Source organism: Ensifer sp. ZNC0028, assembly GCF_000799055.1.
Classification (GTDB): domain Bacteria; phylum Pseudomonadota; class Alphaproteobacteria; order Rhizobiales; family Rhizobiaceae; genus Ensifer.
In genome coordinates this window covers 1-57,671 of sequence record NZ_JTLA01000018.1, presented here as the reverse complement: position 1 = coordinate 57,671, position 57,671 = coordinate 1, and the positions used below count along the sequence as shown (strand labels likewise).

Annotated in this window: 47 protein-coding genes and 3 pseudogenes; 27 read left to right on the top strand and 23 right to left on the bottom strand. The window is 62.7% G+C overall.

Annotation, left to right across the window (positions count from 1 at the left end):
- The first annotated feature begins 6 nt into the window (after positions 1-6).
- On the top strand, positions 7-996 hold the full coding sequence (locus L981_RS05355; RefSeq protein ID WP_043612524.1) for a sodium-dependent bicarbonate transport family permease: 990 nt from the start codon (positions 7-9) through the stop codon (positions 994-996).
- Between the two features lie 52 nt (positions 997-1,048).
- Here L981_RS05355 and L981_RS05350 read toward each other — a convergent pair whose 3' ends face one another.
- Positions 1,049-1,960 carry a hydrogen peroxide-inducible genes activator gene (locus tag L981_RS05350; protein ID WP_043612521.1) on the bottom strand — a complete coding sequence of 304 codons (912 nt, stop codon included), beginning with the start codon at positions 1,958-1,960 and terminating at the stop codon, positions 1,049-1,051.
- A gap of 110 nt (positions 1,961-2,070) precedes the next feature.
- On the opposite strand from L981_RS05350, the gene L981_RS05345 reads away from it, so the two are divergent.
- Positions 2,071-2,238 (top strand): hypothetical protein, encoded by a 168-nt coding sequence (locus L981_RS05345; protein ID WP_210166421.1) that lies wholly within the window; start codon positions 2,071-2,073, stop codon positions 2,236-2,238.
- Between the two features lie 135 nt (positions 2,239-2,373).
- On the opposite strand, the gene L981_RS05340 is transcribed toward L981_RS05345, so the two are convergent.
- Genes L981_RS05340 through alr form a run of 3 tightly spaced genes read right to left on the bottom strand, consistent with a single transcriptional unit; the run spans position 2,374 to position 5,197 of the window.
- On the bottom strand, positions 2,374-2,754 hold the full coding sequence (locus tag L981_RS05340; protein ID WP_043612516.1) for a RidA family protein: 381 nt from the start codon (positions 2,752-2,754) through the stop codon (positions 2,374-2,376).
- Between the two features lie 37 nt (positions 2,755-2,791).
- The gene (locus L981_RS05335; protein WP_043612513.1) at positions 2,792-4,042 is read right to left on the bottom strand and encodes a D-amino acid dehydrogenase; all 1,251 of its coding nucleotides are present in this window, start codon (positions 4,040-4,042) and stop codon (positions 2,792-2,794) included.
- A gap of 24 nt (positions 4,043-4,066) precedes the next feature.
- Positions 4,067-5,197 (bottom strand): alanine racemase, encoded by a 1,131-nt coding sequence (gene alr / locus L981_RS05330; protein ID WP_043612511.1) that lies wholly within the window; start codon positions 5,195-5,197, stop codon positions 4,067-4,069.
- Between the two features lie 126 nt (positions 5,198-5,323).
- Here alr and L981_RS05325 point away from each other — a divergent pair, with 126 nt between their 5' ends.
- The 5 genes from L981_RS05325 to L981_RS05305 all read left to right on the top strand — a co-directional run bounded on the left by L981_RS05325 (position 5,324) and on the right by L981_RS05305 (position 10,299).
- Entirely contained in the window at positions 5,324-5,788 is a 465-nt protein-coding gene (locus tag L981_RS05325; protein WP_043612509.1) for an Lrp/AsnC family transcriptional regulator, read from the top strand.
- A gap of 351 nt (positions 5,789-6,139) precedes the next feature.
- Positions 6,140-7,444, top strand: coding sequence for a sn-glycerol-3-phosphate ABC transporter substrate-binding protein UgpB (ugpB, locus tag L981_RS05320; RefSeq protein ID WP_043612506.1), 1,305 nt, complete (start codon positions 6,140-6,142; stop codon positions 7,442-7,444).
- Between the two features lie 68 nt (positions 7,445-7,512).
- The gene (ugpA, locus tag L981_RS05315) at positions 7,513-8,394 is read left to right on the top strand and encodes a sn-glycerol-3-phosphate ABC transporter permease UgpA (protein ID WP_043612503.1); all 882 of its coding nucleotides are present in this window, start codon (positions 7,513-7,515) and stop codon (positions 8,392-8,394) included.
- Between the two features lie 7 nt (positions 8,395-8,401).
- Positions 8,402-9,250, top strand: a complete 849-nt coding sequence (ugpE, locus tag L981_RS05310; RefSeq protein WP_043612501.1) for a sn-glycerol-3-phosphate ABC transporter permease UgpE — start codon at positions 8,402-8,404, stop codon at positions 9,248-9,250.
- Entirely contained in the window at positions 9,250-10,299 is a 1,050-nt protein-coding gene (locus L981_RS05305; RefSeq protein ID WP_043612498.1) for a sn-glycerol-3-phosphate import ATP-binding protein UgpC, read from the top strand. The genes ugpE and L981_RS05305 overlap by 1 nt, the downstream gene beginning before the upstream one ends.
- Before the next feature lie 287 nt (positions 10,300-10,586).
- Here the strand turns inward: L981_RS05305 and L981_RS05300 are convergent, their stop codons facing one another.
- Positions 10,587-11,930 (bottom strand): AAA-associated domain-containing protein, encoded by a 1,344-nt coding sequence (locus tag L981_RS05300; RefSeq protein WP_043612493.1) that lies wholly within the window; start codon positions 11,928-11,930, stop codon positions 10,587-10,589.
- A gap of 10 nt (positions 11,931-11,940) precedes the next feature.
- Positions 11,941-13,677, bottom strand: coding sequence for an ABC transporter permease subunit (locus L981_RS05295; protein ID WP_052201609.1), 1,737 nt, complete (start codon positions 13,675-13,677; stop codon positions 11,941-11,943).
- 482 nt (positions 13,678-14,159) lie between these two features.
- Between L981_RS05295 and L981_RS05290 the strand changes: the two genes are divergently transcribed.
- Positions 14,160-14,366 (top strand): hypothetical protein, encoded by a 207-nt coding sequence (locus L981_RS05290; protein WP_043612491.1) that lies wholly within the window; start codon positions 14,160-14,162, stop codon positions 14,364-14,366.
- A gap of 153 nt (positions 14,367-14,519) precedes the next feature.
- On the opposite strand, the gene gdhA is transcribed toward L981_RS05290, so the two are convergent.
- The 6 genes and pseudogenes from gdhA to L981_RS35945 form a co-directional block, all read right to left on the bottom strand.
- Positions 14,520-15,866, bottom strand: a complete 1,347-nt coding sequence (gene gdhA / locus L981_RS05285; protein ID WP_156133972.1) for an NADP-specific glutamate dehydrogenase — start codon at positions 15,864-15,866, stop codon at positions 14,520-14,522.
- 260 nt (positions 15,867-16,126) lie between these two features.
- Entirely contained in the window at positions 16,127-17,452 is a 1,326-nt protein-coding gene (locus tag L981_RS05280; protein ID WP_043612489.1) for an HlyD family type I secretion periplasmic adaptor subunit, read from the bottom strand.
- A 60-nt stretch (positions 17,453-17,512) separates the two neighbouring features.
- Complete coding sequence (locus L981_RS33210; RefSeq protein WP_052201608.1) at positions 17,513-20,218, bottom strand: calcium-binding protein; 2,706 nt, start codon at positions 20,216-20,218, stop codon at positions 17,513-17,515.
- A 40-nt stretch (positions 20,219-20,258) separates the two neighbouring features.
- A complete protein-coding gene (locus tag L981_RS05270) occupies positions 20,259-22,010 on the bottom strand; it encodes a type I secretion system permease/ATPase (RefSeq protein WP_043612487.1) in 1,752 nt (583 codons plus the stop codon).
- 74 nt (positions 22,011-22,084) lie between these two features.
- Positions 22,085-22,951: pseudogene (locus L981_RS35950) on the bottom strand (calcium-binding protein); the annotation flags it as partial.
- Positions 22,952-23,767: 816 nt separating this feature from the next.
- Positions 23,768-28,639 (bottom strand): annotated as a pseudogene (locus L981_RS35945) (peroxidase family protein); the annotation flags it as partial.
- Positions 28,640-30,312: 1,673 nt separating this feature from the next.
- On the opposite strand from L981_RS35945, the gene L981_RS05260 reads away from it, so the two are divergent.
- Positions 30,313-31,788, top strand: coding sequence for a sensor histidine kinase (locus L981_RS05260; protein ID WP_245281581.1), 1,476 nt, complete (start codon positions 30,313-30,315; stop codon positions 31,786-31,788).
- On the top strand, positions 31,781-32,446 hold the full coding sequence (locus tag L981_RS05255) for a response regulator transcription factor (RefSeq protein ID WP_043612484.1): 666 nt from the start codon (positions 31,781-31,783) through the stop codon (positions 32,444-32,446). Before L981_RS05260 ends, L981_RS05255 begins: the two co-directional genes overlap by 8 nt.
- Before the next feature lie 203 nt (positions 32,447-32,649).
- On the opposite strand, the gene L981_RS05250 is transcribed toward L981_RS05255, so the two are convergent.
- The gene (locus tag L981_RS05250; RefSeq protein WP_245281580.1) at positions 32,650-33,387 is read right to left on the bottom strand and encodes a response regulator transcription factor; all 738 of its coding nucleotides are present in this window, start codon (positions 33,385-33,387) and stop codon (positions 32,650-32,652) included.
- A 603-nt stretch (positions 33,388-33,990) separates the two neighbouring features.
- On the opposite strand from L981_RS05250, the gene msrA reads away from it, so the two are divergent.
- The 6 genes from msrA (at position 33,991) to L981_RS05220 (ending at position 38,945) form a co-directional block, all read left to right on the top strand.
- Complete coding sequence (gene msrA / locus L981_RS05245; protein WP_043612481.1) at positions 33,991-34,497, top strand: peptide-methionine (S)-S-oxide reductase MsrA; 507 nt, start codon at positions 33,991-33,993, stop codon at positions 34,495-34,497.
- 141 nt (positions 34,498-34,638) lie between these two features.
- Positions 34,639-35,865 carry a bifunctional alpha/beta hydrolase/OsmC family protein gene (locus L981_RS05240; RefSeq protein WP_043612480.1) on the top strand — a complete coding sequence of 409 codons (1,227 nt, stop codon included), beginning with the start codon at positions 34,639-34,641 and terminating at the stop codon, positions 35,863-35,865.
- Positions 35,866-35,963: 98 nt separating this feature from the next.
- Positions 35,964-36,560 carry a DJ-1/PfpI family protein gene (locus tag L981_RS05235; RefSeq protein ID WP_043612478.1) on the top strand — a complete coding sequence of 199 codons (597 nt, stop codon included), beginning with the start codon at positions 35,964-35,966 and terminating at the stop codon, positions 36,558-36,560.
- 24 nt (positions 36,561-36,584) lie between these two features.
- Positions 36,585-36,935, top strand: coding sequence for a ribbon-helix-helix domain-containing protein (locus L981_RS05230; RefSeq protein WP_043612477.1), 351 nt, complete (start codon positions 36,585-36,587; stop codon positions 36,933-36,935).
- 185 nt (positions 36,936-37,120) lie between these two features.
- Positions 37,121-38,005 carry a DMT family transporter gene (locus L981_RS05225; RefSeq protein WP_043612476.1) on the top strand — a complete coding sequence of 295 codons (885 nt, stop codon included), beginning with the start codon at positions 37,121-37,123 and terminating at the stop codon, positions 38,003-38,005.
- A 331-nt stretch (positions 38,006-38,336) separates the two neighbouring features.
- On the top strand, positions 38,337-38,945 hold the full coding sequence (locus L981_RS05220; protein ID WP_043612475.1) for a short chain dehydrogenase: 609 nt from the start codon (positions 38,337-38,339) through the stop codon (positions 38,943-38,945).
- A gap of 30 nt (positions 38,946-38,975) precedes the next feature.
- Here L981_RS05220 and L981_RS05215 read toward each other — a convergent pair whose 3' ends face one another.
- Positions 38,976-39,467: a nucleoside deaminase gene (locus L981_RS05215; protein WP_043612473.1), complete on the bottom strand. Its 492-nt coding sequence runs from the start codon at positions 39,465-39,467 to the stop codon at positions 38,976-38,978.
- A 15-nt stretch (positions 39,468-39,482) separates the two neighbouring features.
- Positions 39,483-40,001 (bottom strand): LysE family translocator, encoded by a 519-nt coding sequence (locus L981_RS05210; protein ID WP_082005899.1) that lies wholly within the window; start codon positions 39,999-40,001, stop codon positions 39,483-39,485.
- 316 nt (positions 40,002-40,317) lie between these two features.
- Here L981_RS05210 and L981_RS05205 point away from each other — a divergent pair, with 316 nt between their 5' ends.
- Complete coding sequence (locus L981_RS05205) at positions 40,318-41,286, top strand: LysR family transcriptional regulator (protein ID WP_082005898.1); 969 nt, start codon at positions 40,318-40,320, stop codon at positions 41,284-41,286.
- Here L981_RS05205 and L981_RS05200 read toward each other — a convergent pair.
- On the bottom strand, positions 41,204-41,662 hold the full coding sequence (locus L981_RS05200; RefSeq protein WP_082005902.1) for an Rrf2 family transcriptional regulator: 459 nt from the start codon (positions 41,660-41,662) through the stop codon (positions 41,204-41,206). The two genes, L981_RS05205 and L981_RS05200, sit on opposite strands and share 83 nt — an antisense overlap.
- A 101-nt stretch (positions 41,663-41,763) precedes the next feature.
- On the opposite strand from L981_RS05200, the gene L981_RS05195 reads away from it, so the two are divergent.
- Positions 41,764-42,729: an alpha/beta fold hydrolase gene (locus tag L981_RS05195; protein WP_043612471.1), complete on the top strand. Its 966-nt coding sequence runs from the start codon at positions 41,764-41,766 to the stop codon at positions 42,727-42,729.
- A gap of 54 nt (positions 42,730-42,783) precedes the next feature.
- Here L981_RS05195 and L981_RS05190 read toward each other — a convergent pair whose 3' ends face one another.
- Positions 42,784-43,809, bottom strand: a complete 1,026-nt coding sequence (locus L981_RS05190; protein ID WP_052201605.1) for an ankyrin repeat domain-containing protein — start codon at positions 43,807-43,809, stop codon at positions 42,784-42,786.
- Between the two features lie 289 nt (positions 43,810-44,098).
- On the opposite strand from L981_RS05190, the gene L981_RS05185 reads away from it, so the two are divergent.
- The 4 genes from L981_RS05185 (at position 44,099) to ppk2 (ending at position 48,060) form a co-directional block, all read left to right on the top strand.
- Positions 44,099-44,509 carry a hypothetical protein gene (locus L981_RS05185; protein ID WP_043612470.1) on the top strand — a complete coding sequence of 137 codons (411 nt, stop codon included), beginning with the start codon at positions 44,099-44,101 and terminating at the stop codon, positions 44,507-44,509.
- 102 nt (positions 44,510-44,611) lie between these two features.
- A complete protein-coding gene (locus tag L981_RS05180; RefSeq protein WP_043612468.1) occupies positions 44,612-45,085 on the top strand; it encodes a BA14K family protein in 474 nt (157 codons plus the stop codon).
- A gap of 370 nt (positions 45,086-45,455) precedes the next feature.
- The gene (locus tag L981_RS05175; protein ID WP_052201604.1) at positions 45,456-47,219 is read left to right on the top strand and encodes a SulP family inorganic anion transporter; all 1,764 of its coding nucleotides are present in this window, start codon (positions 45,456-45,458) and stop codon (positions 47,217-47,219) included.
- The gene (ppk2, locus tag L981_RS05170) at positions 47,206-48,060 is read left to right on the top strand and encodes a polyphosphate kinase 2 (RefSeq protein ID WP_043612466.1); all 855 of its coding nucleotides are present in this window, start codon (positions 47,206-47,208) and stop codon (positions 48,058-48,060) included. The genes L981_RS05175 and ppk2 overlap by 14 nt, the downstream gene beginning before the upstream one ends.
- A 96-nt stretch (positions 48,061-48,156) precedes the next feature.
- Here ppk2 and L981_RS05165 read toward each other — a convergent pair whose 3' ends face one another.
- From L981_RS05165 to L981_RS05145, 5 genes are all read right to left on the bottom strand, one after another.
- Complete coding sequence (locus L981_RS05165) at positions 48,157-48,618, bottom strand: hypothetical protein (protein ID WP_043612552.1); 462 nt, start codon at positions 48,616-48,618, stop codon at positions 48,157-48,159.
- 364 nt (positions 48,619-48,982) lie between these two features.
- Positions 48,983-50,818 carry a patatin-like phospholipase family protein gene (locus L981_RS05160; protein WP_052201603.1) on the bottom strand — a complete coding sequence of 612 codons (1,836 nt, stop codon included), beginning with the start codon at positions 50,816-50,818 and terminating at the stop codon, positions 48,983-48,985.
- 256 nt (positions 50,819-51,074) lie between these two features.
- A complete protein-coding gene (locus L981_RS05155) occupies positions 51,075-52,103 on the bottom strand; it encodes an alpha/beta fold hydrolase (protein ID WP_043612464.1) in 1,029 nt (342 codons plus the stop codon).
- 139 nt (positions 52,104-52,242) lie between these two features.
- Positions 52,243-52,785: an MgtC/SapB family protein gene (locus L981_RS05150; protein ID WP_052201602.1), complete on the bottom strand. Its 543-nt coding sequence runs from the start codon at positions 52,783-52,785 to the stop codon at positions 52,243-52,245.
- Positions 52,786-52,901: 116 nt separating this feature from the next.
- Positions 52,902-53,348: a pseudoazurin gene (locus tag L981_RS05145; protein ID WP_082005895.1), complete on the bottom strand. Its 447-nt coding sequence runs from the start codon at positions 53,346-53,348 to the stop codon at positions 52,902-52,904.
- Positions 53,349-53,497: 149 nt separating this feature from the next.
- Between L981_RS05145 and L981_RS05140 the strand changes: the two genes are divergently transcribed.
- The 5 genes from L981_RS05140 to L981_RS05120 all read left to right on the top strand — a co-directional run bounded on the left by L981_RS05140 (position 53,498) and on the right by L981_RS05120 (position 57,014).
- Entirely contained in the window at positions 53,498-54,154 is a 657-nt protein-coding gene (locus L981_RS05140; RefSeq protein WP_043612462.1) for a MarR family winged helix-turn-helix transcriptional regulator, read from the top strand.
- 214 nt (positions 54,155-54,368) lie between these two features.
- Complete coding sequence (locus L981_RS05135; protein ID WP_043612460.1) at positions 54,369-54,917, top strand: carboxymuconolactone decarboxylase family protein; 549 nt, start codon at positions 54,369-54,371, stop codon at positions 54,915-54,917.
- 61 nt (positions 54,918-54,978) lie between these two features.
- Positions 54,979-55,533, top strand: coding sequence for a peroxiredoxin (locus L981_RS05130; protein WP_156133969.1), 555 nt, complete (start codon positions 54,979-54,981; stop codon positions 55,531-55,533).
- 25 nt (positions 55,534-55,558) lie between these two features.
- Entirely contained in the window at positions 55,559-56,266 is a 708-nt protein-coding gene (locus L981_RS05125) for a glutamine amidotransferase (RefSeq protein WP_043612456.1), read from the top strand.
- Positions 56,259-57,014, top strand: coding sequence for an MOSC domain-containing protein (locus tag L981_RS05120; protein WP_052201601.1), 756 nt, complete (start codon positions 56,259-56,261; stop codon positions 57,012-57,014). Before L981_RS05125 ends, L981_RS05120 begins: the two co-directional genes overlap by 8 nt.
- Here the strand turns inward: L981_RS05120 and L981_RS34970 are convergent.
- Positions 56,961-57,671, bottom strand: a pseudogene (locus tag L981_RS34970) (hydroxyacylglutathione hydrolase); the annotation flags it as partial. The gene L981_RS05120 and the pseudogene L981_RS34970 sit on opposite strands and share 54 nt — an antisense overlap.

Genomic DNA, 57,671 nt, shown 5'->3' with positions numbered 1-57,671 from the left:
CTTCCGATGAACCTTTATCTGTCTATCGTCGAGCAGACCCTGCTCTCGGCGCCCGTGCTCTTCTTCTGTCTCGGGTTCGGCGCCTCGATCCTGGGCGCATCGATCGCTCTGCCGAGCGGCGTTTCAAAGATGATTGCGATCTACCTGATGCTGGCGATCGGCTTCAAGGGGGGAGCGGCGGTCGCGATGGATGCCCTCTCCACCGAAGTGCTCCTGTGCCTGCTCGTCGGGGTGGTTCTATCCGGGGCGACGCCGTTTGCCGCCTTTCGTCTTCTCGGATTGGTATCGCCTCTGCCGGCAACCGATCGGGCAGCGATCGCTGCGCATTACGGCTCGATCTCCATTGTCACGTTCACGGCCGCGACCGATGCCCTGACCCGATCTGGCATCGAGTTCAGCGCAACCATGGTGGCGGTTGCGGCCGCGATGGAAGCGCCGGCCATCATCAGCGCCGTCTATCTCTTGCAACGGGTGGGTGCTGGCGGACAAGCCAGCGCCAAGCGTGCCGATCGCACGGTCATGCAGGAGGTATTCTTCAACGTGACGATCGTCGTTCTGCTCGGCGCCTTCGTCATCGGCGCGGTGACGGGCAGGGATGGGCTCTCCGACGTGTCCGGCTTCCTGGTCGATCCCTTCAGGGGCGTTCTTTGCCTCTTTCTCCTCGATCTCGGAGCCGTGGCGGGGCAGGGGCTTCGCACCGGTTGGCGCAAACTCACCTGGCCGCTGATGCTGTTTGCGGCCTGGGTGCCGGCGCTTTCGGCTGCCCTTGTTCTTCTGTCGGCACTGGCCCTCGGCCTGTCGCATGGCAACGCCGCTTTGTTGACGACACTGGCTGCGAGCGCCTCCTACATCGCCGCGCCCGCGGCGATGCGCATGGCCGCACCGGAAGCCAGGCCCGAGATCTATCTGACCATGGCGCTCGGCGTCACATTCCCGCTCAACCTGCTGATTGGCGTGCCGCTCTACATTTCACTGGCCGGTCTTCTTGCCCCTTAGCCCGCGACAGCCCGAAGCCTTGCCGGTTCGGGCAGAAGCGATGGCCTGCCCATCAGGCAATTCCCTTCTTGCGCGCGGCGCTATCGGCCTCGCGCGCCAGGATCTCGTAGTGGCGCTGTCTTCCGCTGTTTTCCCGCCAGTAGAATCCGACCTCGCGACGAGCTGCCCAGTCCTCGATTTCGATCAGCTTGACGTCGTCGTCCTTGCGAAACTCCGCGCGGGCATAAAGTTCTGGAAACAGCGAGCAGCCCATGCCGATCGAGACCATCTGCCTGATGGAATCGAGGCTTGTTCCCTCATAGTCATCGATCACCCGGGCATCCGCCACGGCCGCAAGGTGCTTGACGTTTTCGAGCAGCCGGTGGCCGCTGCCGAGCGCCAGCAGCGTTTCGCCTCGCAGCGCCCGGGTCTTGACCGAGGTCTGCGAGGCCAGCCGATGTTCGGCGGGAACACCAAGAAAAATCTTCTCGTCGCCGATGCGCCGGAACCTGAGGCCGGCACGCTCCGGCGCCGGTCCAAGGCCACAATCGACGGCACCTTCGGCGACCGCCGTTTCGATCCATGCCGGCGGGTCCTCGCGGATATAGATCTTCAAGGCCGGGAATTTACGATGGACGCCCGGCAGAAAGCCCGGAAGAAAATAGGGACCAAAGGTCGGGGCTGTCGCCATTCGAACCAGGCCGCCGAGGCTTTGCGTGTCCTTCAAGGCGCCTTCGACGAGGTCATCGACGGTCGCGAGCGCCATGCGCGCGCTTCGCGCCACATCCTGGCCCGCCGGTGTCGTGACGACACTCGTCGAGGTGCGTTCAAACAGCGTTACCCCGAGTGACTTTTCGACCAGCCCAATCTGAACGGAAAGGGTCGGTTGCGAAACGTGGCAGCGCTTGGCGGCTTTGCCGAAGTGCCGGAGTTCGTCGAGGGCCGCTATGTATTCAAGCTGGCGAAGAGTGGGTCGATAGGCCATTCCCAATTGATAAAACCTATCGCAGGAATTTCAACTATGAATTGGCACTATGACCAGAACTGTTCGAATGTCGCGAAAGTCGAACAAAGGCTATCGCAATGGATCAGTTTTTGAAATCTCTCCGCAGCCGCAAGGCGATCATTGAAACGCGTATCGCCGAGGAACAGGCGCGGCCCGCCCCGGATCGCTTTCGTCTCTGGACGCTGAAGAAACTCAGGCTGCAGTTTTTGGAGCAGATCGCATTCGTCGAGCGCACGAACCGTCTGCTTCCGACGTAAGCTCCGATAGCACAGTCGCAAACCACGGCACATCGCCCCCCGGCGGGCGGATTGGTTCCCGATGGCGATACCTTTAGCGGCATCGTGATGCTTCCCGGACGCTGATTGCCTGTCAGCGTCCGGCGCCAGTAGGCCTTACGGAATGGCGATGACCGCCTCGATCTCCACCTTCGCGCCCTTTGGCAGCGCGCTGACTTCGTAGCAGGCGCGGGCCGGGAACGGCTTGGCGAAGAAGCCCGCATAGACCTTGTTGATCTCCGCGAACTGCGCGAGGTCGGTGAGCAGAACCGTGGTCTTGACGGTGTTAGAAAGGGTCGTGCCCGCGGCAGTCGCGATGGCAGCAAGGTTCTTCAGGCACTGCTCGGCCTGCGCGATCGCGTCATCCGAGTTGAACTCTCCGGTGGCCGGATCGATCGGAAGCTGGCCGGAGACGAACAGCAGATTGCCGACCTTGATCGCCTGCGAGAAGGGACCGACGGCGCCCGGCGCGTCGGTGGTGTGGATTTCCTGGATCATGATCCGTCTCCGAGATTGGTGGTTGAATTGAACACGCTCATGCGTAGCGGGCGATCGCGAGATCGGTGGCGTCGATTTCCGGCTTACGGCCGCTGACGAGATCGGCGATCACCCGTGCCGAACCGGAACTCATCGTCCAGCCGAGCGTGCCGTGGCCGGTGTTGAGGTAGAGGCCCGCGACCTTCGTCGGACCGATGACCGGCGTGCCGTCCGGCGTCATCGGCCGAAGGCCGGACCAGAAGCTCGCCTTCGACACGTCGCCGCCCGGGAAGAGGTCGGTGACAGAGTGCTGGAGCGTCAGGCGACGGGGTTCGCCGAGATCGTTGGTGTAGCCGGAAATTTCCGCCATGCCGCCGACGCGGATGCGGTCGCCGAGCCTGGTGATGGCGATCTTGAAGGTTTCGTCCATGACCGTCGATTCCGGCGCGCGTGACGCGTCGGTGATCGGGATCGTCAACGAGTAACCCTTGACCGGGTAGACCGGCAGGCGGATGTCATGCGGCCTGACGAGGAGAGGGGAGAAGCTGCCGAGCGCCACGACGACAGCGTCGGCCTGGAGCGTACCGTGCGCCGTGACGACGCCTTTGATCCGGCCGCCTTCCACGTCGAGACTGCGGATGATGCTGCCATAGTTGAAGCGCACGCCGAGCGCTTCCGCCTTTTTCGCAAGCTCGTTGCTGAACTTGAAGCAGTCGCCGGTCTCGTCCTTCGGCGTCAGCAGGCCGCCGACGATCTTCTCGCGCACATGTTTCAGCGCCGGTTCGACGCGAATGCAGCCATCGCGGTCCAGGACCTCGTAGGGGATGCCGTCGGCGGCAAGCGCCTTGACGTCCTTGCCGGAGGCGTCGAGCTGGGCCTGGGTGCGGAAAAGCTGCAGCGTTCCCTGCATGCGCTCGTCATAGGCGATGCCGGTTTCGGCGCGCAGCGCGGCGAGCGAGACGCGGCTGTAGTCGGCAAGCCTTAGCATGCGGCTCTTGTTGATCGCGTAGCGCCCGGACGTGCAGTTCGAGAGCATCTTGATCATCCAGGAGATCATGGCGGCATCGACCTTCGGTCGAAGGATGAGCGGGGCGTGCTCCATGAACAGCCATTTCATCGCCTTCATCGGAATGCCGGGTGCCGCCCAGGGCGAGCAGTAGCCGAAGGAAACTTCGCCGGCATTGGCAAAGCTCGTCTCCAGCGCCGGCCCGGGCTGGCGATCGATGACGGTGACCTCGTGTCCGCTCTTGGCAAGCTGGTAGGCCGAGGTGACGCCGACAATGCCGGCGCCGAGAACGATAACTTTCATGATGTCCTCAAAAGCAAAGGAAGCTCAGCGGTACTGCCGTTCGTAGCGATGGCCGAGACCGGTCAGGATTTCGTAGGAGATAGTGCCGGCATCGCGTGCGATGTCTTCGAGTGTCTGGTTGGGCCCGAGGACCTCCACCAGGCTGCCGAGTTGCAGGCGCCCCTCCGGCAATGCCGAGATATCGATGGTGATGCTGTCCATCGACACGCGACCGACGATCGGCAGGCGAACGCCGTCGCAATAGACTGCACCCCGATCGCTCAGGCTGCGCGGCAGGCCGTCGGCATAGCCGGCGGCAATGGTGGCAAGCCAGGTCGGGCTTGCGGCGACATGGCTGCCGCCATAGCCGACGCGCGCACCGCTCGGCACTTCACGCGTCTGCACCACCGCGACATCGAGCTTGATGACCGGCTCCATCGGGTTTGGGTGACCATCCGTCGGGGCCCCGCCATAGAGCGCGATCCCCGGCCGAACCAGCACGCCGTGATAGGCTTCGCCCAGGAAAATTCCGCCGGAATTGGCGAAGCACAGCTCGTATTCCGGAAACTCCGCTGCGATGCGCCGGAGTTCGGCAAGCTGGCTGCCGTTCTGCTCGCTCAAGACGTCGTCGGCAGAGGCCAGGTGGCTCATGACGAACTGGATGTCGATCATGCCGCAGGTCCGCAGCATCGAGGCGACCGCCGGTCGTTCCTGCGGCGGGACGCCGAGCCGCGACATGCCCGTGTCGAACTGCAGCGCCGCAGGGAGCCGGCGGTTGAGATTTACCGCCGCACCGGCCCATTGCCGCAATTGCTCAAGGGAATTGATCACCGGTACGATACCATCGTCGGCGCAGGCGAGCTCGTTGCCCGGCTGCAGGCCGTTCAGGACGAAGATCATCGCATCGCGGGCAAGCTGCGGTCGCAGGCGCCGAGCCTCCACGAACTGGGCCACGAAGAAATGCCGGCAGCCATGGTCATAAAGGCGCGCCGCGACCCGGTCTGCGCCAAGGCCATAGGCATCCGCCTTGACGACGGCTGCGGCCCGCGCCGGCGCAATTTCAGACACCAGCCGGTCGTAATTGCGAACCAGCGCCGCAAGGTCGATCGTGAGGTAGCCCGAGGCGCCGCTCTTGATCGCTTTTTGCTGCGTATTTTCCCTGACTGCGCCGTCCATGGCCGAGCCTCCCAACCTGCCCGGAGGGTAGTGAAACGATCGCAGAATTGTCGACGAATTGTCGATTGATCGTTGCGCCAATTCGTGATCTTTGAATGAAACGATCACGAATTGGAATAATCCGCAATGACTGCGCTCGACACCATAGACCGCAATATCCTGCGGCTGCTGCGCCTGGATGCGCGCCGGAGCAACGCCAGCCTCGCGAGCGAGGTCGGGCTCTCGCCCTCCGCCTGTCTGAGGCGGATAAAACTGATGGAACAGTCCGGCGTCATTCGCGGCTATACCGCCCTTGTGGACACCTCGAACGTCGAGGCCACCATTGCCGTTATCATCAACATCACACTGGACCGACAGACAGAGGACTATCTCGACCGGTTCGAGGCGGCGGTGCGACGGCATCCCGAGCTACGCGAATGTTTTCTGATGACTGGCGGATCGGACTATCTGCTGCGCGTCGAAGTCGCCAATGCTGGCGAGTTCGAGCGCATCCACAAGGAGATTCTCTCGGCCTTACCGGGGGTCTCCAGAATCCATTCGAGCTTTGCGATCCGCAACGTTCTTGCGACACGCCCCAAGGCACGTCGATAGGCCGCAATCCCGGAACCCGCGCGGCCGTCCCTAGTAAAGCAGGGAGGCGACAAGCGTCGACGCGAGGAGATAGGCAAGCCCATCAGCCGCAAGTCGGTCGCGCAGGCTATGCGTGATTGGTGATTTGCACCGCGCTCGGCACGTTCGAGCGTCGAGCGTTCCTATATGAAACAGAACGAATATTCCGAAGGTGGAAATTTGCGAATTCTGCATTCTATTTTCTCTTGCAGGTTCGTTAGCGTTCGTTTTTAATCAGCGCACTTTCGCTGCGAAAGTCAGGCGCGACTGATTGAGGAGGATCAACGCGACTGAGCACCGAGACTTGTCGTCTCAATATTGGGAGGAATCGCCATGAGAGTTTTGAAATGGACGCTTGCGGCCACATCTGCGATGTCGGTCTTCGTCGCCCCGAACGCCTTCGCGGCGACGGAGCTTGCCTGGTGGCACGCAATGACGGGCGCCAACAACGAAACCGTTGAACGGCTTGCGAAGGAATTCAACGAAAGCCAGTCGGAATATAAGATTGTCCCCGTCTTCAAGGGGACCTATGGCGAGACGCTGAACGCGGGCATTGCTGCATTCCGCTCCAAGCAGGCTCCCGCGATCCTGCAGGTGTTCGACGCCGGCAGCGGCGTGATGCTGGGCGCCGAAGGCGCCGTGGTGCCCGTGGCGGAAGTGCTTCAGAAGGGCGGCTACGAGTTCAACAAGGACCAGTACCTGCCGGGCATCGTCGCCTATTATTCCAAGGCTGACGGGACCATGCTGTCCTTCCCCTTCAACTCGTCGTCCCCGATCCTCTACTTCAACAAGGACGCCTTTACGAAGGCCGGCATCGATACGGCCAAGCCGCCGGCCACCTGGCCCGAGGTCTTCGAAGCGGCCAAGAAGATCAAGGCGAGCGGGGCGGCAAATTGCGGCTTCACTTCGACCTGGCTGACCTGGATCCAGACCGAAAACTTCTCGGCCTGGAACAACGTGCCCTACGGCACGAACGAAAACGGGCTTGCCGGCCTCGAAGTGGAACTGAAGATCGACGCGCCGCTCTTCGTCGACCATTTCCAGTCGATCGCCGATCTCGCCAAGGACGGCACCTTCCGGTACGGCGGCCGCACCTCCGAGGCCAAGCAGTTGTTCATGTCGGGCGAGTGCGCAATTCTGACGGAATCCTCCGGTGGTCTCGGCGACATCGTCAAGTCGGGCATCAACTACGGTGTGGGCGAGCTTCCCTATTATGAAGGCCACGGCCCGCAGAACACCATCCCCGGCGGCGCAAGCCTCTGGGTCTTCGCCGGCAAGAGCGACGCCGAATACAAGGGCGTGGCCGAGTTCTTCCACTTCCTCTCGAAAACGGAAACTCAGGCCCAGCTTCACCAGGTCTCGGGCTACCTGCCGGTGACGCTTGCAGCCTACGAGGAGACCAAGAAGTCCGGCTTCTATGAAAAGAACCCGGGCCGGGAGACGCCGATCAAGCAGATGATGGGCAAGGCGCCGACCGAAAACTCCAAGGGCGTCCGCCTGGTCAACCTTCCGCAGGTTCGCGACATCCTCAACGAAGAGTTCGAAGCGATGCTTGCCGGCCAGAAGGATGCCAAGACGGCTCTCAGCGAAGGTGTCGTGAAGGCAAACGCTGCGATCAAGACGGCGATCGGCAACTGACCTCCAGACGAAATGTCCGCATCGCCCGCAAGGCGGTGCGGACTGGTTTTTGATGGGGAGGGGAGACCATGCAGTCCGTCGTATTTCCAAACAAGGTGCTGCCGTATCTTCTGTTGGCACCGCAGATCGTCTTGACGGTCATCTTCTTTTTTTGGCCGGCCAGCCAGGCGCTCTACCAATCGGTGCTGCGCGAGGATCCGTTCGGCCTGAAATCCGGCTTCGTCGGTCTCGCCAACTTCCGGGCGATCCTCGCCAATCCCGACTATCTGCATTCGCTCAAGGTCACGGTGGCGTTCAGTGTTGCGACAGCGCTGTTGTCGATGGCGCTTGCGCTGCTGCTCGCAACGGCGGCCGACCGGGTGGTGCGCGGGCGCAACGTCTACCGCACGCTCCTGATCTGGCCCTATGCGGTTGCCCCGGCCGTGGCCGGCATGCTGTGGCTGTTCATGTTCAACCCGGCGATGGGAACCTTCTCTTACATTCTGCGCCGCAACGGCTTTGCGTGGGATCCGCTGCTCAACGGCAACCAGGCGATGTTTCTGGTGATCGTCGCGGCAGCCTGGAAGCAGATCAGCTACAACTTCCTCTTCTTCGTCGCAGGCCTGCAGGCGATCCCGAAGTCGCTCATCGAAGCGGCAGCCATCGATGGCGCCCGCGGCACCAAGCGGTTCTGGACCATCGTCTTCCCGTTGCTCGCGCCGACGACGTTCTTCCTGCTCGTCGTCAACACCGTCTACGCCTTCTTCGATACCTTCGGCATCATTCACGCGGTCACCGGGGGAGGCCCCGCCAAGGCGACGGAGACGCTCGTCTACAAGGTTTACAACGACGGCTTCGTCAATCTCGACCTCGGCAGCTCGGCTGCCCAGTCGGTGATCCTGATGGTCATCGTCATTGCGCTGACAGCGTTCCAGTTCCGCTTCGTCGAGAAGCGGGTCCACTATTCGTGAGGCGCCGATGATCGAGAATCGTCCCATATCAACTGCGATCAGCCACCTGATACTCGTCATCGGGATCATCATCGTCGCGCTGCCGATCTACTATACCTTCGTCGCCTCGAGCCACAGCTCGATCGAGATCGTGCGGCCGCCGATGTCGCTGGTGATCGGAGATCACCTCGTCGAGAACTATCGGGAAGCGGTCGGCGGCGGCGTCGAACGGGTCGTCGGCGTCAGCCTCGAGCGTCTGCTGTTCAATTCGACGGTCGTGGCGATCGCGATCGCCGTCGGCAAGATCGTCATCTCCTTCCTGTCGGCGTTCGCGATCGTGTTCTTCCGCTTTCCGCTGAAGATGCTGTTCTTCTGGATGATCTTCATCACCCTGATGCTGCCGGTCGAGGTGCGCATCCTGCCGACCTACAAGGTGATCGTCGATCTCGGCCTGATCGACACCTATGCGGGGCTGACGCTGCCGCTGATGGCTTCGGCGACGGCGACGTTCCTCTTTCGCCAGTTCTTCCTGACGATACCGGGGGAACTGGTGGAGGCGGCGCGCATCGACAATGCCGGTCCGTTCCGCTTCATGAAGGATATCCTGCTGCCGCTCTCGGCAACGAACATCGCGGCGCTCTTCGTTATCCTCTTCATCTATGGCTGGACCCAGTATCTCTGGCCGCTGCTCGTCACCAACGACGCGAAGATGAACACGATCATCATCGGGCTCCGGCGGATGATCGATTTTACCGACGCCTCGACGCCCTGGAATTATGTGATGGTGACGGCGATCCTTGCGATCATCCCGCCGATCCTCGTCGTCGTGCTGATGCAGCGCTGGTTTGTCAAAGGTCTTGTGGAGACAGAAAAGTAATGGCTGAAATTACCCTGAAAGACGTCCGCAAGACCTATGGCACGGTGGAAGCGATCAAGGGCGTTTCGCTCGACATCAAGGACGGCGAGTTCGTCGTCCTTGTCGGGCCATCCGGTTGCGGTAAGTCCACATTGCTGCGCATGATCGCCGGGCTCGAGAACATCAGCGGTGGAGATATCCTGATTGGCGGGCGTCGGGTCAACGATGTCGAGCCGGCGGAGCGCGACATTGCGATGGTCTTCCAGAACTACGCGCTCTATCCGCACATGACGGTGCGCCAGAACCTTGCCTATGGGCTCAAGAACCGGAAGACGCCGGCGGCCGAGATCGATCAGCGCATTGCCACGGCCGCGCGGACGCTCGAAATCGAGCCCTATCTCGACCGCAAGCCACGGCAGCTTTCGGGCGGCCAACGTCAGCGCGTTGCCATGGGGCGGGCGATCGTTCGCCAACCCGCCGCGTTTCTGTTCGATGAGCCACTGTCGAACCTCGATGCGAAGCTGCGCGGCCAGATGCGCATCGAGATCAAGCGGTTGCAGCGTTCGCTCGCAACGACGAGCGTCTACGTCACGCATGATCAGATGGAGGCGATGACCCTTGCCGACCGGCTTGTCGTCGTCAGCGCCGGTCGTATCGAGCAGGTCGGCACGCCACTGGAGCTTTACGAGAAGCCCGCAACCACCTTCGTCGCCACTTTCATCGGCTCGCCGTCGATGAACCTGCTGCACGGCAAGAATTTATCGGCGGGATGGACGCTCGCCTCGGATGCGGCCCGCCCGAATGGCGACTACACGCTCGGCGTCCGTCCGGAAGACATTTCGCCGATGTCAGCCGATGCCCCGGCGCGAGCCTTCGAAGCGACGGTTCGCATCGACGGCATCGAACTGGTCGGAGCCGAAAGCCTCATACACGGTCGCCTCCAAAACGGCGACGAGTTGGTCTTTCGCGTTTCCGGGCGCGCGCGCAACGAGATCGGTGACGAGGTGAAGGTCGGGGCGAACACAGAAGCACTCCATATGTTTGACGGCAGCGGGAACCGGCATGGATGATGGCCGGAAGGTCGGCGCGAGATCAGCAGAGGTTCGTTGATGTATCGCGAGCGTAGACTGTTGAATTGTTGGAGGACGTTGCGGGCTATGGTCACGACCACAGGGAGCGTAACGGTTTGCCCTGTGGTCGTTTCTTTCAGGGCGTCTCGCTAAATCAGTCCGAAAGGACGCTCGCAGATTAGTTCCATAATGTATGTTATGCGACTTAAGGCGCAGATTGGGTGGGGCCACGCATCGGCAGATCGCTTCCTGCCCTTCCGCAAGAACGCGACGCCGCCGCCAACGTTTCAGCTTGGGTCGTCGAGGTTGAACTGCCGCATCTCCTCGTTATAGCCGAAGAGTTCTCCATAACGGCCCCATGCTATGACCGTGCGCACGGTTTGTTCGGCATCGTCTTCCGACATGTAATCTTCAAGTTCTTCTGAGAAGCGCGCAAAGGGTGCGTGGTGGCTTGGCCGCTCGTCGAGCACGCGCCGGATAAGGGCTGCAAGCGGGACGTAAGCTAGAAGGTGCTCGGCAAACAGGCGCTTGCGATTGTCGACTTCGGCAGCGGCAAAGCGCTGCCCCGCCTCCGTCAGCTTGACGTCCCCCGCTTCCAGCTCGGCAAAACGCATGAGCTGCAGGGCTTCGAGGATCGGAAACAGTTCGCCCGCCTCCAGTTGCAGGCTTGCAGCGAGATCGGGAAGATCAGCCTCGCCATTGAAAGGCGCCTGCGCGAGCGCTTCGATCAGGCCCGAGAGACGGTTGGTCGAAAGCCGGGGCAAGGCCATCGCTATGCCGGTCCCGGCGAAGCCGCCCGAAACGGGCTTCTCCACTTTTTCCAGCGGCGCCCGCCGTGTCATCCGCGCGTAGATGTCATCAACGAGTTGTCGGAACGCCGGGTCCAGCCGGTTGCGTGGATGGATCAGGTCGATCGCGATCTCCGCCGCAACCCGGCCGGGATTGGACGAAAAGATCAGGATGCGATCGCACATGAGCACCGCCTCTTCGATGTTGTGCGTCACCATCAAGATCGACTTGATCGGCAGACGCCCTTCGATCCAGAGGTCGATAAGGTCTGTGCGCAGCGTTTCCGCCGTCAGCACGTCCAGCGCCGAAAAGGGCTCATCCATGAGCATGAGGCTTGGATGGACGACAAGTGCGCGGGCAAAGCCAACACGTTGCCGCATGCCCCCCGACAGTTCTTTCGGATAGGCGCTCTCGAAGCCGTCGAGGCCGATCAGGTCGATCGCATCGATCGCGAGGCGGCGGCGCTCGGCTGTCGGCACGCCAAGCGCCTCAAGCCCAAGTTCGACATTCTGAAGCACGGTGAGCCACGGAAAGAGTGCAAAGCTCTGGAACACCATGGAAATGCCTTCGCTCGGCCCCGTCACCGTATGACCGCGCCAGAGCACCCTGCCCGCGGTTGGCGTAACCAGACCGGAAACAATGCGCAGCAGCGTCGACTTTCCGGAGCCGGAACGCCCGAGCAATCCGACGATTTCGCCTTCGGTGATCTTGAGCGCGACGTCGTCGAGCACCACAAGATCAGGACTGTCGCTCTTGCTATAGGTCTGCCGCACGCCTTCCAGTTCCAGAAGCTGGTTTTTCGCGGCACGGACAGAAGAGCTTGTGGTGTCGGCCAAATCCATCTGGAACCTCTTACTCAAGACGCAGGCGCCGGCCTGAAAAGGCATAGAGCGGCCGCCAGACCAACCGATTGAACAGGATGACGAACAAGGACATGACGGCGATACCGAGCACGATGCGGGGATAGTCACCGACCCTCGTCGCCGCAGCGATGTACGCGCCGAGGCCATGCGCCGAGAGCATCGTGTCGCCCCAGTTCACGACCTCCGCAATGATCGAGGCGTTCCAGGCGCCGCCGCTCGCGGTGATCGCGCCCGTCACGTAGTAGGGGAAAACGCCCGGAAGGATGACCTTGCGCCACCAGTTCCAGCCGTGGATGCGGAACGTTGCCGCCGCCTCCTTGAGGTCGTTCGGAAAGGCGTTGGCCCCGGCGATCACGTTGAACAGGATGTACCACTGGGCGCCCAGGATAATGAGCGGGGAGAGCCAGATGTCCGGGTTGAGCCCGAGGCGGACGATGGCGACGACGGCAAAGGGAAACACGATATTGGCCGGGAACGCCGCCAGGAATTGTGCCAGGGGCTGCATGCGCTCGGCCACACGCGGCCTCAGTCCAATCCAGATGCCGATCGGTACCCAGACCAGCGTCGCAAACACCATCAGAACGATCACGCGCAGCATGGTCAGAAGCCCGAGCCCGGCGACCGCGACGACATCTGCAAAGGCAAGCTCGGTCGCGATGAACCGTGCGACCAGCCAGAAGGCGTAGGCTGCAACGACAACGACGAACGCAAACCAGGCGCGATCCGCCCAGGCATTCACTGTAACCCCGCTTAGCCGGGTGGGCACAAGTGAAGGAACCGCCAGCCGCCGCTGCAGAATACGCCCGACGATCGCCCCGGCCGGCACGAGCAGAACCTGCAACAATCGCGTTCTGCGCACCACGTCCAGGAGCCATGAACGCGGCGCGGCGCTGCCGGCGGAGAGTTCGACCCTGAATTTGTCGCTCCAGGCCACAAGCGGACGGAAGAGCAACTGATCATAGATGAGGATCACCGCAAACATGGTCGCCGTCGCCCAGCCGACGGCCACGAGGTCCTGCTGGGCGATGGCAAGCGCGACGTAGGAGCCGATACCTGGCAGCGTGATGGTGGTGTTGCCGACCGAAATCGCTTCCGACGCCACGACGAAGAACCATCCGCCCGACATCGACATCATCGTATTCCAGACGAGGCCCGGCATGGAAAAAGGAACTTCAAGCCGCCAGAAGCGCTGCCATGGCGAAAGCCGGAAGCTGCGGGCCGCCTCGTCGAGGTTGGCCGGCACGGTCTTCAGCGATTGGTAGAAGCTGAAGGTCATGTTCCAGGCCTGGCTGGTGAAGATGGCGAAGATCGCTGCAAGCTCCACCCCGAAGACGTTGCCGGGGAAAAGCGACAAGAAGCCGAGAACGGTGAAGGACAGAAAACCGAGCACCGGCACCGACTGCAGAATGTCGAGCAACGGAATCAGCACGACCTCCGCCCGCCGGGATTTGGCGGCCAGCGTCCCATAGATCAAGGTGAAGGCGAGCGAGGCTGCAATTGCCGCCAGCATGCGCATCGTTGTGCGTAACGCATATTCCGGCAGCATGGCCGGATCGAGCGAAACGGGTGCGGTCGAAAGCGATGAGAGCGGGGCGAACGCCTCATGTCCGCCATGGGCAATCAGGACGAGCGTTGCAAAGAATAGGCAAAATGCGAAGAAATCCCAAAAATTGGGCGCATAGCCCGAGCGGCGAACGGCTTCCATTGCGGCGTGGTGCGTGGCCATTGTTACGCCCCGTTGAACGAATGCAAGCAAGTCTCAATGCTACCGCTTCCACAAAACCGTGAGCCGAACGGGCGACCGCAGACGATGTGAACTCTCGCGACTCTTCTCTCAATCCAAGCCTATCTCAGGCGATTGTGCGCTGCATGAAAGCATAGTCAAGGTGGTAACGCTGCAGGCCGAACGATCGATGATACTGTCCGTCCGAGGCGGGAGGGACGTCTCAAGAGAAGGCCAGAACCCTTTGATAAGGCGAAGGCAATCGCGGAGCTGCATCGACTGCGGATTGACAGTCGGAGGAAATGGGCGGATAGCCGGGGTAACGTTTCTTAGGGCTTCAAGACGCCCAGCTCCCAGGCTTCTGCCTTTGGCAGCGCGCTGTTGCGGTTTAAATGGGCCAGGCCGGCTAGGACGCTAGGCTCGAGGTCTCGGCCACCCTGCCCGGCAAACCGGCAAGAATTCCACGCGGACAATCAGAGGACACCATGGAAACGGTAGAAATCAGCGATCGCAACGACTTTGCCCTTTGGGCCATTCAGCGCGCACAGGAAATCGTGACGGGAGAAGGCGCAGCCTTCGCAATCGCAGCCCAGGGCGCAGACGAAGAAGCCCTGTCGCAAACCGCGGCGGCCCTCGGCAAGGCGATCAGTGAGGCCATGCTCGAGGTTTTCGACGGTCTCGTCGCCTCATAAATTCAATCTGCGCCGAATTGGCTCCCGTTCCCGTCTCGCGATCCGGAGTACGGATATCTCCCGACGAGATCGGGACCGATCTTCAGCGTCCCAAGGCCCGATGCGTATTGTCGAAGGAAGCCGACGCAGGCCGGCTCCCTCCAGATTGAGGCATCAGATCACGCCGAGCGCGTCCATGGCTTCGGCGACCCGGACGAAGCCGGCAATGTTGGCTCCGAGCACGTAGTCGCCGGGGTTGCCGTATTCCTCGGCGGTCTCCGCACAACGGTCGTGGATCGACTGCATGATAATGGCAAGCCGCGTTTCGGTCTGCTCGAACGTCCAGCTGTCGCGAGAGGCATTCTGCTGCATCTCGAGAGCCGATGTCGCAACACCGCCCGCATTGGCGGCCTTGCCGGGAGCAAACATGACCCCTGCATCCTGAAAGATGCGAACCGCTTCGGGGGTCGATGGCATGTTTGCCCCCTCACCCACTGCGATGACGCCGTTCTTCACCAGGGTGCGGGCATCCTTGCCCGTCAGCTCGTTCTGGGTCGCCGAGGGCATCGCGACATCGCAAGGAACGTCCCAGACGGAGCCGCCCTCCACATAGTGCGCCCTGGAGCCTTTCAGCCTGGCGTACTCGGATATCCGCTCGCGGCGAACCTCCTTGATCTGCTTGACCAGTTCGAGATCGATCCCGTCCTCGTCGACGACATAACCGTTGGAGTCGGAGCACGCGACGATCTTGCCACCGAACTCCGCAATCTTTTCCATGGTGTAGATGGCGACGTTTCCGGATCCCGATACGGTCACGCGCTTGCCTTCGAAATCGAGACCCTTGGTGCTGAGCATCCGCTGGACGAAATAGGTCGCGCCGAAGCCCGTTGCCTCCTTGCGCGCACGCGAGCCGCCGTAGATCAGCGCCTTGCCTGTCAGCACGCCGGCCTCGTACCGGTTGGTGAGCCGCTTGTATTGGCCGAACATGTAGCCGATCTCCCGGCCTCCGACACCGATATCACCAGCAGGAACGTCGGTATACTCGCCCAGGTGTCGATGAAGCTCGGTCATGAACGACTGGCAAAATCGCATGATTTCCCCATCCGAACGGCCCCTCGGATTGAAGTCCGAACCGCCCTTGCCGCCGCCGATCGGCATGCCCGTCAGGGCGTTCTTGAAGGTCTGCTCGAAACCGAGGAACTTGATGATCCCGACGTTGACGGAAGGGTGAAAACGTATCCCGCCCTTATAGGGCCCAAGCGCCGAGTTGAATTGGACGCGGAAACCGCGGTTGATCTGTACCTGCCCGGCGTCATCGACCCAAGGCACCCTGAAGATGATCTGCCGCTCCGGTTCGCAGATCCGTTCTATAAGGGCCTGTTCCGCATAGCGCGGGTGCTTGGCAATGACACGCCCCAGACTTTCAAGCACTTCGCGTACGGCCTGGTGAAATTCCAGCTCGCCGGCGTTGCGCCTCAGTACTTCCGTCAGAATTGGTTCCAGCTTCTCATCGACATTCAAGATGGTTCTCCTCATGCGCGCAGGTTCTATGCGCAGACCCTCGCGCATTATCGGAAGCAGAGCGGCAAGTGAAGATTTATTTCCCGTCACCATGCAATTCGTGATTGCCGAGCTGCGCGCTGGTTTTTCATGGGAAAACGTGCGCAAGGCGTCACTCTGATAGGCACACCTGAGATAGAGGCGACCGTGCTCGGTCGCCTCTTCGGCAACACCCCCTCTTCCGGGGCAAAGTGCGTAAGCTCCCGGTGATGATGTAAACGTCACTCCTCGCGGAAGGCTCGAAGCATTTGGTCGGTAAACGGTTTCGTCAGGTAGGAGATGGCCGTGCGCTCGTCCGTCTGGACATAGACTTCGACCGGCATGCCCGGCATCAGCTTGCGGTCGCCAAGCTTGTCCACCGCCTGGGTAATGTCGACCGTGGCGAGATAGTAGGGTTGTCCTGTGGCGCGATCGATCGTCGTTGCGGCGGCGACCACACCGACCCGGCCATCGAGTTCCGGGGTCGTGCGCTGGTTGAAGACAGTGAAACGCAGGCGGCTGGCTTGGCCCGGTGCGATGCGGTCGATGTCGGCCGGCGGGATGCGGATTTCGACAGTAAGATCATCGTCCTCGGGCACGATCGACATCACGCTGGCGCCGGGAGCGATGATGCCCCCGATAGTGTGGACCTGCAGGTCGTAGACGAGGCCATCGACGGGCGCGCGTACGTCCATGCGCGACAGCCGGTCGCGGGCGGCGACCTCGCGCTCGCTGAGTTCGGCGATCTTCGCCTCGATGCCGACGATCTGGGTCTGGGTTTCCTTGCGGGTGTTCTGGTCGATGGCGAGCAGCTTGATGCGCAGTTCGCTGATCTGCCCGACTGCTTCTGCGATCCGCGCAACGAGTTCGCCCTTGGAGCCGTCGATGCGGGCCATCTGCCGCAGCAGGTCGCGGTGTTCGGAGACCGGCACCAGACCGCTCTTCAGCAATGTCTCAAGCTTGGCGATCTCCTTCTCGACGATTCCCCTTTCGGCGTCGCTCGAGCCGGTCTGGGCTTTGAGGCCGCGGATCTGCTCCTCGAGCTGGGTGATCTGCAGGCGCATCTGCTCTTCCTGGCTGGTGATCATCCGGCGGTTGGCCTCAAACAGCTTGAGTTCGCTGACCTTCAGTACCTCGCTGACATCGAGGCCTTCGAAGGAGACGGCCGCTTCGCCATCCCGCTCGGCCTTCAGCCGGGCTCGCATGGCGTAGAACTGCTGCAACTGGCCGCGCACGATCGCAAGCTCCACCCGGGTCTGTGTCTCGTCCAGACGGATGAGCACGTCGCCCTTCCTGACCTGGTCGCCGTTGCGCACTGCAATCTCGGATACGATGCCGCCGTCGCGGTGCTGGATGAGCTTGACCTGCTGGGAGATGGCGACCTGGCCTTGGGTGATCACGGCCCCGGAAAGCCGGGCATGGGCGGCCCAACCGCCGACGCCGAAAAGCAGAGTGGCGGCAAAGGCGGCGGAGACGACGATGCGCGAGGTGATGCCGAACTGGCTGCTGTCCTTCGCGATCTTGTCTTCGGCCTTGGTGGTCCTGCTCTCGTTCTCTCTGCTGATCATGGCCTTCTCCCGGTAACGCGTGACATCTCTGGTTGATGCTGGTGGTGTGTTTGCGATTGCTTAGACGGCGTCTCTCTGCTGCTCCCCGGCCGTCTCGATGGCGGCGAGAATGAAGTCCTGCTCGGTCAGCGCGTGGCGGCCGGCGATCAGGAACTCGAGGTCCTCGTCGCGCTCGAGATCGATGACGGCGCGCACGACCGTGCGCTCGCTGTCGCTGAAAGTCTCGTGATAGAAGGTGATGCGGTTGACCGGTGCCGGGCTGCCGTCGTCGGCAAAGGGCGCAAAGGCGAGGCCGCCGATGGCTTCGGCAATCTTCGACAGGTCGATGCGGTCGCCAACCTGGAAGTCGCGGATCTCATCGCGCCCCTCCCCGCCATTGGCAAGGGCGGCGAGGCTGCGAAAGACGAAGATATCTGCGCCTGCGCCACCCGCCAGGAAGTTGACGGCATTGCTGGCGACGATGATGTCGTTGCCCTTGCCGCCGATCGCGGTTTCGACGGAACTCAGGCTGTCGTTGCCGATCTCGACGCCCGTGGCAATGCCGCGGTCGAGATCGATCACCACGGCCTGCGTCGCTGCGGAGGCATCGTAGCGATCGACGCCGTCACCGCCGTCGACTGTATCGTCTCCGTCGTCGGTGCCGGGCAGGAGGACCACGACGAAAGTATCGTTGCCGTCCTCACCCTTCAGTTCGTCGTCGCCTGCACCGCCGACGAGCACGTCATCGCCGTCGCGGCCACGCAGCCTGTCGTCTCCGTTTCCGCCGAACAGCATGTCGTCCCCGCGGCTGCCGGAAATCCGGTCGTTGCCGCGCCCGCCGACGATGATCTCGAAGTCTTCGATGCGATCCTCGCCGATCTCGTCACCTTCGGCGATGCCGGCCTCCATATCGGCGAGAACCGCCTGCACCAGCGCGGACAGATCGAGCGTGTCGATGCCATCGCCGCCGCTATAGCTGTCGTCGCCGTCATCGTCAGCGTCGCCGCTGCTGTCGAAGGCGAGAACCACGATCGTGTCATTGCCGGCGCCTCCGGAGACGACATCATCGCCGTTGCCGCCAATCAGCGTATCGTCGCCGGCATTTCCAGCAATCACATCGTTGCCGTCATTGCCGATCAGCGTGTTGCAGCCCTCGTCGCCGGTGATCCGGTCGTCGCCGGAACCGCCGATCACGCTTTCGATGCTCTCGATCGTATCGGAGCCGATTTCCGCGCCTGTCGCAGTGCCTGCGACGAGATCGATGACAACCGTCCCCTGTGCGCTGCTGGCGTCGAGCGTGTCATGGCCCTCGCCACCGGAATAATGATCGTCGCCGTCGCTGGCGGGCGGCGATACGCTGCGCGCTTCCTCGGCGGTAAGGCCGGTGACGATGACGTCGTCGCCGGCACCGGCAAGCACTGTATCTTCGCCGGAACCGCCGGTTAGCCGGTCGTTACCGGCCCCGCCGTCGACGAGATCGTTGCCGGCATCGCCGTCGAGAACATCGCGGCCTTCCTCGCCGAACAGGCGATCGTCGCCAGCACCGCCTGAGAGATAGTCGTCGCCGTCCTCGCCAAGCAGGATATCGTCGCCTTCCTCGCCATAGAGATGATCGTCCCCCGCCCCGCCGAACAGGATGTCGTTGCCGCGCCCGCCAAAGAGGCGGTCGTTGCCGGCCTCACCATAAAGCGTGTCGTTGCCATCGCCGCCGACCAGCGTGTCATCGCCGCTGCCGCCGAGGATGATGTCGTCGGACTCGCGGCCATAGACGATGTCGTCACCGCCAAGGGCCGCGATGATGTCCTTCTGCGGCGTGCCACGCATCACGTCGTCGCCCTCGGTGCCGCGGATCTCGTTCGCCGGCCAGTCCATCAGCGTCATCGACGCGCCATTGACGGTACGGCCGGTGCCATCCGAGACCGAATAGGTGAAGGTGACTTCGCCGAGATCGCCACGCTCCGGCGTATAGAGCCACATGCCCTCGCCGTAGGAGCGGATCGAACCATTGGATACCGTCAGGTTGGCGATCGACAGCCCGTCGCCGTCCGGATCGACCGTGTTGGCGAGCAGGTCATTCAACAGGATGACGGCCGAGAGGTTCATCAAGCCGTTGGCGAGCACATTGCGTCCGGTGACGACAGGCAGGCGATTATTGCGGGCACTGCCGTCGTCGTCGTCACCATCGCCGGGACCACCAGGGCCACCGGGCTCGTCATCGTCATCGTCGTCGTCATCGCCACCGCCGGGGCTGCCGCCGTCATCATCGTCACCGTCATCGTCCTCCTCGCCGCCGGGTGGCGAACTGCCGAAGGACGCCAGACCGGGGAAGTCGAAATCCAGCGGGCCGTTGTCGTTGGCGGGGCGTGCGCTTGTCTTGTAGGGCCGCTCGTCGATGAGGTCGGTTGTGGGCTGGCCGTCATCGAAGGCAAGCCGCACCGAGGAGCGCAGGCGGCCGAGCTTTGCCGGGATGGCTTCGTCCGGAAACGCCAGGTCTTGCAGCAGCGCCTGAACGTAGGCGGCGGCATCCTCGATCGCCCCGAGCGCTCCGGACATGTCGAGCACATCGCTCGGCTGGCCGGGACCGACAGGTGCGGGATCCGGGTCGTGCTTTGCCGGTTCGCTTTCGCCTTCCTTGCTGCCGAACACCGAGCCGAGCGCGCCGAGGAACAGCGCCGACAGCACCAGCCGCCCACGCTTACGCTCGGGCTTGTCGGCGATCGCGTACCGGTTCATCGGCGCGATCGCCTTCTGGCTGTCGGGGCGCTTCAGGATGAGCTTTTCGTCCATGACATCCTCCTCGGCCTGCGGCCGAACCTCTCAGGGTCTCTCACTCGGCCGCCGCCGACACCCGGTGCGGCGGTTGCCCGCCAGCATCCGCGCGCCGCGTCTTTTCGACCACCAACGGCCGGGTCTTCTGCGACGGCAGGATCTCCTCCTTCGGACCGAAGGCGACCAACCGACCGCCTTGCACCAGGCCGATCATGTCGACCGTCTGCAGGGCGCTCGGGCGATGGGCGACGATGACGACGATACCGCCGCGTTCGCGCACATTGAGGATTGCCCGGTTGAGCGCTTCCTCGCCTTCGGCATCGAGGTTGGAGTTGGGCTCGTCGAGCACCACGAGAAAAGGGTCTCCATAGAGTGCGCGTGCCAAGGCGATGCGCTGTCTCTGGCCCGCGGACAGGGCGGTTCCATGGGGACCAAGCTCGGTCTGGTAGCCGTTCGGCAGATGCACGATCATCTCGTGGATGCCGGCGGCCTTGGCGGCGCGGATGATCGCCCGCGCATTCGGCGCTTCGGCGAATCGCGAGATGTTGTCGGACACGGTGCCATCCATCAGCGCCACGTCCTGCGGCAGGTAGCCGACATGCTGGTTGAACAGTCCCTCCGGCCACTGGCTGAGATCGGCGCCGTCGATGCGCACGGCTCCGCGCAGCACCGGCCAGATGCCGAGTATGGTGCGGGCGAGCGTGGTCTTGCCGCCACCCGACGGGCCGATCAGCCCCACAGCCTGGCCGGCCTTCAGCTCCAGGCTCACCTCGCTCAGAAGCACAGCACCGGTCGAAGGCGCGACCGTCGTCACCTTGTCGAGGCTAAGGCTCTGCTGCGGTGCCGGCAGGTCGAGATTGCCGCTGCGCTCGTCGAGCACGCCGAGCGTCTCGTTGAGGCGGTGATAGCTGCGGCGGGCGGCAACGACGCCCTTCCATTGCGCGATTGCCAGGTCGACCGGCGCCAGTGCCCGGGCGGTCACGATCGACGAGGCAATAATCGAGCCGGCCGACATCTGTCCGCGGATCGCCAGATAGGCGCCGAGCCCGAGGATCGCCGATTGCAGGATCATGCGCAGCACCTTCGACAGGCCCGACAAGGTGCCGCCGATGTCGGAAGTTTTGGTCTGACAGTCGAGGTGGCGGCGGTTGGCCTTCTCGAAGCGCGCCACGGCCCGGCCGGTCATGCCCATTGCGTGCAGCACGTCGCTGTTGCGGGCATTGCTCTCGGCAATCGAGCTGCGCGCCACCGAGGCCTTTATCGTCGGGCTGGAATGGCGCCGCGTCATCACTTCGGCGATCAGCGTCAGCAGCGCCAGAACCAAGGCGCCGCCGAGCGTGAGGTAGCCGAGCATCGGATGCAGCAGCCAGACGAAGGCGAGATAGATCGGGATCCAGGGCAGATCGAACAGCGCCACCGGTCCCTGGCCGGCGAGAAAGCCGCGCAGCGTGTCGACATCGCGGCCGCGTTCGGTCGCCTCCGCCGTCGAATAGCCGAAGCGCGGCATTTCGATCACCACCTTATGGGCGAGCGGTGCCAGTTCCGCGTCGAGCCGGGCGCCGAGACGCACCAGGATCTGCGAACGGATGACGTCGAACAGACCCTGGAACAGGTAAAGCCCGACCGCCAGAACGGAGAGCGCCACCAGTGTCGAGATGCTGCCGCTGGTCAGCGCCCGGTCATAGATCTGCAGCATGTAGAAGGCGCCGGTCAGCGCCAGGATGTTGATGATGCCCGATAGACCGAAGAGATAGATGAGGATACCGCGCATGCCGCCAATCTTGTGTTGCGGCTCTTTCTTCTTGCTCATGATGAGAACCCCTTTTGCCCGCCCCGCATTCCATCCCGGCCGGCCTCAGCCGACCGGGATTTTTTGCTTCATGTTCAGGAGACGCCGTTGAAGTCGGCGACCTTGAGGTTGTGGGTGCCGTCGAGCGTCAGTGCGAACTCGGCATCCGGGTCGCCATCGACGCTGCCGCGGATCACGGTTACGTCGGCTCCGTCGCGGGTCTCGTGCGTGACCACGATCTGGCCAGCCCCTGAAAGCGTCGTGCCGCTCGAGAGCGTGAAGCCCTGCTTGCCGGCCTGCCCGCTGTTTGCATCGATCGCCGAGAAGTCGATCCGGTCACCCGGCGAGAAGCCGTAGATCGTGTCGCCGTCGGCCGCCGCCACCGAGGTGAAGCGGAAGACGTCGTCGCCAAGGCCGCCGTCCATGATGTTGACGGCTGTCGAGGCGGTGATCTCGTCGTGACCCGAACCGGCGATGATGTTCTCGAACCCGTAGATCGTGTCGGTGCCGACCTCGGCCCCCACTACCTGGCCGCGCCCCATGAAGCCGTTGCCGAGATCCACCTTGAGGTTGCCGGTCGCCACCGAATAGTCGAGCGTGTCGACGCCATCGCCACCCCAGTAGCTGTCGGAACCGTCGTTGAGCGTGGCAAGCACGGTGTCGTCGCCGTCACCGGCCCAGACCTTGTCCGCCCCGGCGCCGCCTTCGATGATGTCGTTGCCGGCATCGCCGTAGAGAAGATCGTCGCCGCTATTGCCGAACAGCGTGTCGGCACCCGCCCCGCCATGGATCTCGTCGTTGCCGGCTCCACCGGAGGCGACATCATCGCCATCGCCGCCGGACAGCACATCGTCGCCATCCTCGCCGCGCAGCACGTCGTTGCCGCCATCGCCCGACAGAATGTCGGAGGCTGCGCCGCCGAGCAGGATGTCGGAAGCCGCGCCGCCCAACAGCACGTCCGACGCCGAGGTGCCGACCAGGGTGCGGGCTGCAACCGGCAACGGCACGCCATTGCCATCGCCATCGCCGGATCCCGATCCGTCGTCCGTACCACAGCCGTCATCGTCACCATCGTCGTCCGAGCCACCATCACCGCCGTCATCATCATCATCATCATCATCATCATCATCATCATCGTCGTCGTCACCGGCGACGAGGGTCGGCGTATCGCCGCCGAAGGTGATGGAATGCCCGCCATTCGAGAGCGTCGTGGTGCCGTCGCCGTTGTCGGTTTCCTCGTAGCTCGCCGGGTCCGCGCCGACGGGGATCTCGATCACGTCCTGGGGACGCAATGCACCGACGATCGTGTCCTGGCCGCCGTTGCTGCGGAAGACGATGCGGTGGGCGGACGACAGGCTCGAAATATCGACCACATCGTCGCCGGCGGACCCTTCGATCGTGATCGTCGAGTAGTTCAGGCTGGTCGTGTCGAAATTGCCGATGACCTGGATCGTGTCGCCCCCGCTTGCGCCCCCATCCGGTCCGCCATTGTTGTTGTTGTTCGACACGTTCAGCGTGTTGACGCTGATCTCCTCGATGTTGTCGAGTTCGGCAATCACGCTTTCGGTACCGTTGACCGTGCGGGTGATCACGATCTCCGTCGATGCAAGGAAGGTCGTGTTCAGGCTTGCTGCCAGACCGGCATTCTGCCCGGCGGTAACCGCATAGATGCGGAACAGTTCGGCTCCCTGAACTCCGTTCAGAGTGTACGTGTCACTGCCGGCGCCGCCATCGATGATGTCGCGTCCCTGGTTGCTGGTTTGGTTGATGTTGTCGTCGCCGCCGCCAGCAAAAATGATGTCGTTGCCCGCGTTGCCGTTCAGCGTGTTGGCGGCATTGTCGCCGACAAGTATGTCGTTGCCGGTCCCTCCGTCGATCGGTCCGCCGGCGTCGCGGACCACATCGACGGTTGCCGTATCGGTTCCCGTACCCCGGTAGGTAAAGGAACCGCCGTTGGTGAGCCCGTTGTCGGTGACCGTGACACCGTTCGGGCCAAGGGTGGCCGCGACGCTGTTCGTTGCTGTGATGGCCGAGATCGCCAAGGGGCTGTCGGGATCGGTGTCGTTGGCAAGCAGCGCCCAGCTCGGAATTGTGAACGGGTTGCCGTTTGTCCAGTTCGTCACGATGCGATCGTTGTTGGCGATCATGGGGTCGTCCACGGCAACCACGCTGATGGTCGCCGTCGCCGGCTGGCTGTCGCGGATGCCATCGTTCACCGTCACCTCGATCGTCCGGGGCGTCGTGCTCGGATTGTCGGAGGAGTTGGAGAAGCGAACCGAGTCCAGCGCGCGTTGGTAATCTGCTGCACTCGCCTGGCCCGTGAGCTGCAGGACGATTTCGCCGGCGATCACGGCTTGCGAGACCGCGATGGCGGTGGGGCGCCCGTTCGCCGTGGTCGCCGTCAGTACGTCGCCGACCGCCATGTTCTTCAGAACGACGCGAGCCGAAGCGATCATCTCGTTTGTGGTAATGCCCGACAGGCTGGAGATGCCGACGGCAGCCTGGTTTTCGGTGAACATGCTGCTCCAATTGTTCGTGCCGTCGTCCACGGGCGTGGTGTATTGAACGTTCACGTTGTCGATCAAGACAGACTCGGCGTTGCTGTTCACACCACTGAAGACAAAGCGGATGGCCGACGAGGCCGAGAAGGGGCCGGCAAGCGTGAGGTTGGCGCTTCCGTCGTTGGCGTTACCGTCGATCGTGCGGATTGTGGTGAAGGTGACGCCGTCGCTCGAATACTGCACCAGAAGGCTTTCGCCGTTGTCGAGGCCGGTTTCTTCGTAGTCGAAACTCAGCGTCGCAGTGCCGGTGCCGACCATCGAAAGATCGACGGTTCGCGTGATCGTCGCGCCCGCCGGTGTCGAGCCGAAACCGGTGTCCTGCCGGAATTCAAGCTGGCCGCCATTGATGCGGATTTCGCCCGTGGTCGCCACGTTGGTCGTACGGTCGCCCGTCTCCGCCCATGCCGAAGTCCACGTCGCCGATCCGTTGGAGTTGGCGTAGTTCGCTGAGCCGAAGGCATCGCGATAGTTGCCGCTGTCGAAGGCATGCAGGTCGAGCGACGGACCGCGAAGGTCGAGAACCCGGTCGGCAAACTGTATGCGTTCGATGTTGAAGAGGCGGTCGGTTCCCTCGGCTTCGAGATTGCGTCCGGTCACCGGGTCGATGACGCCGGCGGTCGGGTCCGTATGGGCGACCGTCACGCTGCCGTCCGCATTGAAGGTGACCTCGTAGTTCTCGAAGTTGTCGTAATAGACGGCCGTATCGACATCGCCGGCCTTGCCGCCGTCGACGATCTCGCGGACGACCTGCAACTGGCTGGGCTTGATCTCGCCCGAAAACAGACGACTCTGGATGTCGGCGATCGAGTCGACGCTGAAGGCGGACCAGCCCTGACCTTCACGCGGCGAAACGAGGATGCGTACGTTCAGCCATTTGTCGCCGTCGATGATGTCATTACCGCCCATGCCGCGGATCGTGTCCGAACCGCCACCGCCCAGGATGATGTCCGACCCGTCGGACGTATCCATCACGGCGACCTCCTTGGGCCCTGCCGGGTTGATCGGAACGCCGTTCGCATCGAGGTTGTGCGGATTGTAGAGGTCGAAGCGCTGGAGATGGGCGACAAGCTCGCGCAGGCCCGCGATCCGGTCGACATTCTTTTCGAGCAGCGCGTTCGAGAAGCTCTCGATCGGCGCATCGTCGTCGACCTGGGCGGCATTGCCGTTTGGATCGTACCCGCCGATGACCACGTCGCGGCCGGTGAGGGTATCGTTGCGATCCCAGCCGGACAGCCCTTCGACCAGATCATAACGGTCGCGCAGGATGTTGTTCTGCTGGTTGACGAAGATGCTGATGTTCATGTTCGCATCGGCGTCGTAGTTGTTGTTCTTGAACGTAGTCCAGTCGAAGCCGGCCATGCCGTTCGAGCGGTTGATGCCGATACCCTGAACCATGATGTCGTCGCCGGATTCGGCATCGAAATCGGTGTCGTTCTCGCCGGCGATCATCACGTCATGGCCGATGATGCGCGAGTTGAAGAACAGTTCCGAATTGTCGCCCGTGAGCGTCGTCATATTGCCCTGGGCTTCAATCCAGTCGTCGCCCTCGTTGCCGAGAATGGCGCCGCCGCCGCCGGTGGGCGCGCGGATGAAGTCGTTGCCCTGGCCGCCGGAAAGCGTCTTCTGATCCTCGCCGCCGGCCAGCACGTCGTTGCCGTCTCCGCCGAAGATCAGATCAAGGCCCATGCCGCCGTTGATGACGTCGTCGCCCGCTTCGCCCTTGATGACGTCGCTGGCGCCAATGTCGGTACCGCTATCGGTGATAATGTCGTCGCCGTCGCCGCCGTGCAGATGGTCGACGCCGAAGCCGCCCTCGATGCGGTCATCGCCCCCCTCGCCCCAGATCGTGTCGTCGCCGGCGCCCCCGATCAGGGTTTCGCCTGTGTTCGTGCCGCCGAGCACGACGTGCTCTTCACCGGTGAAGCGCAGGTAATTCGTGCCGCGAATAACGAGGGAATCAGTGCCCGTAACCGCGGAGATCACGTCGGCCTCGCGGGTCGGGTCGGCATTGCCGAGCCCATGGTTCCACTGCTTGGTCTGATCCATCGTGATGATGTAGTCGGCCGTCTGGAAGGCCGAGCCATTGATATGGAGGCCGCTGTCCTCGGTGTCGGTGTTGCGGCGGATGAGGTCGGCGAAGCTGTCGGCCTCGAGCTCGTTGAGCAGGTTATGCCCTTGCGTACGGCTCAGGTAGTAGAAGCGGTCGGCGTTCTGGAGGTTCTGGATCTGCAGCTCGAAGACAAAGGTGAAGGTCGAGCCCAGCATGCCGCCGAAGGGCATCAGTGCTTCGGCAAGGCCGCCGATCCAGAAATCCACCTTGTTGAGGCCGGTTTCCCGCGTTGCCCATGCGCCGGTGGAGTTCAGATAGTCCAGTCGCGCCTGGCGCTCCGCCGCCGTTTCGCCGGTCGTGCCGAAAACGAGATCCCAGGCAGCATCCCGCTTGGCTTCGGCCGTGGTGGCAGCGACGATCGTCTCATGGGTGCCGTAAGCGGCGATGAAATTGACGATCGAAAGCGGGTTTTTGATGTGCAGGGCGAAATCCGCCCAGCTTTCATAGGGCTTGAGGTAGCTGTCGTTCGTTTGTTCGTAGATCTGGCGCCGCGCCTCGTTGAGCGAGGGAATGCCGGTTTCGCGCGCTCGGGTGATGTTGACCGCCGCAAGGTCCAGCGGCAGGCCGACGAGGTTGTTGCGTAGCGCGCTGGTCATGAACTCGTCGATTTCGTTGCCGACCTGCTGCGTCATGCCGCGAATGATGGCGCCGGAGGCAGCGTGCGCATCGACACCCGCATTGTTGAACGCCAGCGGGTTCAGGAAGGCTTCGATCAGGCCGAGTTCTTGCGGTGTCGCAGCACCTTGCGCATTCAGCGTGAGCATCTCGACGTTTTCGGTAAGCATCGAGTGGCCGAAGCGATAAACGACCTGGGCGAATTCTTCGAAGATCGCGCCGTCGAGTTCGACGGAATGCGAGAACACGAAGGCATCGATCTGCGGCGCGACGGCGCGGACGAACTCCTCGAAGACGAGGTGCTGATAGACCATTTCCGTCGAGAAACGCGCCGCCTGGAAGAGACGCTCGCCATCCCAGACAAGGCCCGCGGAACTGGTCGGGAACGTGGTCACGTCGACCAGAAGCCACTCGTTGAGCAGCGCCAGGTCTCCTTCGGCCAGCACCGTCGCCTTGATCGCGCTGACCTGGCGGTTGTGCTCGCTGTGGAAGACCGAATGGGTCGCCGTCAGCGCGATGTTCTCGTTGCCGCGGCCATCGCCGACGACGAAGTGGGCGTCGAGCAGTTCGTCGTCATAGGTGACGTTGACGCCGAACGCGTTCGGAAGGATCGGGTTGCCGGCAACGTCGTCGTCGTCCGCAACAACGGCAACGGGCGCGGTTAGCGGGTTCCGGTCGTGATCGACCGGGCCGCTCGGTACGGCGCTATGGGCGATGTCGTTGAGGAAGGCGCGGCCGGCGCTCAGCGCCGTGACGCCATCGAGCGGGTTCGCAAGATTGCCCTCCACAGGTCCGTTGACGGTGATCATCAGCGGCAGGCCGTTGGGTCCGCGAACGAATTCGCCGTAGAGGTCCGTTACCAGGAGCGGCACACTATGGACGTTCAGGTCGCTAAGCTCGATGCCGAGCAGGTCCCTTGCCTGGTTCTTGATGTCGGCCCAGGTCGGCGGCCCACCGGTTGCGCCCTGCAGCATCTCACCGGTTGCCAGGGGCTTGCCGTCCACCAGCACATACTCGCGCAGGAAGACCTGATGCGACGGATTGGACGTGTAGACCTGGTTGAGATCGATCCACGGCGTGGTCTCGTTTTGATGATCGCGGATGTCGTCGGCCGTACCGAGCTGACCGTCAGGACCGGGATCGTTGGTCGCGCGGGTGAGGACCATGAAATTGGTCTGGCTACCCACGACGTAGAGCGGATCGTCCGGCTGCAGCGGGATGATGACGTTGCCGCTGCCCCCCTTAGAGGTCAGGTCAAGGCCGTGGTCGAAGAACTGGCCGAAGATGGTCATGAAGCCGTTGAACGAGGCGGTGTCCCCGAGGTCGGCGGCGACGTTCTTGATGAAGACGTTGTCGCCATCCATCGTCACGCCGTGAGACGAAAGCTCGTCGATGACGGCGGCATCGGCCGCGGCGGCCGCAGCTTCGGCGGCTGCCGTCGCCGCACTTCCGGTCGGGATTGCGTCGCGCACGGCAATCGCATCATTGAGCGCATCCGTCGCGTCCGCCAGATCCCCCGCTGCTAGCCCCAGGGCCGCGTCGGCGCTCGCGAGTGCCGAGGAGGCGCTTGCCGCAGTGCTTTGGGCACTGTCGACGGCGCTCGTCAGGTTTTGTTGCTCGGCCACCGCGTCCTGTAGGGCGACCACTGCCGTCGTATGATCTGCCTGCGCTGCCGTCAGGGCAGCCGAAGCGTCTTCCAGATTCTCGACTGACAGATTGTAGGCGATTTCGGCATCTTCCCGGGCATCCACGGCCTCGATGTAGAGCGCGCTGTTTGCCGGCGTTGGATTGTTCTGGAACGCCGTAAGGGCGGCGCTCTCCGCCTGCTCGGCCAAGGCAAGATTGGCAAAGGCGACGTTGCGTGCATCGGTCGCGTTCGAGACCGCCGCCGCGGCAGCCTGGCTGGCTGCAAGTGCCGTGGCGGCAGCCGCCTGGGCGCTTACGACCACAGGCGCATGGGCATCGCGCGCCGCGATTGCCGAGGCCAGGGCGGCATTGGCGCTTGCGAGTGCCTGCGCCGCTCCCGACTGTACGACCACGGCCGCGTCATAGGTCGCCTGCGCCGTTGCTTGTGCTGCCTGGGCGTTGGCGACGACGACATTGGCGGCAGCGACCGCGGCAGCGGCATTCGCAGCCGCGGTCGCGACGGCGGCATGCGCCGCCCGTGCGACGGCCTGGAGATCCATGACCGTGCGCACGATGCCGAGGGCTTCCGCCCCCTTGATATCGACGGACGCAAGCGCTCCGGCTATCGCTGCCGGATTGTCGAGCGACTGGTCCGCGACGATATTGGAGATCAGGCGAGGCTGGCTGTCGTAAACCGTACCCGATGGGTCGGCGTAACTCGTCTGCTGTCCGTTGCGCGGGTTGATTTCGGCCGGCGCGTAGTTCGGCGTGAGCAGGCGCACCATCGTCTGGTCCGACGAGCCGAGATGGGTCATGTTCGGCTGGAAGTTGTTGTACGAGCCGTCGACCGTGCGAAGGCCGTATGGAAGGAGCGGGTTGGAAACGAGCTCTGCAAGGGCAGCGCGCGGATCGGCGCCGCCGTCGATGGCCGCCGTATGGGCTTCTGCGATCTTGATCTGCTTCAGGATGAAGTCGAGGTCGTTCCGGTTAAGCTTTACCATTTTTCCCTCCATCGGAGCACCCCGCGGTCGCGGTCGCCCGTTTTTCAAACAAAGTTCCACCACCCGGCGGTGAGGCTGTCCTCCGCGGCGCGCCGGTTGCTTTTCGTGTCTCGTTGGTGAGCCGAATAGGCCTTTTGATGCTCGTATGGTGAGCCTCGGCGCCGACGAAAGAAACGGCGCAAGGTCGGACGAGATTGTCGACGAAGGTTGGAGCGGATTTCGGACTAGTGGACGTGCGTCGATGGCATTGGTCCAATGAAAAACCTGGACTTAGGTCCAGTTCTTCTTTCTCCCGTAGAAATTGACTGGAGAAGCTCTTTCAATTTGTCAGAATAGTGCGATCATCGCGAAAGCGGCTTGGCCGGGGCACTGCATTCCGCGGCACGCAATCCGAGAGGAAACCGCGCAGCGTGACGGAGCATTCAGGGGGTATTTCGCATGAGATCGCCGCGCCAGCGGAGCCGGCGCTAGTGGGCCGCCGTCGGCTGTTGCTGCCGCTACGACAATGGTTTGGCCGGCAGACCCTCTCCATGCAGTTCCTGCTTGCCTGCGGTGTACTGATCTTTCTGGTCGCTGCCGTCTCCGGCTATCTCATCTCTCGCGAAGTGTCTCACAATGCGGCGGTCGATCGCGCAGCTGCGACGGCTCTCTTCATGCAGAGCATTCTCGAACCGGCCGGAAACGACCTTGCCCAGTCGGGCCAGCTTTCGCCGGAGCGCCGACTTCGTCTCGACGAGCTTTTTGCCGAACCGCAATTCAAGGACCGGTTCCCCTATTTCGAGCTCTGGCTGCCGGATGGGTCGGTCGCCTACTCCACGTCCAAGGAACTGATCGGCCGCCGTTTCAACCCGCCGCCGGGGCTTCTACGCGCGCTCAAGGGCGATGTTGCCGCGGAATACACGGACCTGACGGCGAGCGAGCACACGATGCGCAGCCTGAGCACGCGCTACCTGGAGATCTATAGTCCGCTGCGCCGGTCCGATACCGGCGACGTGGTTGCCGTCGCGGAGATACACGAGGATACGGATACCCTGCACTGGGAGATCTTCGAAGTGCGCCTGATGGGCTGGACGGTCGTTGCCGGCGCATCCACCCTCATCATGCTCGGACTGCTCGCAATCGTGCATCGCGGCAGCGCAACGATCGAACGACAGCGCCTGCGGCTGGAGCAGCGCGCCGAGGAAGCCGAGCGGGTTTCCGAAGAAATCCGCGTCCTGCGTGATCGCGCAAGGATCGCCTCCTTGCGCATGACCGACTCTAACGAGCGCCTGACGCGCGGAATTGGCGCAGACCTGCATGATGGTCCCGCGCAGCTTATCGGCTTTGCCATCCTCCAGACGGAGCCTGTCCGCGTCGCCCGGTCCAAGTCCGAGCGCGAAGAGGCCCTGGAGGTGATCTGTGGCACGCTGGAAGAAGCCCTGAAAGAAATCCGCCTGATCGCGCGGTCGCTGCTGCTCCCGGATATCGAGCATCTGGACCTTGACCAGGTGATCGAGCGGGCGGTGAAACTGCACGAGGCGCGAACGGGAACCCGGGTGGCCATCAAGGGCAGCGGCAGCAGCTTGCCGCTCCCGCCGGTTATCAAGACCTGCATCTACCGTTTCGTTCAGGAAGGCCTGAACAACGCCCATCGCCATGCGAACGGTCAGGGCCAGGCCGTGCGCTGTCGCATCGACGGCACCGTTCTGAACCTCAGCGTCCGCGACCATGGCGGCCCTTCTGCCAAGCGCAGCCCTGGCGACAAGCCGGAAGGCAGTGGTCTGGGCATTCACGGCCTTCAGCAACGGGTCGAAAGCCTTGGCGGTACGCTAAAGTTCGTGCATCGACGGGATGGGGCGGAACTGCAGATGACGCTGGATCTCGGGGGAGGAATGCTCGATGGATGAACCATCATCGGTCATCGTCGTCGACGACCACGCACTCTTTCGAATGGGCGTTCTCCAGGCACTGTCAGCGCACAAGGGCTTTGCCGTCGTCGGCGAAGGAGGCTCGAAAGAGGATGCGCTGCGGCTCGTAGAGAACTGTCTTCCGAACGTGGCGTTGCTCGACATCTCCATGCCCGGCAACGGGATAGACGCCGCCCGTGAAATCTCGGCGCGATGGCCAAAGACGAAGATCGTGATGCTGACCGTGTCGGAGGAGGACGACGACGTCTTGGAGGCACTCGATGCCGGTGCGGCCGGCTACGTGCTCAAGGGGGCGCCGGCGCTGGACCTGATTACGGCGATCTCGACCGTTGCCGAGGGGCGAGCCTATTTGTCGCCAGCCCTTGGCATGCGCCTGTTCGGCGTCATTCGCAATCGGACCGAAGGCCATCGGGTGGAGCGGCTGGTCGACAAGCTGACGCCGAAGGAGGCAATCGTCTTCCGCCTGCTCGGGCGCGGCTGCACCAACCGGACGATCGCCGAGGAGATGAGCGTGCAGATCAAGACGGTGAAATTCCATGTCGGCCGGCTACTCATCAAGCTCGGCGCCAAGAACCGGGTCGAAGCGGCCCTCCTGGCGCAGCGACATCTGAAGCTTTCGGCAAACAGCAAGACGTGAGCCGGATCGTCGGCGGAGCTGGTGCATGCATCCGGCCGAAACCGCGGACTCGGAAACGAACTCGCTGGCAGGTCACCGGTTCTCCAGCCGCATGATGCCCTGATGCGCGTTGCGATCCTCCAGGCTCAATCGGTGCGCTTTCCGTTGTTGATTTGGCGAATGTCGTTATCGCAAAACCGCGGCGCACGTTGGCGCGACATGCTCTAGTTGATCCGCTCGCCCTCGCCGGCGCCCTTAGGAATCACATCCAGCCGCTGGGCCGCCAGCACGACTTCCAGGCGGTTCCTGGCATCGAGCTTCTGCATCAGCACGCTCATGTAGTGCTTCACCGTCTTCTCGCTGATATCGAGACAGCGCGCGATCTCTCGGTTGGTGCTGCCACGCATCAGGTGACGGACGATCTGCTCTTCGCGAAGGCTGAGGCGCTGCTGCGCCTGTTCGCGCCGGCGCATCTCCGCAGTCTTCATCGCCATGATGACCTTGGTGGCAAAGCCTGCCGAAATGAAGGTCTCCCCATCATAGACCATGCGGATCGCCTGGTGCAGGTCGCTAGCCCTGCTGCCCTTGAGCACATAGCCGGCAACGCCGTAGTTCAGCACCTGGATCGCTGTTTCTATGCTTGAGTTCGCCGTGAAGACGATGATGCGCGTGCCCTGGTATTTTCGAGCAATCAACTCGATGGCCGCGACCGCATCCCCGGGCATGCTGAGATCGAGGACCAGCACGCGCGGCGAATGATCTTCGACAATCCTTAAAGCGTCGACAGCATTTTCACCCTTCGCAACGATCTCCAGATCGCTCTTTGCGGAAAATACGCTGATTAAGCCGTCAAGCAAAATAGGGTGATCATCGACAAATGCCACGGAAATACACATGGAAACCAGCCCAAAATTAGAAGAAATAATAAAATCACATTGCAAAATCGCAGAGATACTACGCATTCGAATTTATGCAGTTACGAACAAATACATTCGATACCGGATATCAATACATACGAAAATTAAAGCACACCGCACAAAGCGTCGCGCATCCTCGTTCATTCGGTAAGAGCGGATTCGAATGACCTCCCCGCCCTCCGATCCTCAAATACTATTACAGAAGAACTCAATTTTAAAGTTCATGCTTAAACATAGGTTAATTTTAGGGGTTTGACGAGCCGCTGAGCGAGAAGTGACGTCGCCGCGCAAAGCCCTTGACCGCCGATCGGCACATCTGCGGTCACACAGGCCATCCGATGGCTTGTAGAGCATGTCAGAAGCGACAATTGGCAAGAGCGCCTGCCGCAGCTTGCCGCATATCCAAATGAGCATTTCGACTACGAGAGAGACGATCGCGCGCTGCAGCTTCCGGAAGCGACATCGATCGCCTCTTGAACCCGTGGCTTGGGAAACTCTCCACGTGCCGAGCCAAAACGCGGATTTGGAACCGGCCTCCTGATCTTGGCAGCACAAGTTCCTATATTACAGTCGATCTCCGGCGCTGGCCCGCGGCCAGTGCGAGACAAAAGCGAAGAAACGCTCATGAAACAGGTGGAGGATATCTGAATGACCGAGAGAGCTGTTCTGGCCGGCGGTTGCTTCTGGGGAATGCAGGATCTGATCCGCAGGCTCCCCGGCGTCACCGGCACCCGCGTGGGCTACACCGGCGGCGATGTGCCCAATGCCACCTACCGCAACCACGGAACCCATGCCGAGGGCATCGAGATATTCTACGACCCGGCGAAGACCTCCTATCGGCGGATTCTGGAGCTGTTCTTCCAGATCCACGACCCCACGACGAAAAACCGCCAGGGCAACGACATCGGGACCTCCTATCGTTCGGCGATCTACTATGTCGATGACGAACAGAAGCGCATTGCCGAGGACACCGTCGCCGATGTGGAAGCCTCCGGCCTGTGGCCGGGCAAGGTGGTGACGGAGATCGAACCTGTCGGCGATTTCTGGCAGGCGGAACCGGAGCACCAGGATTACCTGGAGCGCTATCCCAGCGGCTACACCTGCCACTTCCCGCGCCCGAACTGGGTGCTACCGCGACGGTCCGCAGCGGAGTAACCGACGCCGGTCGAGCACCTGATAGAGCCATGTCCGCATGAAGCCGCCAGGTTCTGCGGACATGGACGCCGGCCGCATCATTCGCGTTCAGGACAGTCGTTGCGCCCTTGGGATGATTGTTCTCCTTTTCTGGAGCATCACATGAACTTCAACAGTCAGCGACTTGAATTTACCGGACATTCCGGCGCAACTCTCGGCGCCCGCCTCGACCTTCCAAACGGCCCGGTACGGGCCTATGCGATTTTCGCCCACTGCTTCACCTGCTCCAAGGATCTGGCGGCGGCGCGTCAGATCTCGGCCGAGCTCGCGCGCGAAGGGATCGCCGTCCTGCGCTTCGATTTCACCGGCCTCGGATCAAGTGAGGGCGAGTTCGCCTCGACGAATTTTTCCTCCAACATCGCCGACCTGCGTTCGGCCGCCGACTATCTGCGGCAACACTTCGAGGCGCCGTCGCTCCTGATCGGCCATTCGCTTGGCGGGGCCGCCGTCTTTGCGGTTGCCAAGGAAATTCCCGAAATCCGCGCCGTGGCCACGATCGGCGCACCCGCCGACGTCGGCCATGTGCTGAAGAACTTCGGAGCGAGCCTTGAGGAAATCCGAGAGAAGGGCGCCGCCGAGGTCGATCTGGCCGGTCGCAGGTTCCTGATCAAAAAGCAGTTCGTCGATGACGCCTGCGCCCAGCGCGTTCACGAGGCTGTGGCGACGCTCAGGAAACCCGTTCTCATTCTCCACGCGCCGCTGGATCAAACGGTCGGCATCGAAAACGCCAGCGACCTCTTCCATGCGGCCAAACATCCCAAAAGCTTCGTTTCGCTGGACAAGGCCGACCATCTGCTCACCGATCCTGCCGATGCCGCCTACGCCGCCCGGGTGATTGCAGAGTGGCTGAGCCGCTATCTCTTGGCCGACAGCCCGCAAGGCACGAAGCCAGTGGAACAGGTCCAGGTGACGGAAACGGGCGAAGGGAAATTTCAGAACTCGGTTCAAGCCGGCAGGCATCGCCTCTTTGCCGACGAGCCGCAAAGCGTGGGCGGTTTCGATTCCGGACCATCACCTTACGATTACCTGTCGATCGGGCTCGCGGCCTGCACCTCGATGACGCTGCGCCTTTACGCCGACCGCAAGAAGCTGCCGCTCGGGCGCATCAAGGTGGAGGTCTCGCATTCCAAGATCCATGCGCGGGATTGCGAAGACTGCGCCGCATCGGAGCGTGCCGACGGCGGGAAGATCGACCGGTTCGAGCGGCTCATATCGATCGAGGGCGAGGTCGCGGACGAGCTTCGCAGCAAGATCGAAGAGATTGCCGACAAGTGCCCGGTCCATCGCACGCTCGAAGGTATCGCCAGGATAACGACGGCGGTGAAGTAATCTGCAGGCGGCAGAATATTTCTTTGTAGTATTCCGCTAGTACCCGTTGCTTTGCCCGCGTTGCTAAGCTCCGCCCATTGGTTTTTGGGAGGAAACAAATGGCAAACTCGAAAATTCTGATGATCACCGGTGATTTCACCGAAGACTATGAAACTATGGTCCCGTTTCAGACGTTGCTTGCCTGCGGCTACACGGTGCATGCCGTCTGCCCCGGCAAGAACGCCGGCGAGACGGTCGCGACCGCGATCCATGATTTCGAAGGCGACCAAACCTACTCCGAAAAGCGTGGCCATAATTTCGCGCTCAACGCCACCTTCTCCGCCATCCGCGCCGAAGATTACGACGCGCTGGTCATACCGGGCGGTCGCGCGCCCGAATATCTGCGTCTCAACCCGGACGTCATCACGGCCGTCCAGCACTTCTTCGCCGCGGGAAAACCGGTGGCGGCCATCTGCCACGGCGCGCAGCTGCTGGCGGCGGCCGGCGTGTTGAAGGGCCGCACCTGCTCGGCCTACCCCGCGTGCCGCCCGGAGGTCGAACTTGCCGGCGGCATCTATGCGGACATCGCAATCAGCGACGCGGTCGCCGACGGCAACCTCGTTACCGCGCCGGCATGGCCCGCCCACCCGTCGTGGCTGCGCCAGTTCATGGCTGTGCTCGACGCCTCGGCCCTGCTACAAACAGACGCCGCCTGAGAAGGCAGCCACGGGAGGGGCGAGATGTGCGAGTTGTTCATAAAGGCGGATGCGCGGCTCTGGGAAAGCACCACCCGGTCGCTGCGCATCGATGGCATGGTGACGAGCGTCCGGCTGGAGAACTTCTTCTGGTCGAAGCTTGAGGAAATCGCTCGGCGCGATCGCATGAACGTCACGCAGCTGATCACCAAGCTGCACCACGAGTCCATCGATGCCGGGCATGACCTCGGAAACTTCACGTCGTTCCTGAGGGTCTGCTGCGCACGCTATCTCGACCTCCAGCTGTCGGCCGACATTCCGACGGATGTCAACCAGCCGATCGCCGGGCTGAACGCTCCGGCGATCCTCACGCGCGAGCAGGAAAAATACCATTGAGGCGAGGCAGGCTGCCCCTTTTGCGGGGGGCAGTCCCGGCTCGGCGCGCCCTTCGCCTGACCGACTGCTACCGCGGATCCTGGATCGTAAGACGGAAGTCGATTGGCTCGCGATGACGTTTGGTTCAAGCCGCAGCGACAAGACTATGCTAATCAAGGGGACAGTGATTCTGAGTTTGTAATGCGATGAGCCCCAAGACCCGCGGTTATCTGTTTGCCTTCCTTGCCATTTGCATCTTTGCTGGCCAGGACGCCATCACCAAGTATCTTGGCGACCGCTATCCCGCCTTGTTCATCACGATGATCCGGTTCTGGGCGTTCGCGCTCTTCGTGTTCGCCTTCGCCGCCTCGTCGTCGGGTGGACTTCGCAAGACCGCCCAGACGCGTCATCCCTGGCTGCAGGTCGTGCGAGGCCTGTTGCTCGTCGCCGAAATCGTCGTCATCGTCATTTCCTATGTTCACGCCGGGCTCGCCATGAGCCAGTCGATCTTCCAGGCGACGCCGCTGATCATCACCATCCTCTCGATCCCGCTTCTCGGGGAGACCGTGGGATGGCGGCGCGGCGCGGCCATTCTGATCGGCCTGATCGGCGTTCTGGTGATCATCAATCCCGTGAACGTACACTTCGACATGTCGCTGCTTCTGCCCCTCGCAGCATCCGTGCTTTTCGCGCTCTACAGCATCGCCACCCGCGCCGTCAGTCACGAGGACTCGGCCGTCACGAGCCTGTTTTATGCCGGTGTTGTCGGTGCCGTGGCGATTTCGCTGATCGGCCCGTTCTACTGGACAGAGGTCGTGCCGTCCGATTGGTTCGCGCTTGCCGCACTTTGCGTCTGCGGCACCCTCAGCCACTTTTTCCTCATCAAAGCCTACGGACTGCTGCCAGCGGCCGAAGTCCAGCCCGTTACCTATTTCCAGCTGGTCCTCAACGTGACCTTCGCCGTCATGCTCTTCGGCGAGACGATAACCCACAACATGATCGTCGGCGCGCTCATCGTCGTCGGCGCCGGTCTCTTCACGATCTGGCGCGAGCATCAACTGACGAGACGGTCGCCAGCATCGCGTCCCTAGTCCTACTCGATCATCGAGCTCTTGCGCCGATCGTGATTTGAGCGCAGCCGACATCTTGCGAAGACTAAGATCAAACCGCTTGTCCTACCGGACGATCACGCAGAGCCGCCGGCTCAGTTTTGGCGAAAGCGGCCGGACCACAAGCTCACCCTGGCCTCCACGAGCCCGACGCTCCGGCAGATCGTCCCGCCACTCATGAATGAAATCACACAATACGTTCAGTGCGCCGGATATTATCGGAATTCCGTTCATCATCCATATTCCCTTCAAGCGAATGGAAACAGTGGAAGCGGTCAAGCGACCCCTTCCATCGACGCCAAGGGAGATGGCAATGCGGATTTTGGTTATCGGAGCGTCCGGGACGATTGGTCGACCGCTGTGTGATGTGCTGGCGCAGCGCGGGCATGAAATCGTTGCTGCAGGACGCAAGGGGCGTGACGTTTCGGTCGACATTCGTTCGGCTGAAAGTATCGAGGCGATGTTCCGAAGCGCAGGGCCAATCGATGCCTGCATCTGCGTTGCCGAATCCGGCGCCCTCGACAAATTCGCGGAACTGACAGAGACCGTCCTGCTCGAAAACATGCGTGGGAAGTTCTTCGGCCAGGTCAATCTTGCCCTGATCGGCCAAAGATATCTTTCCGATGGCGGATCCTTCACGCTCAGCAGCGGCATCTTTGCCGACGAGGCATGGCCCGGGGTTACCGGCGGGGCGGTCATCAGCGGCGCGTTGCACAGTTTCGTCCTGTCGGCCGCGATCGAGCTGAAGCGAAGCATGCGGATCAATGCCGTCAGCCCGACGATGGTCGCCGACTCCTTTGCCGACTACGGCCATCTCTTTCCGGGCATGGCCCCGGTGGCGATGGACGACCTCGTCGGCGCCTATGTCGCCAGCGTCGAAGGTGGCGGCACAGGCGAAATCTACAGGATGTACGGCCGTTGATGCGCTTCCGGGCTTCGACCGCGGCAACCCTTACGGCGCGGCCGAAGCCCTATCGAGGGCGCGCTCGTGCAGCGCAAAGACATCGTCTGCCAGTTCGGGCACCGGCCCCGCCACCACTGCGTCGCGGATGACCGCTTGGATCGGCAAGGCGTTCACGGGCGGTCGTGAAAGGCCGCGTCGGTCCAGCCATGCAACGAGTTGGTCCGACGACGTCGCATAAACGATCCGGCCAAGGCCGACCCATCCGTGTGCGGCGGCGCACATGGGGCAATGCTCGCCCGAGGTATAGACCGTGGCGCTGCCGCGCTCTGCCGGCGTCATGTTTTCTGCCGCCCACCGGGCGATCGCGAATTCCGGATGCCGGGTGTGATCGCCGCCGGCAACCTCGTTTCGGCCTTCGTACAGAACGTCGCCGCCGCTCGAAACCAGGACCGAGCCAAAAGGCTGGTCGCCAGCATCCACCGCCTCCTCGGCAAGTGCGACGCAGCGGCGCAGATGTGTCATGTCGACTTCGGAAATCACGCTATTCTCCCTTGCTCACTTCTTGCCGTTGCCGGCCAGGGCCGCGGTGACGCCGAGCCCGATATAGAGAAATCCACTGAAATAGCGTTCGAACCGCAGGTAGCTGCGATTGCCGCGAAGCCAGCTTCCAGCAATCCCTGCCGCCATCGCATAGCTGGTGTCGGTGATCAGCCCAAGCGCAGTAAACAATATGCCGAGGGTGAAGATCTGAACCGCCACATGGCCGAGCGCCACATCGACGAACTGGGGCAGGAAGGCGAGGAAGAAAAGGGCGGTCTTCGGGTTCAGAAGGTTGACGATGAAGCCATCGCGAAACAGGCGCCAGTTGCTATGACGCGCGAGCGCCGATGCGCCGGTCGCAAGGCCAGGCACTGGCGCAAAAAGCTTGCGAAGGCCCATCCAGATCAGATAGGCGGCGCCGGCATATTTCACGATGGCGAATGCGAGCGCCGAAGATGCGAGCAGCGCCGAGAGGCCGAGCGCTGCTGCCGCGAAGAGGCCGAGACCGGTGGCATTCGGCAAAACGAAGTCCATGCGTGGTTACCTCGCAAATTTGGCGACGGAAGTACCCCGGATATTTCCATGCAGGCGTTTTTCGCACACACGTCCGGCGCTTCGATATTTCGGCACGGCTTTCCGCTTATGTCTAGCAGATGCCTTGCTGGCGAAAATTGCAGCCGATCGCACACCGAGATGCAGGCCATTCAACAGTATTGCCAGAGAAGGTTCTCCCCCAAGCGGTCACGTGCCCGGAAGGGCCGCTTCTTGACGTGCGCGCTGACGCTTCTCGCTTGCGAAGGCGGCATCCAGTTTTCAATTATAGAGGGCAGAGATCGAAGGAGAATCGGGAATGCGGCTTCCGCTTGCGCTGCTTGAAGTGTTTGACGCCATCGCCCGAGCAGGCAGCATGCGGGGCGCCGCCGAGGCTCTGGGCGTCACGCCCTCGACGATCAGCCATCAATTGAAGTCCCTCGAAAAGCAGATGGGAACGGCCCTGTTCGTGCGCACCACCCGATCGGTGCTGATGACGGAGGCCGGGCGGGCGCTGAGCAGAGGCGCGCTTCCCGCCTTCGACCAGTTGGCCAACGCCGTGCAGGAGGCGCGCGATGTCGGCGGCAGCCCGCGCGGCAGCCTGCGGATCACCCTGCCGGAGTTCGCCTACACCATGGCGCTCGCGCCGCACATCGTCTCGTTTCGCAAGGCATGGCCCGAGATCGAGCTGGAACTGATCATGACCGACGCCTTGGTGGATCTGATGGAGGCGGGCTATCATGCTGGCATCCGCCAGGGCGACCGGATCGAGCAGGACATGGTCGCCATCAAACTCGGCGAGCCGCTGCCGCTCGCCGTCTACGGCAGCCACGATTACTTCGAGCGCCGGGGCAAGCCGCAATCGCCCGCGGACCTGCTGTTCCATGATTGTATCCGCTATCGCTTCCACCGCTCCGGACGGCTGGCGCCCTGGGTGTTTCATGATGCGGGCGAGCCCCACACGGTCGACGTCTCCGGCGGGCTCATCGTCAGCGACTTGCCGGCGCTCTATCAGATGATCGCCGACGGCCTGGGGCTCGGCTACGTGTTCCGCGATGGCCCGCCCGAAGCCTTGCGCCGCACCGGCCTGGCCAGCGTTCTCACGGACTATCTCCTGCCCATTCCCGGTCTCAACCTCTATTATCCGCGCGAGTATCGCTCGATGCTGCCGCTTCGCCTGTTCATCGACCACATGCGCGGCGCCTTCAGGGTTGATGATCCGGGCGCGCTGCCTGCCGAGGCTCTCCAGCGGCCTGCATCGCACGCTCCGCAATCGTCGAAAGCTTGAGTTCGGCAAACTCTCGCAGCAGGGTCCGCTCCGCCTGTTCGAAAGCGTCCACCAGCGCCGCGTTTGCTGCGCGCTCGACCGGGCAGGTCGGATGGTCCTCCGACACGCCGGCCGCCAGAACCTGCCCGTCATCGAGCGCCCGCTGCACATCCAGCACCGTCAGCGCCTCAAGCGGCACCAGGAGCGCCCAGCCCCCTCCCCGACCGCCTTCGGAGCCGACGACGCCCTTGCGCTTCAACGCCCCCATCGTCCGGCGAACGACTACCGGATTGGTGTTCAGCATCTTGGCGATGGTTTCCGACGTCTCCCTTCCCCCGAGCAATGCCATGTGTATGAGCACATGGATCATCCGCGCCAACCGGCTGTCTTGCTTCATTCCATACCCCATAGCGTAACATCATAAGTTACGAACTCTTGACGCCATCCGTTTCCGTAACTTATACAATTACGGTATCAGAGTGTCGAGAAGGAACGAAGATGCAGGCCCGGACAATCCAGACCCGAACCATCCGCATGAGCTTTATCGAACAGGGAAACGGCCCGGCCGTCCTGCTCTGCCACGGCTTCCCGGAGACCTCGCATGCCTGGCGACACCAGGTAGCGGCACTTGCAGAGGCGGGCTTTCGGGCAATCGCGCCTGACTTGCGTGGCTACGGCCTCACGGAATGCCCGTCCTCGGTCGACGAATACAGCTTGTTTCACATCGTCGGCGATCTGATCGCTCTGCTGGACGCCCTTGATGTGCCGGTGGCCATCCTCGTCGGCAACGACTGGGGCGCGACGGTTGCCTGGCAGGCGGCGCAGATGCGACCCGACCGTTTCCACGGCATCGTCGCCTTGAGCGTGCCGATGATGGGCCAGCCGCCCGTTCCGCCCACCCGGATCTTCCCACGCACCGACGAGGCCGAGTTGTACACGCTCTATTTTCAGGAGCCCGGCGTCGCCGAGGCGGAACTGGAGCGTGACGTCGGCCAGACGCTGCGAAAGATCCTCTTTGCTGCTTCCGGCGACGCCGGCCCGCGACAGCCCGGAGACCAGACGCCCAATCCGTTCGGCATGGTATCGCGCCGGCATGGGCTGCTTGGGGCCCTGCCCGACAGCATGCCGGGTTGGCTGACCGCTGCTGACCTCGACGTCTATATCAGCGCCTTTGCCACGACCGGTTTTCGCGGCGGGCTGAACTACTATCGAAACCTCGATCGCAATTGGCAGATGCAGGCTGCCTTCGCCGGCCTAAAGGTCGGCATTCCCGCCCTGTTCATGACCGGCGAACGCGATACAGGCCTCGCCATACCCGGGATGCGGGCTATCGTCGATGCGATGCCGCAACTCGTTCCGCAGCTCAAGGAGAACATCATCGTGCCCGGCAGTGGCCATTGGCTGCCGCAGGAACGCCCCGATATCGTGAGCGAGGCCCTCATCCGGTTTGCCAGACAGATTTGAAAGGCAGGCGGCAAGACAATACACGACGGCGTTTGTCGCCGTCGTCACGCGCCATCAGGCAAGAGCGGGTGAAATGACGTCGGTCCCCCACTGATCCGGCACGGTGCGGCGTCGCGAAGCCTCGTCCAGCATCGCGCCAACCGTCTCGAAACCAAAGGCATGCGCCATTTCGGCCGCGGTCTGGCCGTCATGGCCGCGTGGCGCGAGAGACACGCCGGCGTCGATCAGGATGGCAACGGTATCGGCATGCCCCATCCACACCGCATCGTGCAGCGCCGTATAACCGTTGAACGGCCCCTGGATATCCGCGATCTCGGCGAAGCGTGGATGCGCCACCAGCGCCCTCATGACATCAGACCTGCCCATATAGGCCGCCTTGTGCGCCGGGTGAGCGTGCATGAAGTGGTCGACGAGCGTCATGTCGGCACCCGCTTCCAGCAGCGCACGAACCGCCTCCGCCAGCCCGTCGCGCGCAGCGATCATCAGCGGCGTGTGGCCAGGGTTTTCGATATCGTAGTTGGGCGCGACGACATTCGGATCGGCGCCCGCTTCGAGCAGTTCCACCACCCGCTGCTCCTTTTCAGCCGGTGACAAGGTCCGGGCGCCAAGGGCGGCGATGAGCGGTTGCCATCGGCGACGCTTTTCGGCGCGGGTCCTGAAGTCATCGAAGATGTCACGCAGTTCCGCATCCTGCGGCGTCGCATCGCCGAGCATCTCTTCGGCCGTAGCGCCGAGGCGCGATCTTACGGACGGATCGATGTCGGCGTGCTCCAGCAGCACGCGCGCAACGGCGGGACGGCGATGCCAGACGGCAACCATCAACGGCGTCATGCCGTGGCTGTGGCTTTGAAGGTTGATGAGGGCGCCGTGATCGAGAAGCAATTGAACGATTTCGGCGCTGCCGCTTTGTGCGGCGAAATGAAGGGCGGACGCACCCATCAGGGGATCGAGCTTGAAAACGTCCTCTCCCGCCGCCAGCAATCCCTCCACCACAGCGATATCGCCGCGGGCGGCGGCCGCATGCAGGGGCGGAAGGCTCGCGCCGTGGTCTTTCAGGATATGCCGTGACGATTGCTTCATGATCGATGCTCCTTTCGAGACAAGATAGGGCTGCCTGTCTCTTGAATGAATCCCGGACCGATACATCAGTCACATGCAGGAAATTCAGTAATGGCCAACGCCGCTTAGATTCTCTCGAAAAGGCTGGCGGCATCTTTCAAAGGCTTAGGCGCCCCTCTATCTCGCGGCACGAAGATATGCATGATCGTACACGTAGAACGCGTGGGGCCGAGGGGCACATCTCGACGAGGAGAGACCGCTCTCGCCTCACGAAACTTAAAGCCGAACTCAAAGAAACCTCAGGATCCCAGTGAAAACCGTCAGATATCTGCTATTGGCCGCGGCTGCGATCACGTTATCGGCCTGCACGGCGACTTCCGAGAGTTCCCGGCAGCAGACGCTGTCGATCACCGCGCGCAGCGGGGTGAAGACGCTTGTGGCCAAGAACTGGCACATCAACGACGATTGCAGCCAGATCGACTATCCTGCGATGACGATTGCCGAAAAGCCCAAGCATGGCCGCCTCGAAATCGTCCACGAACCGGTCTATCCGAAACTGGACGGCAAGCGGTCGAAATGCGCGACGACCAAGGTGAACGGCGTCGTCGCCTACTATACGCCGAACCCCGGCTATACCGGCCGCGACCGGCTCGTCATTCGCTCCCCTTATGAGGACGGAAAGATCGAAGAGGGCGTGCTGAGCATAACCGTCGTCAAGTAGACGCGAGCCCAAGGCGGGCAACGGGAGCGCCTTTCAAAACGAAGTGCCATCGGGCCGGTTCCGCGCTATAATCAGGCGCGGGGTGGAAAGAAGGTGAAGCCAATGAAGAGGCTAGCAATCTTTGCCTTGTCGCTGGCGGCGGTGGCCACGAGTATCCCGCCCGCCATGGCATTTCCCCCGGCCGTTACGGCGGGGGTGGAGGCATCTCAAGTCCAACCGGTTCAATACAGGCACTACGGCGGCGGCTATCACGGCGGCGGCTATTATCACGGGCATCACCACGACGGTGGCGATGACTGGGCCTGGGCGCTCGGCGGACTGGCGACCGGCGCGATTATCGGCGGGCTGCTGGCGCAGCCACGCTACTATGGTCCGGGCTATTATGACGAAGGCTATTACGGCCCGACTTACGATGCCCCGCGTTACTATGCGCCGCGCTACTACCGCCAAACCTATTATGGAGGCAGTGCGCACACGCGCTGGTGTTATGCCCGCTACCGGTCCTACAGGGCCTATGACGACACTTTCCAGCCCTATTACGGCCCGAGGCAGGTATGCGTCTCCCCTTATTATTGACGCCGTGAAGCCTGGTTGAAACGGGCTTCACGATCGCGTGCAAGGCCAGAGGGGTTGCGCCGAAGGCAGGCCGGCGGCGCCCGCTCTTGCCCGCAGAAGTATTGATCGAACGAAAGCCGGAGGCGGTGCCCTCACTGGACGCAGCCGGTGACCCGAGGGCGGAAATCCCGCTGCGGCAGTCGCCGGGTCGATCCGGCCGGCGGCATCTCTAATTGTCTGCAACTTTTACTCTTTTTGTCGAAGCCGATGAAAGGAAAGTTTTGCATCCCTAATGTACGCAATGGTAGAGTGCATTGTTTGCGCTTCTCGCGTGGCCAGAATTATAGCATTTAGAGCACTTTGAGAGAGCAACGCCCCGGGGATCGTCAGCATGCTGAACCTGCCTCGCTTGCCGCTTCTGGACAACCTTAAGGGGTATCAGGGAAGCTGGCTGCGCAACGACATCTCCGCCGGCGTCGCTATTGCCGCGGTCGGACTGCCGAGTGCGATCGCCTATCCGGCGATCGCCGGACTGCCACCCGAGACGGGCCTTTACGCGAGCATCACGCCGCTCGTCGCCTACGCCCTCTTCGGTCCGTCGCGGCAACTGATCGTCGGACCGGACGCGGCGACGATGACGGTGCTGGCGGCGGTGCTGACCACGGTCTTCGCCTCATCCTCCGGCGACGCCGACCGCGTAACGGCCGCCGCCCTACTTGCGCTCATCGTCGGCATCCTCTGTCTCATTGCCCGTCTCGTTCGTCTCGGCGTGCTCGCGACCTTTCTGTCGCGCCCGATCCTCACGGGCTTTTTTGCCGGCATTTCGCTCTCGATCCTGGTCGGGCAGATCAAGCGCGTCACCGGCGTGCAGATCGAATCCGAGGGGTTGATCAGCCCCATTCTCGAACTTCTGAGACAAGCCGGCTCCATCCATTGGCCCACCCTGGTGTTTGCCTTGGCGTGTTTTGCACTGCTTCAGGTCGCCCGGATCTATCGCTCGCCCGTTCCAGGTCCCGTCATCGTCGTCTTCGTCGCCGTGTTGTTATCCTATCTCTTCGATTTCGAAGGGCGCGGCATGACGGTCGTCGGCAACATTCCCGACGGCCTGCCGTCCTTCGTCCTGCCCCGTCTCGAGGGTCTGCCGATCGACGCCCTGCTGACAGGGGGGGCCGCGATCTTCCTCGTCAGTTTCGGCTCCGGCGTCATCGCGGCGCGCAGCTTTGCCGCACTCGGCGGCTACCGCGTCGATCCGAACCGCGAACTGAGCGGCTTTGGCGCCGCCAACATCGCGGCCGGCCTGTTCGGGACGTTTCCGGTGACCGCCTCTGATTCACGCACGGCCGTGAACTTCGCCGTTGGCGGACGGTCGCAGATCGCAAGCCTCGTTGCGGCGGCAACCCTGATGGCGGTGCTGCTCTTTCTCGGCAACGTCCTGCGCATCCTGCCGGTCGCCGCACTCGGCGCAATTCTGGCGGCGACCGCGCTCAGCCTGATCGACATCGACGGTCTCCGACGGATCTGGAGCGTCAACCGCATCGAGTTCATCTTCGCACTGATTGCCCTTTGGGGGCCGATCGGCCTCGGCGTGCTCAACGGTGTGGTCATCGCCATTGCCGCGACGCTGGTCTACCTCATCCTGCAGACCATGTATCCGCACGACGCCATGCTGGGCCGCATCCCCGGGCGCGACGGTTTTTACAAGCTGCATCGCATGACCGAAGCGCGCCCGGTCCCCGGATTCGGCGCCTGCATGGTGCAGGACAGCCTGCTTTTCTACAACGCCGACTACGTTCGCGAGCGGCTGGAAGCGATCGCCGAGAGCCTGCCCCAGCCCGCCCGCTGGCTGGTGATCGACGCGAGCGCCATCCCGCAAATCGACAGCACCGCCGCGGACATGCTTGGCGAGTTGCAAGACGACCTGAAGAGCCGCGGCATCACTCTTGGCCTTGCCGAGCTGCACACCGATGCGCGCGCCCTGCTCGAGCGGTCCGGAGTCGTCGAGAAGATCGGCCCGGGCATGATCTTCGAGGGGATGGAGGATGCGCTCGACGCCTACGAGGCCAAATACGGGCGGAACGCCGACCAGCCGGCCGGCTCCGTCGAAATCAAGCCAGATGACCATGTCCAAACGGGAGGGAAGAATGGGCAAGCATGACGGCAAGAAGAAGAAGGGCAAAGACAAGAGCGACGGCGAAATAGCCGCGGACGCAACGACTTCGGAAGAATCGTCGTCCGAGGGCTATGCCAAGGAGCTCTCCCGGCTGCAGCAGGAGACCGCCCATCTGCAGGCCTGGGTGAAGAAAACCGGCGCGCGCATCGTGATCGTCTTCGAGGGCCGCGATGCGGCCGGCAAGGGCGGCGTGATCAAGCGGCTGACCGAGCGTGTCAGCCCGCGCGTCTTCCGCGTCACCGCGCTGCCGGCGCCGACCGACCGCGAGAAGTCGCAGATCTACATGCAGCGCTATATCCAGCACCTGCCGGCCGCCGGCGAGATCGTGATCTTCGACCGCTCCTGGTACAACCGTCCCGGCGTCGAACGAGTCATGGGTTTCTGCTCGGACGACAGCGCCCGGCGCTTCCTCGAGCTCGCGCCACGTTTCGAAGCGGCCATGGTCGAAAGCGGCATCATCCTGCTCAAATACTTCCTCGACGTCAGCGAGAAGGAGCAGGAAAAGCGCTTCCGGCAGCGCATTGCCGATCCGCTGCGTCAATGGAAACTCAGCCCGATGGACGTCGAATCCTATCGCCGCTGGTGGGACTATACCCGCGCCTACAATGAGATGATCCGCATGACGGACACCGAATTTGCGCCCTGGTGGATCGTGCCGTCGGATGACAAGAAGCGAGCCCGCATCAACTGTATCTCGCACATTCTCTCGTCCATTCCATACGAGCGCGTGAAATTCACAGAGCCCGACCTCGGCAAGCGCCAGAAACGACCGGATGACTTTGCCGCGGACGACCACGTGCGCAGAACCGTTCCGGACGTTCTGTAAAACTGAAAAGCCCGCACCAAAGGTGCGGGCTTTTGAATGCTTCGATCGGGAACCGGCCGGCGGTGCGACCACACGATCCACGTAGGACCGTCGCCCTCAGACTTTTTCAGGCGCCCAGTTCAGGAAGAACCCGACGTCACCGGGAACGCCGCCGGGGAAGTTGATGATCATCGCCTTCAACTTGTAGCCATTCGGCTTGCCGAAGGCCTGATAGCGATCGAAGAACTCCTTTGCCTTACCCTGCAACGTGTTCGGCCAATCCCGGTCGCCGCTGTTGATCGCGCGGCCGCTGTCGGTGCAAAGCTCGGACGGGAAGCTGTAGACCATCGCTTCGAACTTGCCGGCTTTCACGGCGTTCGTCACCAGGCGGCGGACGATGGCGATTTCCTCCTCCGTCACGTGTTTCTTGAGAAAATCCGCGGCAAAATCGGCGTGCTTTTGCTCTTCGATGGATTTCAGCCGCCGCTCCTTGTCCATCTCGTCCATTTCGCGCTGGAGCATCTGCATTCTGAGGTCCTGCGCACTCGGAGGTGCGCCGGCATTCTTGTTGTCAGACATCACATCGATCCACTTCAAGCTATTGGGCGCTCTGTGACGAGGCGGCACACGTTTTCCGCGCATCGCATGGCCAGGAACGTCCCGCAGTTACACCCAAGGGAACCCGAACGGAGTGCGGTTCGGGGACGAAACATTTTTGAACGCGAGCCGCTGTTTCTCCGATGACCCTCTATTTATTGGTCTTTTCACGGCAAACCGAGAGAGCCGCCGCCGGCTCTCCCGACACAAGGCTATCCTAAAATACCACAACCGCAAGAGGACAGTGACAACTTAACAGGGGCGACAATATCAGTCGAAAGTCCACGCGCATTCAAGCCGACTGCGCGCCCTCGGAAAAGTTCGCGCCGCAGATATGTGGCGGATCCTAGAGCGCGGAACGCCCCGTTGCCCCGCCATATGTTTCCAGCGAGCCGGAGTGAGCCGGCAGGTCAAAAATGGCCTCCATTCGGGGGTCGTTTTCACCGATACGCTCATCAATCCATGACCTTGCCCATTGATAGGCTTCGGCGAACAGTTCGGAGTGCCGGCTCCAATCCATAAAGCTGATCGCGGCCGACACCGGTGGGGAAATCAGGATGTCCCTTTCGCCAAGCGCAATCTCCTGCGGCCGATGCGCCAACATGCTTGCGGCAATGACCTGGATCAGGTTGGGGATCTTCGGCAAGCCCGAGCGGCCGAAAGGGTTCAGTAGCCGGACGGTCAATTCGGACGCCCCGGGTATGCTGTCATAGTCGATGTGCTGTTTTCCAGGACCGCCCCCGCCCAGGCTTACGACGACGTTGGGGCCCGTCTTCAACTCCTTCATCTGCTCCAGCGGCAGATTGTTCATGATTGCCCCGTCGACCAGCATGTCCCCGTCGGCCGTGAAGAAGGGCGGCAGGATGCCGGGGATCGAGCCCGACGCTCTGACGGCCTGCCACAGCTTTCCGCGGCGATGAACATGCGCCTGCCCGGTGCTGAGATTGGTCGACAGCGCGAAAAAGGGCAGCCAGAGATCCTCGATGAGTACGTCGCCATATTCGGCCTGCAGCGTGCGGTCGAGCACCTTGTGATCCAGCAGCGCATATTGCGGCACGGTCAGTCGACGAAACGCGCGGCTACGGACAAAGATCTCGTGCGTCCCGCGATTGATCTCGTCAGCGTTCATGCCGCGGGCAAAGCCCGCCATCATCGCCGCGCCCGAACTGGTGCCTCCCAGATAGTCGAAGGACGCGCCGGCCTCGACGAAAGCCTTGTGGACGCCAAGATGCGCGCATCCGAGCGAGCCTCCGCCGGCGGCGACGAAGCCCCTGGCCTCCCCGGAAATGAAGCGGGCCAGGCGCTCGACATCCTCTCCGTCTTCGAGCGCCACATGGTGATGCTGCCGGATGCCGGGGCGCTCGTTCAGCCAGGCGCTGGTGCCGGTGACCGTTGGGGCGCGCCTGCCGTGGACCAGAACCAGCCGCACACTCGATGGCGAATGCACGGACAGTGCGAGTTGCTCCGACGGGTTGCGTTTTTCAGAGCCGGACGCCTCACCGACCAATAGGGCGCCATCGGCCTGGCGAATACAGACACGCGTCCAGTCGCTCGGCTCCTCGTCGGCGATGTAGACGATGCCTCCGACCTTGGCCTCCAATTGGTTGAGCCAGTCCAGCACCGGCTGATCATCGACCGGAATGCCGGGAAAGCGCTCTTCGATGTCGGCCCTCGCCAGGAAGGCCGTGCGCGTGGACCCGGCGAAAGCCTTGCGCAACAGGTCGATGAAGCGGGGAGAAACCCGGCTGCTTCCGGCCGCAACAATTGCGAGCGTCCTTATCCGGCAGGCACCCTTGGCATGCGGCGAAGCCGGCGCTTGCTTGGCGAACCGTCGCGCCAGAAACGTCGTCACCGACTGGCGCAAGCTCGGCAGGCTGCGCGCCGCCTTTTCGAACTGGTGGTCGCAGATTGAAAGGACAATTGAATCGCGAACTGCAACGACCGTGGCCATGCGCGGCAGGCCGGCGAAGAAGCCGACCTCGCCAACGAGTTCGCCCTGCCCTATTTCGGCAACCGGTTCGGAGATGTCATCCCGGTGCACGGTGAAGCGGCCGGAGAGAACCACGAAAAACCGGTCCGATGGCTCGCCCTGGCGGACCAGAACCTCACCGCGCCGCACGATGCCGCGATCGGAATTGGCAGCCAAGGCTTCCAGTGCGGCCAGCGACGTCTGGTCGAACATTAGGGTCTCCGACAACAACTTGGCAGCAAGGGAACCGGTGGCGTCCATCGAACCTTCCTTGGAAACGGGCCACTTCCGAGCTTAGCCGTTTCGATCGGGATTGCCGAACAGATTTCCTCACCATGCAATACGACGCAGCCGGCGTTCACCGGACCAGAAATGGACGGCATCGCCCCTCAAGACACGATAGCCACGCGAGGCCGTGGACGCCAGCCGGATGCAACCTTCCTGCGCGGAACGGCGTTGCGTCACCGTTTCATGGGCCAGCCGGAAAGGCCTCAGCCAGAAAACCGATGATGAGAAAAGCGAGTTCCCGATGGATCTCGTCGCGTCCACGAACCCCGCCGTCCTTGCAGACGATGCCGTCCCCGGGCGTCTCCGCCTCGATCAACGCCGCAGCGCCCAGCTTGCAAGTCTGCATGAAGCTGAAATGCATCGCATCGGGGATTTCGACATAGGTGGACGCATTTTTCGGCAAGCGCTCGGCGAGATAACCGGATTCGAGCCTGGCCGGCATGTCACCGATATCGGTGCCGGCGGCAATGACCAGTGATGGAAGACGAACCCGTGCCAGGCTGTCGGGATCAAAACCCCGCGCCAGCCCCAGATCGAGCGACACGAAGGCATCGAGCCGAGGGTCCCTCAGGTCTTTTTCGAGCTCGGGCCGATCGAGGCCAAGCTCTGCGCTGAGGCTGCAGGCGCGCGGACTGGCATTTGTCTCGCAATCACGCCTGAAGCGATCCCCGTCGAATGCCGCCCCGGCCAGTGCACTCACGGTCCATCCTCCGAGCGAATGGCCAATGGCTGCAATCCGGCCTTCATCGATGTCTCCGGCAAGCGCCGGATCGGCGATCAAGGCATCGATGACCCGGCTGAGGTCGCGTGGGCGCTCCCACAACTCCGCCGCCTGCTTCGCGTTCCTGTCGAACGTGGTGGTGCCCGGGTGATCCGGGGCAGCGACGACATAGCCTTGCTCGACCAGCCTGCCCGCCAGCCAATTCAGATTGCGCCAGCTGCCGCCGTAACCGTGGGAGAGCACGACCAACGGTCGCGCTCCCTTGGTGGTCGCCGCATTTCTGATAGCCGGGATACCCTCGAGGGCCCGGTTGTCGCCAACGGTAGTGGCTGTCGCGCGGTCTTGAGTGGAATACCAGAGCGCAACGTGGAGTGGTCGAGCGCTGTCCTTGTAAATGTCGGCCTCCCGAAAGCCGACCGCGTCTTTGGCGTGACCGAGCACTGCGGAACCAAGCCACAAGATGCCGGCGAAAAGGAATGGTTTGAACATGAGGGCCCCTTCGGTTGAAAACCTGGCCTCCATCCCGCGAAAACGGCCAACCGGCGACCTCGAACGCGATCGAGGACGAAAGCGGCTGGTGGCAGCATCAAAAACAGTGGGAAAGCACGCGTGTGGTGGGTCAGCGGACCTATCGCTTCGGACGTCTCTTGCCGGACGCAGCAGTTCCTTCGCCCTCCGGTTCCACGTCGGACATTTCGTGCCGCATGGCCTTGCCCTCGAAATGGCCGATGATGGTAAGAACGGCGAAGGCGGAGCCGACCGCAAGGCCGGCGACGATCCAATGGCCAAAGCCGACGGAGATGCCGATCGCGCCTGCGAGCCAGAGGCTCGCGCCGGTCGTCAGGCCCTGGACCTCACCGCGAGACAAGACGATGGTTCCGGCTGCAAGGAAGGCGACGCCTGCGGTCACGGCCTCCACCACGCGCAGCGGGTCGATGCGGACGCGTTCGTCGAAGAAGCCGCCGAGGCGGACGCTTTCGATCGAGATGATGCCGAAAGTGCAGGCTGCGAGGCAGACGAGCATATGGGTCTTGAGGCCGGCCGGGCGTGCCTTGACTTCGCGCTCGAAGCCGATGACCGCGCCCATCAGCAGCGCTCCGAGGATGCGCGCAAAAATGACCGTATAGGGGATCTGCGACGGCGGGAACAATTCGGCGGTGATCTGATCCATGCGGAACCAACGCGAATGCTCCGCATTGGTTCCGCATGATGGCGCCCGCGCCTCACCCAGTGCGCAGACGCCAGGAGCGGCCTGTCCCCACCCCGCTCCGAAGCGCTAGAAGTCGCTTAGTTGCCCAGCGCCGCGAGGGCCGCGTCCAGGCGTTCCTGCGCCTTCTTCGGGTTCTTCGCTCCCTTGACCGCTTCCAGGTTTGCCGGCGCATCGCCGACCTGAACGACGCCCACCATGCCCATGCCGTAGTGCGGCGTGCACTTGACGCCGTAGACGCCCGGTGCCGTGAAGGTCACCTTGTAGTTTTCATTGATCTTGCTTTTGAAGGCCTCGGCGCCATCGGGGATCATGCCCTTGATGGTTTCGACGTTATGTCCCTTGTCGGTCGGGATGAAGGTGACCGTGTCGCCGGGCGCAACCTTCAGCGACGCCGGCTCGAAAACCATCGCGCCGTCCTTGCCCTTGTTCAGCATGTGCACTTCGAAGTCCGCGGCGGCTGCCGGCGCGGCGACCAGCATTGCCGCGATCGCGATACCAAATCCGCTCTTGATTGCATTCAACATCGTCTTCTCCATTTGAGCGACCAGCCCGTGTTCGGGTTGTTCGAGAAGAGGATTAAGCCTGAGACGCCCCCTCCACTTTGATGCGCGTCAAATTCGCGTCGCTTTTTATCGGCGTTGACAATACATAGGATTCCTATATTAATCGCCTCATGAGCAAGGAACCTGACACGACACCGGCCCTGGTCGACCGCATCGGCGACGGGCTATCCCGCGTGGCGACGGCCATGCGCACGGAGGCCTGGTCTACCGCGGACGCGATCGGCCTCAATCCCACGCAATTGCAGATCCTGACCTTCCTCGTCGCCCGTGGTCGCGGCGGAATGCGAGTGAAGCAGATTGCCGGCTATCTCGGCGTCAGCCAGCCGACGACGACGGACTCCATCAACGCACTTCTGCGCAAGGGGCTGGTCGAAAAGCGCGCAGATCCGAGCGACGCACGCGCGCTTTCGGTCGCCACCACGCCGGCCGGCGAGGACGCAGTGCGACGGGCGGGCCGGCTCGCCTCCGCAACGGAGGATGCCATCGCTTCGCTTTCGAGGCTGGAGCAGCAGGACCTGCTCATGCATCTCGTCAAGATCATCCGCGGCCTGCAGACGGCTGGCGCCATTCCGGAACAGCGCATGTGTGTCAACTGTCGATACTTCCGGCCGCATGTCTACGACGATCCGAAAGCGCCGCATCACTGCGCATTCGTCGATGCTGCGTTCGGAGCGGCGGAACTGCGCGTCGATTGCGGCGAATACGAAACGGCGGAACCCGAGGCGCAACGGGCCGCCTGGCGTCTCTTCAATCGCGAGACGGTCTGATCATGCGAAACAATCCAGTCGCTGGCGCCAAAGCCGGCGGTCCTGAAGGCGTCATCGAGCATCCCCGGCGCCGTTTCAACAAGCTTCACCATCGGAATTCGCGAGCGCTGTTTCCTGCGTCGCAAGCGGACAGACGATGATGTCGGCGCCGGTCCGACGACTGCCATCGGCGGACCGGCAATTTTCTCCCTCCAGCAAACAGAAAGAGAAAACCATGAGCAGAATTAATCTAGTCGACCCCGTTTCGGCAACCGGTCCCAGCGCCGAACTGCTTGGCGAAATCCGCTCCGCCTTCGGGGTCGCACCCAACATGTTCCGCGCCGTCGCCAATTCGCCGGCGGCCCTTGCCAGCATGTGGGGCTCCTTCGGTGCACTCGGCAACGGTCGCCTCGGCGCCAAGCTCGGCGAGCAGATCGCCGTTGCCGTCGCGGATCGCAACGATTGCCACTATTGCCTGGCAGCCCACACGGCTCTTGGCCGCAAGGCAGGCGCGACCGCCGAGGAGATGACGGCCGCACAACGTGGCAAGTCCGCCGATCCGAAGACGGCCGCGGCCCTCGCCTTTGTGCAGAAGCTCGTCGATGCGCGCGGACAGGTATCCGACGCGGATGTGCGCTCCCTGCGCGAGGCCGGCTACGATGACGAGGACGTGGTCGAGATCGTCGCCCATGTCGCGCTCAACCTGTTCACCAACTACATCAACGTCGCGCTTGCCGTTCCCGTCGATTTCCCCGGCGTGAAGCTCGTCCGCGAAGCCGCCTGACCTGCGAAATCGCATTGGCCGGGCGGCGAGCCTTCGCCCGGCCCTCTTGGAGATGAGAACAATGAACAGCAATCGCAGGATCACGGCTCCGGAACTCGCCGTTTCGACCTGGTTCAACACACAGGAACGTCCAAGCCTTGCGCAGCTTCGCGGCCGGGTCGTTTTCCTTCATGCGTTTCAGATGCTGTGCCCGGCTTGCGTTTCGCATGGACTGCCGCAGACGCAACGCGTCCAGAGCATTTTTCGGGACACCGATCTTCAGGTCCTCGGCCTGCATTCGGTGTTCGAACATCACGCGGTCATGACACCGGAAGCGCTGAAGGCCTTCATTCATGAATATCGCCTGACCTTCCCGATCGCCGTCGACCAGCCTTCCGACCAGGGACCGATAGCGAAAACGATGGAACTCTACGGCATGCGCGGCACGCCGACGGCCATCATCATCGGACGAGACGGTCACATCGAACACCATCGTTTCGGCATCGAAGATGACATGGCCATCGGCGCGCGTCTTGCCACACTCCTTTCCGCGCCGATCCCCGATTTTGCCACGGCGGCCGCAACCTCCGCCGGCTGCACCAGCGAAGGCTGCGTCCCCGACACGCGTGCCGGCTAGAACCTCTGAGCATGGAGAACAGACGATGACGACCAGAAAGGCGCTCGCCCTCAGGCACGTGCATTTCGAAGATCTCGGCAGCTTTGCCGGACCGCTGCGAGCGGCGGGTTTCGAAATCGAGTATCGCGATGTCGGCGACGAAAATTACCTCTCTTTCGATCCCTTGGAGCCCGATCTCGTCATCGTGCTCGGCGGCCCGATCGGCGTCTATGAAGACGAGGCCTACCCCTTCATCGCAGGGGAAATCGCCATGCTTCAGGCGCGTCTTGCCGGCGACCGGCCGACGCTCGGCATCTGCCTCGGCGCCCAGCTGATCGCCCGTGCGCTCGGTGCCAGCGTCTATCCTTCCGGCCTGAAGGAGATCGGATTTTCGCCGTTGAGCCTGACCGCCGCAGGCCGGGCCTCCCCCCTCCGCCATCTGGCCGATGTCTCCGTCCTACATTGGCACGGCGATACCTACGACCTGCCCGCCGGCACGGAACTTCTGGCTTCGACACCGCTGATTGCGCAACAAGGCTTTGCGCGCGGCAAGACGGTGCTCGCCCTCCAGTTTCACCCGGAGGCGCAAACCGGCGCGGCGTTCGAACGCTGGCTCGTCGGTCACGCCTGCGAACTGGCGGCCGCCGGGCTCAGCGTTCCGATCCTGCGCGCCGATGCCCGACGTCTCGGGCCTCATCTCGAGGCAGCGGCCGCTTCGGTGATCGGCGAATGGCTGGAGAACATCGATGGTTGAGCCGGCCCCGTTCGCGCTCGACGCCCTGCTCATCGGCAGCCTCTCGCCGATCGACGACCGCGGAACCCTAAGCGGCATCGACAAACGCCCGGCTCTCGGCCCGGTGCATCTCGGCACAACCGGCTTTGCCGGCGACCATCAGGGCGATCTGAAGAGGCACGGCGGCCCGGACAAGGCCGTGCACCATTACCCGCGCGACCATTATCAGACATGGGCTGACGAGATCGGAAGCGTTGCGCGGCTGCAGCAGCCGGGCGCGTTCGGCGAGAACATCTCGGCCTTGGGGCTGACCGAAAGCGATGTCGCGATCGGCGACCGGTTCCGCCTCGGCGAAACCCTTCTCGAGGTGAGCCAGGGCCGGCAGCCGTGCTGGAAGCTGAACCGCCGTTTCGATTTGCCGGACATGGCCCGCCGCGTCCAGCAGACCGGCCGCACCGGATGGTACTACCGGGTCATCGAAACGGGCATGGTTTCCCCCGACGACCGGATGCAACGCGTCGAGCGGCGCCATCCCGAATGGACGATCGCCCGGCTGTGGCACTATCTTTACGTCGATACGCTCAACCGCGAGGCCCTGTCCGCAATCGCCGATCTCGCCATCCTGCCGCCGAATTGGCGCGAGTACGCCGCCAAGCGCCTGCAGACGCGGGCGGTCGAAGATTGGTCCCGCCGGCTCGACGGCGAGGCTCCGGCTTCAACGCCTGATGGCGCCGTCGATGGCCGTGACCGCTCGCTGCCGAACGGATGACGCCGCCCTCCGGCGGGTGGCGCCCCTGTCCGCCCTCGCCAGCATCTCGGCGATCTCGTCGGCAACAAAGATCGCGTGATCGTTGACCTGCGGCAGGCCCATGAGTTCGCCGAAGGTGCCGCGCGCCAGCGGGCCGGCAACGATCAGCGATCTCTCAGCTGCGCCGCTTGCCCCGATCGCCCGGCTCGCCTCATCGCAGGCAAGCCCAAGCCCGACACTGTCTAGGCGCAGCCAGCCCTTCGACGCCAGATCCGCAAGCCATTCCTGGCTGGAAAGAACGCCCGTATGCGCCGGGCCGGTCGTCACGACGCAGGCATCGAACAACAGGCGCTCATGGGCACGCGTGTGCCGGTGACGGATGTCGACCGCGATGACTTGGCCATAGCGTTCGACGCCTTCGATCGAAGCGCCGAGAATGCGCAACTGTCCCGTCTCGGCTGCCTGCCGGATCGCGTCGTCGATCTGCGGCGCCACGCGAAAGCGGTGCGCGTCCCAGAAGGGCCGCAGGCGCCTTACCAGCAGGCGGCGCTCCGCCACCGGCAGCGCACGCCATACCTGTCCACCCTGGCTGCGCAGGGCATCGAAAACCGCATGCCAGCTGAGCCCCGCCAAAGCGGCTTGCCGCACCGCCAGGCGCACGCGTCGAAGAAGCTCGAG

Bases quoted from the DNA above. Each gene is read 5' to 3' on its own strand.
- L981_RS05300 (WP_043612493.1), bottom strand. From the start codon at position 11,930: ATGGATTTGGCCGACACCACAAGCTCTTCTGTCCGTGCCGCGAAAAAC.
- ugpB (WP_043612506.1), top strand. From the start codon at position 6,140: ATGAGAGTTTTGAAATGGACGCTTGCGGCCACATCTGCGATGTCGGTC.
- L981_RS05145 (WP_082005895.1), bottom strand. From the start codon at position 53,348: ATGTTGAATGCAATCAAGAGCGGATTTGGTATCGCGATCGCGGCAATG.
- L981_RS05125 (WP_043612456.1), top strand. From the start codon at position 55,559: ATGACGACCAGAAAGGCGCTCGCCCTCAGGCACGTGCATTTCGAAGAT.
- L981_RS05250 (WP_245281580.1), bottom strand. From the start codon at position 33,387: ATGCGTAGTATCTCTGCGATTTTGCAATGTGATTTTATTATTTCTTCT.
- L981_RS05340 (WP_043612516.1), bottom strand. From the start codon at position 2,754: ATGATCCAGGAAATCCACACCACCGACGCGCCGGGCGCCGTCGGTCCC.
- L981_RS05230 (WP_043612477.1), top strand. From the start codon at position 36,585: ATGTGCGAGTTGTTCATAAAGGCGGATGCGCGGCTCTGGGAAAGCACC.
- L981_RS05270 (WP_043612487.1), bottom strand. From the start codon at position 22,010: ATGAGCAAGAAGAAAGAGCCGCAACACAAGATTGGCGGCATGCGCGGT.
- L981_RS05200 (WP_082005902.1), bottom strand. From the start codon at position 41,662: ATGAAGCAAGACAGCCGGTTGGCGCGGATGATCCATGTGCTCATACAC.
- ppk2 (WP_043612466.1), top strand. From the start codon at position 47,206: ATGGGCAAGCATGACGGCAAGAAGAAGAAGGGCAAAGACAAGAGCGAC.
- L981_RS05135 (WP_043612460.1), top strand. From the start codon at position 54,369: ATGAGCAGAATTAATCTAGTCGACCCCGTTTCGGCAACCGGTCCCAGC.
- L981_RS05180 (WP_043612468.1), top strand. From the start codon at position 44,612: ATGAAGAGGCTAGCAATCTTTGCCTTGTCGCTGGCGGCGGTGGCCACG.
- L981_RS05290 (WP_043612491.1), top strand. From the start codon at position 14,160: ATGGAAACGGTAGAAATCAGCGATCGCAACGACTTTGCCCTTTGGGCC.
- L981_RS05225 (WP_043612476.1), top strand. From the start codon at position 37,121: ATGAGCCCCAAGACCCGCGGTTATCTGTTTGCCTTCCTTGCCATTTGC.
- msrA (WP_043612481.1), top strand. From the start codon at position 33,991: ATGACCGAGAGAGCTGTTCTGGCCGGCGGTTGCTTCTGGGGAATGCAG.
- alr (WP_043612511.1), bottom strand. From the start codon at position 5,197: ATGGACGGCGCAGTCAGGGAAAATACGCAGCAAAAAGCGATCAAGAGC.
- L981_RS05295 (WP_052201609.1), bottom strand. From the start codon at position 13,677: ATGGCCACGCACCACGCCGCAATGGAAGCCGTTCGCCGCTCGGGCTAT.
- ugpE (WP_043612501.1), top strand. From the start codon at position 8,402: ATGATCGAGAATCGTCCCATATCAACTGCGATCAGCCACCTGATACTC.
- L981_RS05175 (WP_052201604.1), top strand. From the start codon at position 45,456: ATGCTGAACCTGCCTCGCTTGCCGCTTCTGGACAACCTTAAGGGGTAT.
- L981_RS05190 (WP_052201605.1), bottom strand. From the start codon at position 43,809: ATGAAGCAATCGTCACGGCATATCCTGAAAGACCACGGCGCGAGCCTT.
- L981_RS05120 (WP_052201601.1), top strand. From the start codon at position 56,259: ATGGTTGAGCCGGCCCCGTTCGCGCTCGACGCCCTGCTCATCGGCAGC.
- L981_RS05325 (WP_043612509.1), top strand. From the start codon at position 5,324: ATGACTGCGCTCGACACCATAGACCGCAATATCCTGCGGCTGCTGCGC.
- L981_RS05240 (WP_043612480.1), top strand. From the start codon at position 34,639: ATGAACTTCAACAGTCAGCGACTTGAATTTACCGGACATTCCGGCGCA.
- L981_RS05205 (WP_082005898.1), top strand. From the start codon at position 40,318: ATGCGGCTTCCGCTTGCGCTGCTTGAAGTGTTTGACGCCATCGCCCGA.
- L981_RS05155 (WP_043612464.1), bottom strand. From the start codon at position 52,103: ATGTTCAAACCATTCCTTTTCGCCGGCATCTTGTGGCTTGGTTCCGCA.
- L981_RS05235 (WP_043612478.1), top strand. From the start codon at position 35,964: ATGGCAAACTCGAAAATTCTGATGATCACCGGTGATTTCACCGAAGAC.
- L981_RS05220 (WP_043612475.1), top strand. From the start codon at position 38,337: ATGCGGATTTTGGTTATCGGAGCGTCCGGGACGATTGGTCGACCGCTG.
- L981_RS05350 (WP_043612521.1), bottom strand. From the start codon at position 1,960: ATGGCCTATCGACCCACTCTTCGCCAGCTTGAATACATAGCGGCCCTC.
- L981_RS05305 (WP_043612498.1), top strand. From the start codon at position 9,250: ATGGCTGAAATTACCCTGAAAGACGTCCGCAAGACCTATGGCACGGTG.
- L981_RS05210 (WP_082005899.1), bottom strand. From the start codon at position 40,001: ATGGACTTCGTTTTGCCGAATGCCACCGGTCTCGGCCTCTTCGCGGCA.
- L981_RS05150 (WP_052201602.1), bottom strand. From the start codon at position 52,785: ATGGATCAGATCACCGCCGAATTGTTCCCGCCGTCGCAGATCCCCTAT.
- L981_RS05280 (WP_043612489.1), bottom strand. From the start codon at position 17,452: ATGATCAGCAGAGAGAACGAGAGCAGGACCACCAAGGCCGAAGACAAG.
- L981_RS05355 (WP_043612524.1), top strand. From the start codon at position 7: ATGAACCTTTATCTGTCTATCGTCGAGCAGACCCTGCTCTCGGCGCCC.
- ugpA (WP_043612503.1), top strand. From the start codon at position 7,513: ATGCAGTCCGTCGTATTTCCAAACAAGGTGCTGCCGTATCTTCTGTTG.
- L981_RS05195 (WP_043612471.1), top strand. From the start codon at position 41,764: ATGCAGGCCCGGACAATCCAGACCCGAACCATCCGCATGAGCTTTATC.
- L981_RS05130 (WP_156133969.1), top strand. From the start codon at position 54,979: ATGAACAGCAATCGCAGGATCACGGCTCCGGAACTCGCCGTTTCGACC.
- L981_RS05140 (WP_043612462.1), top strand. From the start codon at position 53,498: ATGAGCAAGGAACCTGACACGACACCGGCCCTGGTCGACCGCATCGGC.
- L981_RS05335 (WP_043612513.1), bottom strand. From the start codon at position 4,042: ATGAAAGTTATCGTTCTCGGCGCCGGCATTGTCGGCGTCACCTCGGCC.
- L981_RS05165 (WP_043612552.1), bottom strand. From the start codon at position 48,618: ATGTCTGACAACAAGAATGCCGGCGCACCTCCGAGTGCGCAGGACCTC.
- L981_RS33210 (WP_052201608.1), bottom strand. From the start codon at position 20,218: ATGGACGAAAAGCTCATCCTGAAGCGCCCCGACAGCCAGAAGGCGATC.
- L981_RS05160 (WP_052201603.1), bottom strand. From the start codon at position 50,818: ATGTTCGACCAGACGTCGCTGGCCGCACTGGAAGCCTTGGCTGCCAAT.
- L981_RS05255 (WP_043612484.1), top strand. From the start codon at position 31,781: ATGGATGAACCATCATCGGTCATCGTCGTCGACGACCACGCACTCTTT.